At 56.0% G+C, this 55010-nt stretch carries 61 protein-coding genes (2 of these 61 running past the window's edge); 24 read left to right on the forward strand and 37 right to left on the reverse strand.

Annotated features, from left to right (window positions below; translation table 11 throughout):
- From AC2FIT_RS01650 to fabD, 5 genes are all read right to left on the reverse strand, one after another.
- Positions 1 to 663: the 5' portion of a 1-(5-phosphoribosyl)-5-[(5-phosphoribosylamino)methylideneamino]imidazole-4-carboxamide isomerase gene (locus AC2FIT_RS01650; protein ID WP_496826015.1), read on the reverse strand. The gene continues 81 nt to the left of window position 1, outside the view; only the first 663 of its 744 coding nucleotides appear in the window; its start codon is at positions 661 to 663; the stop codon falls past the left edge of the window.
- Positions 664 to 781: 118 nt separating this feature from the next.
- Entirely contained in the window at positions 782 to 1321 is a 540-nt protein-coding gene (locus tag AC2FIT_RS01655) for a GNAT family N-acetyltransferase (RefSeq protein WP_496826017.1), read from the reverse strand.
- Between the two features lie 137 nt (positions 1322 to 1458).
- Positions 1459 to 1692, reverse strand: coding sequence for an acyl carrier protein (locus tag AC2FIT_RS01660; protein WP_008756330.1), 234 nt, complete (start codon positions 1690 to 1692; stop codon positions 1459 to 1461).
- A 208-nt stretch (positions 1693 to 1900) separates the two neighbouring features.
- Positions 1901 to 2638, reverse strand: a complete 738-nt coding sequence (gene fabG, locus AC2FIT_RS01665) for a 3-oxoacyl-[acyl-carrier-protein] reductase (protein ID WP_496826019.1) — start codon at positions 2636 to 2638, stop codon at positions 1901 to 1903.
- 39 nt (positions 2639 to 2677) lie between these two features.
- A complete protein-coding gene (gene fabD / locus AC2FIT_RS01670) occupies positions 2678 to 3616 on the reverse strand; it encodes an ACP S-malonyltransferase (RefSeq protein ID WP_496826021.1) in 939 nt (312 codons plus the stop codon).
- A gap of 170 nt (positions 3617 to 3786) precedes the next feature.
- On the opposite strand from fabD, the gene AC2FIT_RS01675 reads away from it, so the two are divergent.
- A complete protein-coding gene (locus AC2FIT_RS01675; RefSeq protein ID WP_496826023.1) occupies positions 3787 to 5013 on the forward strand; it encodes a cytochrome b/b6 domain-containing protein in 1227 nt (408 codons plus the stop codon).
- 57 nt (positions 5014 to 5070) lie between these two features.
- On the opposite strand, the gene AC2FIT_RS01680 is transcribed toward AC2FIT_RS01675, so the two are convergent.
- Positions 5071 to 5655, reverse strand: a complete 585-nt coding sequence (locus AC2FIT_RS01680) for a YceI family protein (protein WP_496826025.1) — start codon at positions 5653 to 5655, stop codon at positions 5071 to 5073.
- Between the two features lie 127 nt (positions 5656 to 5782).
- Positions 5783 to 6301, reverse strand: a complete 519-nt coding sequence (locus tag AC2FIT_RS01685; protein ID WP_496826027.1) for a hypothetical protein — start codon at positions 6299 to 6301, stop codon at positions 5783 to 5785.
- Between the two features lie 285 nt (positions 6302 to 6586).
- On the opposite strand from AC2FIT_RS01685, the gene rpsF reads away from it, so the two are divergent.
- The 6 genes from rpsF to AC2FIT_RS01715 all read left to right on the forward strand — a co-directional run bounded on the left by rpsF (position 6587) and on the right by AC2FIT_RS01715 (position 10347).
- Positions 6587 to 6940 carry a 30S ribosomal protein S6 gene (gene rpsF, locus AC2FIT_RS01690; protein ID WP_170349078.1) on the forward strand — a complete coding sequence of 118 codons (354 nt, stop codon included), beginning with the start codon at positions 6587 to 6589 and terminating at the stop codon, positions 6938 to 6940.
- 27 nt (positions 6941 to 6967) lie between these two features.
- Positions 6968 to 7195, forward strand: a complete 228-nt coding sequence (gene rpsR / locus AC2FIT_RS01695; protein WP_005982441.1) for a 30S ribosomal protein S18 — start codon at positions 6968 to 6970, stop codon at positions 7193 to 7195.
- 11 nt (positions 7196 to 7206) lie between these two features.
- Entirely contained in the window at positions 7207 to 7830 is a 624-nt protein-coding gene (rplI, locus tag AC2FIT_RS01700) for a 50S ribosomal protein L9 (RefSeq protein WP_496826030.1), read from the forward strand.
- Positions 7831 to 8023: 193 nt separating this feature from the next.
- The gene (locus AC2FIT_RS01705; RefSeq protein WP_496826495.1) at positions 8024 to 8464 is read left to right on the forward strand and encodes a transglycosylase SLT domain-containing protein; all 441 of its coding nucleotides are present in this window, start codon (positions 8024 to 8026) and stop codon (positions 8462 to 8464) included.
- A 234-nt stretch (positions 8465 to 8698) separates the two neighbouring features.
- Positions 8699 to 9400, forward strand: a complete 702-nt coding sequence (locus AC2FIT_RS01710) for a LuxR family transcriptional regulator (RefSeq protein ID WP_496826032.1) — start codon at positions 8699 to 8701, stop codon at positions 9398 to 9400.
- Positions 9401 to 9498: 98 nt separating this feature from the next.
- On the forward strand, positions 9499 to 10347 hold the full coding sequence (locus tag AC2FIT_RS01715; protein WP_496826034.1) for an acyl-homoserine-lactone synthase: 849 nt from the start codon (positions 9499 to 9501) through the stop codon (positions 10345 to 10347).
- 97 nt (positions 10348 to 10444) lie between these two features.
- Here AC2FIT_RS01715 and tig read toward each other — a convergent pair whose 3' ends face one another.
- From tig to AC2FIT_RS01730, 3 genes are all read right to left on the reverse strand, one after another.
- Positions 10445 to 11776: a trigger factor gene (tig, locus tag AC2FIT_RS01720; protein ID WP_496826497.1), complete on the reverse strand. Its 1332-nt coding sequence runs from the start codon at positions 11774 to 11776 to the stop codon at positions 10445 to 10447.
- Positions 11777 to 11959: 183 nt separating this feature from the next.
- Positions 11960 to 13084 (reverse strand): porin, encoded by a 1125-nt coding sequence (locus tag AC2FIT_RS01725; RefSeq protein ID WP_496826036.1) that lies wholly within the window; start codon positions 13082 to 13084, stop codon positions 11960 to 11962.
- 295 nt (positions 13085 to 13379) lie between these two features.
- On the reverse strand, positions 13380 to 14960 hold the full coding sequence (locus AC2FIT_RS01730) for an NAD(P)H-hydrate dehydratase (protein ID WP_496826038.1): 1581 nt from the start codon (positions 14958 to 14960) through the stop codon (positions 13380 to 13382).
- A 171-nt stretch (positions 14961 to 15131) separates the two neighbouring features.
- Here AC2FIT_RS01730 and AC2FIT_RS01735 point away from each other — a divergent pair, with 171 nt between their 5' ends.
- Together AC2FIT_RS01735 and glnA are read left to right on the forward strand one after the other, a co-directional pair.
- On the forward strand, positions 15132 to 15470 hold the full coding sequence (locus AC2FIT_RS01735; RefSeq protein ID WP_068331988.1) for a P-II family nitrogen regulator: 339 nt from the start codon (positions 15132 to 15134) through the stop codon (positions 15468 to 15470).
- Positions 15471 to 15502: 32 nt separating this feature from the next.
- Positions 15503 to 16909, forward strand: coding sequence for a type I glutamate--ammonia ligase (gene glnA, locus AC2FIT_RS01740; RefSeq protein WP_496826041.1), 1407 nt, complete (start codon positions 15503 to 15505; stop codon positions 16907 to 16909).
- 271 nt (positions 16910 to 17180) lie between these two features.
- Here the strand turns inward: glnA and AC2FIT_RS01745 are convergent, their stop codons facing one another.
- On the reverse strand, positions 17181 to 18836 hold the full coding sequence (locus AC2FIT_RS01745; protein ID WP_496826043.1) for a winged helix-turn-helix domain-containing tetratricopeptide repeat protein: 1656 nt from the start codon (positions 18834 to 18836) through the stop codon (positions 17181 to 17183).
- 113 nt (positions 18837 to 18949) lie between these two features.
- Between AC2FIT_RS01745 and AC2FIT_RS01750 the strand changes: the two genes are divergently transcribed.
- The 3 genes from AC2FIT_RS01750 to AC2FIT_RS01760 all read left to right on the forward strand — a co-directional run bounded on the left by AC2FIT_RS01750 (position 18950) and on the right by AC2FIT_RS01760 (position 21610).
- Positions 18950 to 19204, forward strand: coding sequence for a hypothetical protein (locus AC2FIT_RS01750; protein ID WP_496826045.1), 255 nt, complete (start codon positions 18950 to 18952; stop codon positions 19202 to 19204).
- 370 nt (positions 19205 to 19574) lie between these two features.
- The gene (locus AC2FIT_RS01755; RefSeq protein WP_496826047.1) at positions 19575 to 20843 is read left to right on the forward strand and encodes a sulfite oxidase; all 1269 of its coding nucleotides are present in this window, start codon (positions 19575 to 19577) and stop codon (positions 20841 to 20843) included.
- A gap of 128 nt (positions 20844 to 20971) precedes the next feature.
- Positions 20972 to 21610 (forward strand): c-type cytochrome, encoded by a 639-nt coding sequence (locus tag AC2FIT_RS01760; RefSeq protein WP_496826049.1) that lies wholly within the window; start codon positions 20972 to 20974, stop codon positions 21608 to 21610.
- A gap of 37 nt (positions 21611 to 21647) precedes the next feature.
- On the opposite strand, the gene AC2FIT_RS01765 is transcribed toward AC2FIT_RS01760, so the two are convergent.
- The 4 genes from AC2FIT_RS01765 to AC2FIT_RS01780 form a co-directional block, all read right to left on the reverse strand.
- The gene (locus AC2FIT_RS01765; protein WP_496826051.1) at positions 21648 to 22379 is read right to left on the reverse strand and encodes a hypothetical protein; all 732 of its coding nucleotides are present in this window, start codon (positions 22377 to 22379) and stop codon (positions 21648 to 21650) included.
- Positions 22376 to 22987: an RNA polymerase sigma factor gene (locus AC2FIT_RS01770; protein WP_496826053.1), complete on the reverse strand. Its 612-nt coding sequence runs from the start codon at positions 22985 to 22987 to the stop codon at positions 22376 to 22378. Before AC2FIT_RS01770 ends, AC2FIT_RS01765 begins: the two co-directional genes overlap by 4 nt.
- Positions 22988 to 23161: 174 nt before the next feature.
- Complete coding sequence (locus AC2FIT_RS01775; protein ID WP_496826055.1) at positions 23162 to 24466, reverse strand: hypothetical protein; 1305 nt, start codon at positions 24464 to 24466, stop codon at positions 23162 to 23164.
- A gap of 36 nt (positions 24467 to 24502) precedes the next feature.
- Entirely contained in the window at positions 24503 to 24694 is a 192-nt protein-coding gene (locus AC2FIT_RS01780; RefSeq protein ID WP_496826057.1) for an IS1/IS1595 family N-terminal zinc-binding domain-containing protein, read from the reverse strand.
- Positions 24695 to 24764: 70 nt separating this feature from the next.
- Between AC2FIT_RS01780 and AC2FIT_RS01785 the strand changes: the two genes are divergently transcribed.
- Together AC2FIT_RS01785 and AC2FIT_RS01790 are read left to right on the forward strand one after the other, a co-directional pair.
- Positions 24765 to 25562 (forward strand): lytic murein transglycosylase, encoded by a 798-nt coding sequence (locus AC2FIT_RS01785; RefSeq protein WP_496826058.1) that lies wholly within the window; start codon positions 24765 to 24767, stop codon positions 25560 to 25562.
- A gap of 199 nt (positions 25563 to 25761) precedes the next feature.
- Positions 25762 to 26673 carry a hypothetical protein gene (locus AC2FIT_RS01790; RefSeq protein ID WP_496826060.1) on the forward strand — a complete coding sequence of 304 codons (912 nt, stop codon included), beginning with the start codon at positions 25762 to 25764 and terminating at the stop codon, positions 26671 to 26673.
- 35 nt (positions 26674 to 26708) lie between these two features.
- On the opposite strand, the gene AC2FIT_RS01795 is transcribed toward AC2FIT_RS01790, so the two are convergent.
- A complete protein-coding gene (locus AC2FIT_RS01795; RefSeq protein ID WP_496826061.1) occupies positions 26709 to 27449 on the reverse strand; it encodes a heme-dependent oxidative N-demethylase family protein in 741 nt (246 codons plus the stop codon).
- A gap of 123 nt (positions 27450 to 27572) precedes the next feature.
- Between AC2FIT_RS01795 and dddP the strand changes: the two genes are divergently transcribed.
- Entirely contained in the window at positions 27573 to 28916 is a 1344-nt protein-coding gene (gene dddP / locus AC2FIT_RS01800; RefSeq protein WP_496826063.1) for a dimethylsulfonioproprionate lyase DddP, read from the forward strand.
- A gap of 4 nt (positions 28917 to 28920) precedes the next feature.
- Here dddP and AC2FIT_RS01805 read toward each other — a convergent pair whose 3' ends face one another.
- The gene (locus AC2FIT_RS01805) at positions 28921 to 29112 is read right to left on the reverse strand and encodes a hypothetical protein (protein WP_496826065.1); all 192 of its coding nucleotides are present in this window, start codon (positions 29110 to 29112) and stop codon (positions 28921 to 28923) included.
- A gap of 230 nt (positions 29113 to 29342) precedes the next feature.
- Here AC2FIT_RS01805 and AC2FIT_RS01810 point away from each other — a divergent pair, with 230 nt between their 5' ends.
- Positions 29343 to 30557, forward strand: a complete 1215-nt coding sequence (locus AC2FIT_RS01810; protein WP_496826067.1) for a bifunctional alpha/beta hydrolase/OsmC family protein — start codon at positions 29343 to 29345, stop codon at positions 30555 to 30557.
- Between the two features lie 10 nt (positions 30558 to 30567).
- On the opposite strand, the gene AC2FIT_RS01815 is transcribed toward AC2FIT_RS01810, so the two are convergent.
- From AC2FIT_RS01815 to AC2FIT_RS01835, 5 genes are all read right to left on the reverse strand, one after another.
- On the reverse strand, positions 30568 to 30918 hold the full coding sequence (locus AC2FIT_RS01815; protein ID WP_496826069.1) for a hypothetical protein: 351 nt from the start codon (positions 30916 to 30918) through the stop codon (positions 30568 to 30570).
- Positions 30919 to 30929: 11 nt separating this feature from the next.
- Positions 30930 to 31490 (reverse strand): hypothetical protein, encoded by a 561-nt coding sequence (locus AC2FIT_RS01820; RefSeq protein WP_496826071.1) that lies wholly within the window; start codon positions 31488 to 31490, stop codon positions 30930 to 30932.
- Between the two features lie 137 nt (positions 31491 to 31627).
- The gene (locus AC2FIT_RS01825; RefSeq protein ID WP_496826073.1) at positions 31628 to 32215 is read right to left on the reverse strand and encodes a biotin transporter BioY; all 588 of its coding nucleotides are present in this window, start codon (positions 32213 to 32215) and stop codon (positions 31628 to 31630) included.
- A gap of 76 nt (positions 32216 to 32291) precedes the next feature.
- Entirely contained in the window at positions 32292 to 32714 is a 423-nt protein-coding gene (locus tag AC2FIT_RS01830) for a DUF6314 family protein (RefSeq protein ID WP_496826075.1), read from the reverse strand.
- Positions 32711 to 33043: a hypothetical protein gene (locus AC2FIT_RS01835; protein WP_496826077.1), complete on the reverse strand. Its 333-nt coding sequence runs from the start codon at positions 33041 to 33043 to the stop codon at positions 32711 to 32713. Before AC2FIT_RS01835 ends, AC2FIT_RS01830 begins: the two co-directional genes overlap by 4 nt.
- Before the next feature lie 88 nt (positions 33044 to 33131).
- Here AC2FIT_RS01835 and purB point away from each other — a divergent pair, with 88 nt between their 5' ends.
- From purB to AC2FIT_RS01860, 5 genes are all read left to right on the forward strand, one after another.
- Positions 33132 to 34436 carry an adenylosuccinate lyase gene (purB, locus tag AC2FIT_RS01840; protein ID WP_496826079.1) on the forward strand — a complete coding sequence of 435 codons (1305 nt, stop codon included), beginning with the start codon at positions 33132 to 33134 and terminating at the stop codon, positions 34434 to 34436.
- A 122-nt stretch (positions 34437 to 34558) separates the two neighbouring features.
- Positions 34559 to 34711 (forward strand): chitin-binding domain-containing protein, encoded by a 153-nt coding sequence (locus AC2FIT_RS01845; protein WP_475183049.1) that lies wholly within the window; start codon positions 34559 to 34561, stop codon positions 34709 to 34711.
- Positions 34712 to 34814: 103 nt separating this feature from the next.
- A complete protein-coding gene (locus AC2FIT_RS01850; RefSeq protein ID WP_496826082.1) occupies positions 34815 to 35357 on the forward strand; it encodes a tetratricopeptide repeat protein in 543 nt (180 codons plus the stop codon).
- Between the two features lie 68 nt (positions 35358 to 35425).
- Positions 35426 to 36520, forward strand: coding sequence for a flagellar motor switch protein FliG (locus tag AC2FIT_RS01855; RefSeq protein WP_496826084.1), 1095 nt, complete (start codon positions 35426 to 35428; stop codon positions 36518 to 36520).
- Positions 36521 to 36617: 97 nt separating this feature from the next.
- Positions 36618 to 37541 carry a lysophospholipid acyltransferase family protein gene (locus AC2FIT_RS01860; RefSeq protein ID WP_068332029.1) on the forward strand — a complete coding sequence of 308 codons (924 nt, stop codon included), beginning with the start codon at positions 36618 to 36620 and terminating at the stop codon, positions 37539 to 37541.
- On the opposite strand, the gene AC2FIT_RS01865 is transcribed toward AC2FIT_RS01860, so the two are convergent.
- Positions 37542 to 38243: a DUF1223 domain-containing protein gene (locus AC2FIT_RS01865; protein ID WP_496826086.1), complete on the reverse strand. Its 702-nt coding sequence runs from the start codon at positions 38241 to 38243 to the stop codon at positions 37542 to 37544.
- A 223-nt stretch (positions 38244 to 38466) separates the two neighbouring features.
- Between AC2FIT_RS01865 and acnA the strand changes: the two genes are divergently transcribed.
- Complete coding sequence (acnA, locus tag AC2FIT_RS01870; RefSeq protein ID WP_496826088.1) at positions 38467 to 41157, forward strand: aconitate hydratase AcnA; 2691 nt, start codon at positions 38467 to 38469, stop codon at positions 41155 to 41157.
- A 114-nt stretch (positions 41158 to 41271) separates the two neighbouring features.
- Here the strand turns inward: acnA and AC2FIT_RS01875 are convergent, their stop codons facing one another.
- The 10 genes from AC2FIT_RS01875 to yajC form a co-directional block, all read right to left on the reverse strand.
- Positions 41272 to 41811: a DsbE family thiol:disulfide interchange protein gene (locus tag AC2FIT_RS01875; protein ID WP_496826090.1), complete on the reverse strand. Its 540-nt coding sequence runs from the start codon at positions 41809 to 41811 to the stop codon at positions 41272 to 41274.
- On the reverse strand, positions 41804 to 41962 hold the full coding sequence (ccmD, locus tag AC2FIT_RS01880; protein ID WP_496826092.1) for a heme exporter protein CcmD: 159 nt from the start codon (positions 41960 to 41962) through the stop codon (positions 41804 to 41806). Before ccmD ends, AC2FIT_RS01875 begins: the two co-directional genes overlap by 8 nt.
- A complete protein-coding gene (locus tag AC2FIT_RS01885; RefSeq protein WP_496826093.1) occupies positions 41959 to 42732 on the reverse strand; it encodes a heme ABC transporter permease in 774 nt (257 codons plus the stop codon). Before AC2FIT_RS01885 ends, ccmD begins: the two co-directional genes overlap by 4 nt.
- Positions 42733 to 42793: 61 nt before the next feature.
- Positions 42794 to 43450: a heme exporter protein CcmB gene (gene ccmB / locus AC2FIT_RS01890; protein ID WP_224889320.1), complete on the reverse strand. Its 657-nt coding sequence runs from the start codon at positions 43448 to 43450 to the stop codon at positions 42794 to 42796.
- Positions 43447 to 44061, reverse strand: a complete 615-nt coding sequence (gene ccmA / locus AC2FIT_RS01895) for a heme ABC exporter ATP-binding protein CcmA (protein ID WP_496826095.1) — start codon at positions 44059 to 44061, stop codon at positions 43447 to 43449. The genes ccmB and ccmA overlap by 4 nt, the downstream gene beginning before the upstream one ends.
- 66 nt (positions 44062 to 44127) lie before the next feature.
- A complete protein-coding gene (locus tag AC2FIT_RS01900; protein ID WP_496826097.1) occupies positions 44128 to 44481 on the reverse strand; it encodes an Mth938-like domain-containing protein in 354 nt (117 codons plus the stop codon).
- A gap of 9 nt (positions 44482 to 44490) precedes the next feature.
- Positions 44491 to 45249, reverse strand: coding sequence for a TSUP family transporter (locus AC2FIT_RS01905; protein ID WP_496826099.1), 759 nt, complete (start codon positions 45247 to 45249; stop codon positions 44491 to 44493).
- Entirely contained in the window at positions 45230 to 46198 is a 969-nt protein-coding gene (secF, locus tag AC2FIT_RS01910; RefSeq protein ID WP_496826101.1) for a protein translocase subunit SecF, read from the reverse strand. Before secF ends, AC2FIT_RS01905 begins: the two co-directional genes overlap by 20 nt.
- 1 nt (position 46199) lies before the next feature.
- Positions 46200 to 47861: a protein translocase subunit SecD gene (gene secD, locus AC2FIT_RS01915; protein ID WP_496826103.1), complete on the reverse strand. Its 1662-nt coding sequence runs from the start codon at positions 47859 to 47861 to the stop codon at positions 46200 to 46202.
- A 33-nt stretch (positions 47862 to 47894) separates the two neighbouring features.
- Positions 47895 to 48182, reverse strand: a complete 288-nt coding sequence (yajC, locus tag AC2FIT_RS01920) for a preprotein translocase subunit YajC (protein WP_496826105.1) — start codon at positions 48180 to 48182, stop codon at positions 47895 to 47897.
- A 202-nt stretch (positions 48183 to 48384) separates the two neighbouring features.
- Here yajC and AC2FIT_RS01925 point away from each other — a divergent pair, with 202 nt between their 5' ends.
- Together AC2FIT_RS01925 and serS are read left to right on the forward strand one after the other, a co-directional pair.
- Positions 48385 to 50049 carry a mechanosensitive ion channel family protein gene (locus AC2FIT_RS01925; protein WP_496826107.1) on the forward strand — a complete coding sequence of 555 codons (1665 nt, stop codon included), beginning with the start codon at positions 48385 to 48387 and terminating at the stop codon, positions 50047 to 50049.
- 71 nt (positions 50050 to 50120) lie between these two features.
- Positions 50121 to 51413, forward strand: coding sequence for a serine--tRNA ligase (gene serS / locus AC2FIT_RS01930; protein WP_496826109.1), 1293 nt, complete (start codon positions 50121 to 50123; stop codon positions 51411 to 51413).
- Positions 51414 to 51473: 60 nt separating this feature from the next.
- Here serS and AC2FIT_RS01935 read toward each other — a convergent pair whose 3' ends face one another.
- From AC2FIT_RS01935 to AC2FIT_RS01950, 4 genes are all read right to left on the reverse strand, one after another.
- Positions 51474 to 52076 carry a helix-hairpin-helix domain-containing protein gene (locus tag AC2FIT_RS01935; RefSeq protein ID WP_496826111.1) on the reverse strand — a complete coding sequence of 201 codons (603 nt, stop codon included), beginning with the start codon at positions 52074 to 52076 and terminating at the stop codon, positions 51474 to 51476.
- A 92-nt stretch (positions 52077 to 52168) separates the two neighbouring features.
- Positions 52169 to 53155, reverse strand: coding sequence for a fatty acid desaturase (locus AC2FIT_RS01940; protein WP_496826113.1), 987 nt, complete (start codon positions 53153 to 53155; stop codon positions 52169 to 52171).
- Between the two features lie 162 nt (positions 53156 to 53317).
- The gene (gene der / locus AC2FIT_RS01945) at positions 53318 to 54781 is read right to left on the reverse strand and encodes a ribosome biogenesis GTPase Der (RefSeq protein ID WP_496826115.1); all 1464 of its coding nucleotides are present in this window, start codon (positions 54779 to 54781) and stop codon (positions 53318 to 53320) included.
- A 48-nt stretch (positions 54782 to 54829) separates the two neighbouring features.
- Positions 54830 to 55010: the 3' portion of a PQQ-like beta-propeller repeat protein gene (locus tag AC2FIT_RS01950; protein WP_496826117.1), read on the reverse strand. It continues 1142 nt past the right edge of the window; the window shows 181 of its 1323 coding nt (coding positions 1143-1323); the start codon falls outside the window, past its right edge; its stop codon occupies positions 54830 to 54832.

Consider the following 55010-nt stretch of genomic DNA (forward strand, 5'->3'; position numbering starts at 1 on the left):
CGCACGCCCAACAATCGCGCCTGAGATGTTGGGGATATAAGCCAACCTGGAGATGTCATCCGCCGTACGCACTACACCGCTGGCGATGATTGGCGTTCGGGACTTTTCCGCAAGTCCCGAGATGAGCCCCAGCTGCGCCTCGACATCTTCCATATCGCTGTCGATATCGGTCACAACAATACCGGCAAATGGAGTATTCTCGAAGGCTTGGATAAACGCTTCCGGAGTGAATGCACTCTGACTGCGCCAGCCGTCGGTCATCACAAGCCCCCTCCAGACATCAACCGCCAGAACGATCTGATCGGGGTAAAACTTGGCAAGTTCTTTCACCAGATTGGGATCTCGTGCTGCAAGCGTACCAATCACGACTCGCCCTGCACCTTTGTCAATCCAATGCTCAACTTGCTCGCGGCTGCGCATACCTCCAGCCAGCTGCACTGGCATCTCTGCCGAGCGAATGATCTCTTCAACCAACCCAAAGTTGGTATTCCGTCCTTCAATCGCATCAAAGTCCGTCAGTTGCATCCATTCGGCCCCGGCGGCCGACCAGCCCCGCGCCGTTTCAACGGGGTCCACATGCCAGATCATTGCGTTGTCCAGACGGCCCTTGTCCAGCGTGACACACCGGCCGTTCTGCAGTTCCATTGTCGGGTAAATCCTCATGAGCCCGCTCCCTCTCCCAGTCGCGTTGCAATCCAGCGCACTATACACGCCGGATGAACCTCGAAGAATACTGGTTTCGGCAAACTGAGGGTATTTTGCGGCATGATTGCCGGTCTCTTCACATCCTTGTCGGCGGACCGTTCCGTCGCAACAACACGACCGGAGCACCGCTGTACTCGCAGCTTCGCATCGGGACATATCCCAGCTTGTCAGCCAGCTTTTGCGACACGGTATTGGCCGAATTTACCATTGCGACCAATGGTCCAGGCATAACGCGGTCAAACCAGTCATGGGCGGCTTGCGCAGCTTCCAGTCCCAAGCCCTGGCCCTGTGCCTCGGGCACCAGAACCCATCCAGCCTCGGGGTAGCAGTCAAAATCGTCGCCCAGCGCACGATTGCCGTAGAAAAAACCAGCCTGACCGATCAACAACCGATTCGATTGCTGCAATACAGCCCACTGCCCGAATCCGGCCATCTGCCAATGCCCCGCATTCCGAAGAAACGAATCCCACGCCTCGCCTCGTGACCGCGGCTTGCCGCCAATATGGTGCACGATGCACGGGTTGCGCCAAATCTCGGCGAACCGGTTGAAGTCTTCGGGCCGCATTGCGCATAGCATCAAGCGTGCCGTGTTTATGGTCGGGGTGGATCGTATCATGCCCTGCCCGCTCGGATATTTGCCTCAGGTCTAACAGTGCTTGGCGAAATGGCACCTAGCAAGGATGAATTTGGGCAAGCACAAAAAAACGGCGTCTCCGTTGCCCGGAAACGCCGTTTTCTATCTGTTCGAAGCGCTTAAGAAGCTTCCGAGATGAATTTTACGGCGTCGCCGAAAGTCTGGATTGTCTCGGCTGCGTCATCCGGGATCTCGATGCCAAACTCTTCTTCGAAAGCCATAACCAGCTCAACTGTGTCCAAGCTGTCTGCGCCCAGATCGTCGATGAACGAAGCGTTCTCTGCTACTTTGTCTTCTTCAACACCCAGGTGCTCAACAACGATCTTTTTAACGCGATCTGCGACGTCGCTCATGTCTATTCCTCATTCCATTTCGGGGCGTAGTGCCCGGTTCAGCCCTTGCCCGCTCAGGCTGGCTTTGATTTGCCCGGTCCGGGCGGTTGGGTCCCGGTAGACCGGGAAAGTAGAAGGCCGACCAATCGGTCGACCTCTGCATGTATGCGCCGCCTATAGCACAGACAACGCCCAAGGCAAACGCTTTCGCGCCCGGCCTTGTTGGCGCTCACAACATGGCCATACCACCATTCACATGCAAGGTTGTTCCTGTGACATAGCCCGCCTCAGGGCTGGCAAGGTACAGAACTGCTGCAGCAATTTCCGCTGGTTCGCCCATACGTCCGGCGGGAACCTGGCCCAGGATGCCGGATTTTTGATCGTCGGTCAGCTTGTCTGTCATCGCAGTTGTGATGAAGCCGGGGGCGACTGCGTTGGCGGTGATTCCGCGGCTTGCGACCTCATAAGCCAGTGATTTTGTCATGCCGACCATACCCGCTTTGGACGCGGCATAGTTTGCCTGCCCGGGGTTGCCAGTTGCGCCAACAACGGACGAGATGTTGATGATCCGGCCCCAGCGCGCCTTCATCATGCCGCGTAAAACGCCTTTGCACAGCTTGGCGGTGGCTGTCAGGTTCACATCAATCACGCTCTGCCATTCGTCGTCCGACATGCGCATGAACAGGTTGTCCCGCGTAATACCTGCGTTGTTGATCAGAATGTCGACTGATCCCATCGCATCCGCCGCTTGCTTCGGCAGCGCTGCAACAGCTTCGGCATCGCCCAGATTACAAGGCAGTACATGCGCTCGTTCACCCAGCTCGTCGGCCAGTGCTTGCAGCGGCTCGACCCGAGTGCCGGAGAGCCCGACAGTCGCCCCCGCGCCATGCAGTGCGCGTGCGATGTCGCCCCCAATTCCACCCGAAGCGCCAGTGATCAGCGCGTTCTTACCTGTCAAATCAAACATTCGGTTTCCCTCTTGGTTCGTCCTTTGGGACGTTTATTCTTACGACTCGGCCTCAAGGACCTTTTGCACATCTTCCGGTGTACCAACGGCTTTGCCCGCGATGTCGCGGTCAATCTTTCGGATCATGCCAGACAGGGCTTTACCTGCGCCGATCTCCCATGTCTCGGTCACGCCTTGTGCCGCCATGTATTGCACGCTTTCACGCCAGCGAACCGAGCCGGTGACCTGTTCGACCAACAACTGGCGAATCAGATCAGGGTCGGTAACCGCCTCGGCGCGCACATTCGCAACCAGAGGCACCGTGGGTGCCTTGATTGAGACCGCGGCCAAAGCCTCGGCCATCACGTCGGCAGCAGGCTGCATCAGCGCACAGTGAAACGGCGCGCTGACCGGCAGCATCACAGCGCGCTTCGCACCCTTTTCCTTGGCGATCTCGGCGGCGCGTTCAACTGCGGCCTTGGAACCAGATACCACGACCTGTGTCGGATCGTTGTCGTTCGCGGCCTGACAGACCTCGCCCTGCGCGGCCTCTTCGGCCACGGATCGCACAGCATCCAAATCCAAACCGAGTATAGCGGCCATCGCACCTTCACCCACCGGCACCGCGCTTTGCATGGCCTGACCACGGGTGCGCAAAAGGCGCGCCGCATCTGCAACCGACAATGAGCCAGCAGCGGCCAACGCCGAGTATTCACCCAGGGAGTGCCCCGCGACAAAAGCCGCATCCGTGACTGCAACACCCTCGGCCTCCAGCGCACGCATCGCCGCCATAGACGTGGCCATCAATGCGGGTTGCGCGTTTTGCGTCAGAGTAAGGTCCGCAATATCACCGTCCCAGATCAGGTCGCTCAGTTTTTCACCCAACGCCTCGTCGACCTCATCAAAAACAGCCCGAGCAGCCGGATAGGCCTCGGCCAGAGCCTTGCCCATCCCGATGGTTTGGGCGCCCTGCCCGGGAAAAACGAATGCGCGTGTCATTGCGACCTCTTGGATGACGTTAGGTTGTCGCGGGGTGTAAACCGACTGCGGGCGCGGCACAAGCATTGCCTGACTTCTGCATCATGGCACCTTGACTGTGCGCATCACGCTATTGAGTCCTGTTCCCATGGCCTTAGGTTTAGGCCAACCACACCAGTCCGGAGCCCCTGATGCCCTCGACAAACTCTTTCTCTGCATATGGCAGCGTGACCAAAACGTTCCACTGGCTGACCGCCCTGTTGATCTTTACCGCCCTGCCGCTGGGTTGGATCGCCAATGACATGGCCTACGCAATCCGCGACCCTTCGGTCCCGACAACTGAGGAAGACATTGCACGGGCTGCGCAGCTGTTTTCGCTACACAAAACGGTTGGTGTCACAGTGTTTTTCATCGCCCTTGCCCGTATCCTCTGGGCCGTGACGCAAACGAAGCCCGGATTGCTGAACGCAGACAACAAACCCGAGGCCTTCGCGGCCGAGACCGTGCACTGGATGCTCTATGCCTCTTTGGTTCTGGTGCCTCTGACGGGCTGGGTGCACCACGCCGCGGCCGAGGGGTACGCCCCAATACTGTGGCCGTTTGGGCAAACCCTGTCGTTTGTCCCCAAGTCGCCCCATGTCGCCGAGGTTACGGCCAACCTTCACTGGCTGTTTATCTGGGTTCTGGCCGGTTCGTTGGCGCTGCATATCGCCGGAGCCCTCAAACATCACGTGATCGATAAGGACAGCACCCTGCGCCGCATGTTGCCCGGGCGGTCGGATGCACCTGAGCCGCCTGCGCAACAGCACTCGATCGCGCCGGCCTTTACTGCTTTGATGATCTGGGGTGCGGTTTTGATTGGCGGCTGGTCAATCGGTGTATTCTCGGACCACTCCGCCGCTGCAAGCGACACGGCTCAACTGACCGAAGTGCAATCTGATTGGCAGGTGCAAAATGGAAACCTGGCGATCACCATCACCCAACTGGGCAGCCCGGTAACCGGCAATTTCGCTGACTGGACCGCCGCAATAACCTTTGAAGACCCGGCTGCACCGGGGTTAGCTGGTAGCGTGGATGTTACAATCTCCATCACATCGCTTAGCTTGGGAACCGTCACTGATCAAGCTATGGGCGCTGACTTCTTTGACAGCGCACAGTTTCCCACCGCCCAATTCAAAGCCGACCTTTATAAAACGGATACTGGGTACGAGGCGCGTGGTCCGCTGACAATACGCGACAAGTCCGTTGACGTAACACTTCCATTTGCGCTGGATCTGCAGGACAACACCGCCACCATGTCTGGTGAGCTGGAATTGAACCGGATGGATTTTGATGTCGGCACGTCGCAACCGACCGAGGGGTCTCTGGGTTTCGATGTGTTGGTGTCAGTCAACCTGACAGCGCAGCGCGGGACATAAGAAAACCGCCGGGGCAGACCCCCGGCGGTTTCGTCCAACAAATTCGGTCAGACGTACTCAGCCTTCTGGAGTTTCGGCCTTCTGGGCTTCGACAGAAATCCGAACTTCGACTTCGTCGCTAACAAAAGGTGCGAATTGGCCAAGGTCGAATTCGCTGCGCACCAGTGTCGTAGTCGCATCGAAACCTGCCCAAGGCTTATTTGCCATCGGATGGTCTGCTGCTTGGTTCAGTTTGGCGTCCAGAACAACGGATTTTGTAACGCCGTTCATGGTCAGATCACCGGTGATGTTGGCGGTGTCCTCGCCAGTGACCTCGATGCCGGTCGAGGTAAACGTGATCATATCACCCTCGGACGCGCCAAAGAAATCCTCGGTCATGAAGTGATCTTCGCGCGGTTTCCAACCGGTGATCATCTCAAGCACGGGTATCGAAACGGTGACGCTGGATGCCGCCGGATCTTCTTGATTGAACATGATCTCGCCCTCAAATCCCGAGAACATGCCGTACGTGGTCGAAAACCCAAGGTGGTCATAACTGAAGACGACCTGACTGTGGCTTGGGTCCAGGACGTATTTTTCAGCGCTGGCAAACACGGATGTCGCCGATACGGCCAGTGCGGCGGCCAGAAGAGTAGATTTCATAATAATCTCCGCAGTTTTGTGGATGCAATCCGAGGGGGTTGCTGTAAAACACAAATGTGCTGCCCGAGGGCAGCACATCAAGTAGCATCCGCTAACAACTCCTGTTCCTATATGAACAGAATAAAATTCAGGCGAAGATTGTTACGCATCCGCTTAATTGACCTTTAAGTGCCCGGCTGACATCCGCCGATTGCAGCGGCAGTTTCATCAGCAGGCTGCCGTCGACGTCGTACAACTCAACCTGGTCTTCGACAAAACGCGCTCCGCCCAGCGTGTCATAGCTCCGGCGAAGGACTGTTTGCGGGCGACCGTTTTCGTTCTTTTGCAACACCCGGACCTCGCGACGAATCGGGTCGAAATATGCGTCCGGACGGGCATCCAGCAGTTGAATAGTCAACAGGCTGACACCGACCAGCAGGAACATCAATGACGCAGCCAGCTTGATTGGCCACACTTCAGACGCCATTGCGGAACCAGCCACCAGCCACATCGAAAAGGCCATAACGATCAAAGCAGCCCCAACTATACGGGCCAGAACCATCCTGACTTTCCAATTTGGTGCAAAGGCGATCAAAACTGGAACAGATTTCTCATAGCTCGCAGCGTTCGCGGTCTCCTCGATTGCGTTCGTATTCATCGCGGTCATATCTCTCACCCTGTTTCTCAGGTTGCCGTCTTGGGTCCGGTGTGTCCGGATATTCCTCGGTATGAAAAACAACTTTGAGCCGAAAAGCGTCAGGAATTGGGCAGTGCAAAGGAATTAGCACGGCTTCACCAAGGCATCTAAGGCGGGGCTTGCCCCTCACGCTTAAACGTGTATACGAGGCCATCCTTCGCTAAACACATGAATCGCGCAGCCTCTCGTGGCAGGGTCGCGAAGGTGGAAATGGCCCCGCCTATGAAATGCGCCTTGATAGAAACAGGAGTGCACATGCCACTTTATGAGCATGTAATGATCGCGCGTCAGGACCTGTCCAACGCGCAGGCAGAAAGCCTTGTCGAACATTTCGGCACCGTTCTGGCTGACAACGGCGGTAACGTCGTCGAAAGCGAGTATTGGGGCGTCAAGACGATGGCTTACAAGATCAACAAAAACCGCAAGGGCCACTATTCCTTCCTGAAAACCGACGCCCCTGCCGGCGCCGTTCAGGAAATGGAACGCCTTATGCGCCTGCATGACGACGTTATGCGCGTTCTGACCATCAAGGTCGACGAGCATGCCGAGGGCCCTTCGGTCCAGATGCAGAAGCGCGATGAGCGCGAAGGCCGCCGCGAGCGCCGCTGATCAACGCCTGACGAAAGGACATAAACTATGGCCGCAAAACCATTTTTCCGCCGCCGCAAGGTCTGCCCGTTCTCGGGTGACAACGCGCCGAAGATCGACTACAAAGACACCCGTCTGCTGCAGCGCTACATCTCTGAGCGCGGCAAAATCGTACCTTCCCGCATCACTGCCGTTTCGGCAAAAAAGCAGCGTGAACTGGCCCGTGCTATCAAGCGCGCCCGCTTCCTCGCCCTGCTGCCCTACGCCGTGAAGTAAGGAGAGACTACATGCAAGTTATCCTGCTGGAACGCGTTGCGAAACTGGGTCAGATGGGCGACGTCGTTGACGTCAAGCCCGGCTTTGCCCGCAACTTCCTGCTGCCACAAGGCAAAGCGCTGAGCGCATCGGACGCCAACATCGCGTCGTTCGAAGCCCAGAAAGCGCAGCTTGAGGCCCGCAACCTCGAAACCAAGAAAGAAGCTGAAGCACTGGCTGAAAAGCTGAACGGTCAGCAGTTCATCGTGATTCGCTCGGCATCGGATGCCGGCGCGCTGTATGGCTCGGTCACGCCGCGTGACGCCGCAGACGCCGCCACCGAAGCAGGTTTCACCGTCGACAAGAAACAGATCGTTTTGATCGCACCGATCAAAGAGCTGGGCCTGCACTCGCTGGCAGTCAAACTGCACCCCGAGGTCGAAGTCGAGATCAAGATGAACGTCGCCCGCTCGCAAGAAGAGGCCGAGCTTCAGGCATCGGGTAAATCGATTCAGGAACTCGCAGCCGAAGAAGAGGCAGCCGCAGAATTCGAGATCGCCGAACTGTTCGACGATATTGGTTCCGCAGCTTCGGAAGACGAAGAACTCGTTGCATCCGAAGAAGCCCCGACTGAGGATGGCGAAGCCAAAGCCTAAGCGGGCTTAATCGAATTTTGGAAGGCCGCATGTTTCATGCGGCCTTTTTTCTTGCACATGCATAACGAGCAAAATTTAGCCCATTTCTATATCTAAGCTTGCGACCATCCGACCATTCCATATCATCCCCAGGCGTTCATTGGAGATCAAAATGTCAAAACGTACCCGTCGCTTTTGCATGGCTTTATTGCTTATGATCCCCCTCGCCGCCTGCGGTGGCGGCGAAGTTTCCAAGGCAGAGAAAAGTACTTTTGTCCCCCCGCTTCATCCGAATGAAACACCAGAGCTTCGTGCCTCAATCAATAAATGGGCCGATCATTACGAATTGCCGCGCGAACTTGTGCACAAACTGGCGATCCGTGAAAGCACCCACCGTCCTTGGGCCGTGAACAAGCCGTATTACGGGCTGTTGCAAATTCTTCCTGCAACTGCGCGTTCGATGGGATATTCGGGAAACGCTCAGGGGCTATTGGATGCAGATACAAATCTAAAATTCGCGGGAAAATACCTGCGCGGTGCCTGGATGTTGTCAGACGGTGATCAGAAACGGGCGATATTTCTCTACGCGAAAGGATACTATCCGGAGGCCAAGGCGCGTGGAATGCTGGTCGAAACCGGATTACGAACCGAGTAGAAACTGACGCACCAAGTGTCGAGCCGAAGCTATCCGACGCGGGTTCGCGTCATAACACGTGTGACCCCGTATAAGTTGTGTCTATTTTCATAATTTACTCGCTGGAACTGTGCATTGTGAACGTGTGAAATGAACTATTCGCTTGCGTTTATTGTCTAGGTTGACGCAACGTAGGCGGAACTAAAAAGGGCAAGGTGCTTTGGGGATGAAGAGCGCCGAGTAAAGGTTGGACAGGTGAAACTCATAGACTTGGCCGCAATAGATCACAACGATAAGTCGGCCGCCGACATCATTAGTGCTGTCTGTGACGAACTTGGTTTTGACTATGCCTCTTACGCGACCATGAATCCGGTCAAAGGGGATATACAAGGCTATGCCAACTATCCGGACGAATGGAAAATCCACTACGGGAGCCACGGCTTTCACCACTTTGACCCGACCCTTTACAAGTCGGCGCTCAGTATTGCGCCAGTAGATTGGGCCAGGTTCGAGAAGGATAGTAAGTTTAATACCGTGTTCCGGGATGCGCACGACTTTGGCATAACATCCCGTGGCTTAACTGTTCCTGTTCGGGGTCCCTACGGGGAATGCGGGTTGCTGAATGTCACTCGTGACTGTTCGGATGAGGAATGGGAAAAGCTGAAAAGGCACGTAATGGCCGATCTTCAGCTGGCCGCCGTGCAAGCCCATGACACTGTCATGCAGTCGGGCCTGTTGGCCAAAGCACTTTATCTGCCAGCCCTGTCCACGCGTGAAAAAGAGATTCTGCAATGGGTTGCCGAAGGTAAATCTCAGCAGGACATCGGCGATATTTTGTCCATTTCCCACCGAACCGTCGAGGTTCATATGCGCTCCGGTCGTGAAAAGCTCGGCGCGTTAACCACGCCTCAAGCCATAGGGCGGGCAATTGGTTTGGGTCTAATCGCCCCAGGTTAAGCAAAAAAAACCGAAAAATACGGGATACCCCCAATAGTTTATGGTTACGGTTTGGTTAACCTTAACCCCACGGTAACCAGACTGTAGGGGGATGGAAAATGATCATCGTAATTGATGGTATCAACCAACATATGTTTAGTGATGTCCTGGACGAAATGTTCAAACTTCGAGCGCGCGTGTTCGGGGATCGTTTAGGATGGGAAGTCAACATTGTAGACGGGCGCGAACGCGATATGTTCGACGACCTGAATCCTGCACATGTAGTCAGCATCGACGACGAAGGGGAAGTCGTCGGATGTATGCGCCTGTTGCAGACCACGGGTCCACACATGCTTGCGGACGTCTTCAATTCGATCCTTGATGGCGAACCACCGGTACGCAGCTCACAGGTTTGGGAAGCAACCCGGTTCTGTGTCGACACCAAGCGCCTGGGGCGTGGGCGCGGCAAGAACTCGGTATCTTATGTGACAAGCGAAGTCATGATCGGTTCATTCGAATATGCAAAGGCCGCCGGTGTTCTGGACTCGATCGCCGTGATTGATCCCGTGATGAACCGGGTTCTGCAACGTTCGGGCAATGCGCCGTATGACTATCTTGGCACGGCCAAGCCAATGGGCAAGGTGGTTGCAATGGCGGCTTTGATGGATTGCTCCGATGAACGGATTTCCGGAATTCGGGAATACGCCGGCATTGAGCATGATGTCTTCTTGACCGACGAACAGGCGCTAGAGCGCTTTGAACTCCGCAAGGCCAGAAAACCCGCCAATATAGATCATCAACCGCTGACCGAGCTTGAGAGATACTTCGTTGAGCAGATGCACGCAGCAAGGACACAAGACGAGGTCAACGACGTGCTGCGTTTGATTGAATCCCTTTCGGACCGCTTCACGCCAGAGCAAAAGACAGCTCTGCTAAGTACCCCCCGTGCTTTTGTTCATGAGGCCTGACCCCCTCACCTCATAAGTTCAAAAGCCACCCACCGGAGCCGTCTAACTTCAGACGGCTCCGATTTTTTTGCCAACGTCGAATGGAGGTGAAAGAGGATTACTCCTCCTCCAGTGCCTCAACGGCTTTCTGCAGGTCGTCTTTGCCGACTTCTTTGTCGGCGACCTGGGCCAGTTCGAACACGTAGTCGATAACCTTGTCTTCGAAGATCGGTGCGCGCAATTGCTGCTGCATCTGCGCATTCTGCTGCACGAATTCAAAGAACTGACGCTCCTGACCGGGGTACTGACGCGCCTGGTTCATGATCGCCTGGGTCATCTCGGCATCAGAAACTTCAACCTCGGCTTTCTGGCCCAGTTCGGCCAGAAGCAAGCCCAGACGCACGCGGCGTTCCGCCAGTTTGTTGTGCTCATCAGTCGGCTCAATCTCGCCGTGGTCGTGACCTTCCACATCCGGGTTTTCCTCGTGGAACAGCTGATGTGCGATCTGCTTGGCTTCGGCTTCGACCAGCGACGGCGGCAGGTCAAACGAGACCAGTTCATCCAGCGCGTCCAACAGAGCACGCTTCATCACGGCGCGTGACGCACCCGCGTATTCCGCCTCCAGACGCTCGGCAATCTGAGTTTTCAGAGCAGCCAGATCTTCGGCACCGAATTTTGTTGCCAGTTCATCATTAATCTCAGCGGCGACGGGCTCTTTCACCTCTTTGATGGTGCAGGTGAACACCGCGTCTTTACCTGCCAGATGTTCGGCACCGTATTCTTCGGGGAAGGTCACGTTGACGTCTTTTTCTTCTTCGGCCTTCACGCCAACCAACTGTTCTTCAAAGCCCGGGATGAAGCTGTTGGAGCCCAGAACCAGCGGATAGTCTTCAGCCGAACCGCCTTCGAACTCTTCGCCGTCCACTTTGCCAACAAAGTCGATCACCACCTGATCGCCGTCTTTCGCCTTGGACCCTTTGCGGCGGGCTTTGAAATCCTGCGCGGTTTCGGCCAGGCTTTTCAGCGCTTCTTCGATGGCGGCATCGTCGGCTTTGACGACCAGCTTTTCCAGCTCGACTGACTTCAGATCAACTTCCGGAATCTCGGGCAGCGCCTCATAGGACATCTCGACGTGAACGTCGTCGCCTTCTTTCCAGTCTTCATTGGTCATCTTGACCTGCGGTTGCAGCGCAGGACGATCGCCGCTGTCCTCGAAGTGTTTGTTCATGGCACCATCGATGCTTTCCTGCATCGCTTCGCCCAGCAGGCGTTGGCCAAACTGCTTTTTCAGCAGCGCCATCGGCACCTTGCCTTTGCGGAAACCCTTCATCTCGACTTCAGGCTGTGCTTCAACCAATTTCTCGTTGACTTTGTCATCCAGCTCAGATGCGGAAACGACGATATTGTAGCCGCGTTTCAGACCTTCGTTCAGCGTCTCGGTAACCTGCATTATGGTAGTCCCCATAGGATTCGGGGCGCGCAAAACGGCGCGCCGGGCAAATTTGACGCCTTCTATTTGTCCAGCCCCGCGCGTGCAAGGGGCAAAGCCCGGATCAGCCTTGTTTTGGCATCGATTTGAACAAAAAAACGCCCCGTAATTCAGCGAGGCGCTTTTTCTCATTGAATAGGCTTGTCAGAACTGCCAGAGCGCGCCCAGAACCCAGGCTTCGTTCTTATCGAAATCAACCGTGTCGTCGAAATCATGGTTCCGATACTTCAGGTAAGCATCCGTATTAATGCTATCGATCCGTTGAACCACGGCAATGCCCCAGGACTTGGTGCTTGATCCTTCGCTGTTAAAATCCGACCCGTCAAAATAGTCGATGCCTACTCCTGTTTTCCCCCAGGGTATCCAGTCGCCTTCATAGGCCAGCTTGGTGTACCAATAGTCCGGATCGCTGGCACCCTCGGCTGTGTCGTCTCGCGTGCCAAGGGCGGCCGTAAAACTCAGCCCATTGGGTAGCAGCACCGAACCAGACGCGATCGTGTCTTTGCGCTCGCCGGAACTGTCGTCGAAGTCACGCACCGCGTAGGCCACGCTTGCGGCAAACTCCACGCCGTTCGCAAACGTGTTGCCGTAAGAAATCGCGATGTCGTAGTAGTCGTCGTCATCGCTGCTGGACAGGATGTTTTGTCCGTAAGCGATCGAGGCAGAGAAGCCATTGAAATCAGGCGTGTCATAACGGATACGCCCGCGCCGGGCCCCATCAAAGTTATCGGCTGAGTCCCCGACAGTGATATCGCTTAGGATACCGTCCGACCCACGGTAGAAAAATGCGCCATTTTCATCGTTGGTGAAGGAATACAAAGCCGTTCCGACATAAGAAAGATCGGTTTCGGCAGCCCCGTCCGAGGCCATGCTGCCCTGACCGGCGGAAAACTTGCCGTACCCACCTTCAAGTGAGAAATCGACATGCCGGATGTCTTCTCGTGACCAACCGTCAGTGTTGGTTCCATCCTGGTTGGCTGTTGCGGTGCTTGGCAGGCCCAAACCGGTTTCAAATCGGAACATGAACTCGTTGCTGCCATAAGGCTGCATCAAGCGCAGACCTACGCGGCTGTTGGACAAGTCATTGTCGAGCAGCCGTGTCTCGGTCTCTTCGCCGTCGTCAACGGACACAATCACCGGGTCGAATTGCCCATAAAGCAGAACATAACCACCACTGTTGTTTTCGTACTTCAGTTCCGCCATTGCCGGTATGGCGGTTGTCGCGGCTAAAATCGCCACTGTTGAAAGCCATTTAAACTGTTTGGTCATTTCGCTCACCTTTACTATCCCTGCCTTTGACAATCTTCCCGCGCGGTGATCCCGCCACCGGATCGGCAGCCCTCTGCGCGAGTTTGCCAATCCCGCTCACCTGTCCTTCAGAGCGCATAGCTGTTTAAAATTTTTCAAATATCTACCGCGAATTTCACAGTGGGCAGAAGCCAAACCCCGGGGAATTCTGCGCCCAGTCAGAACGCATAGCAAATGCCCCCTCTTTTTGTTTGGCGACGCTGTCGGCTGAATGTCGCCGAAAACAAAACGGATCAGCCATATCCCGCTTAGGCAATCAAAAATTCAAATCCTTTAGAACCAACGGCAGTTGCTCGGGCAAGTCTTCAGCGATCAATCCCGGACCGAATATGCGCGCGCATTCGACATGCAGCCAGGCCGCGACCACTGCCGCTTGCATCGGGGTCAGTCCTCGCGCAAGCAGTCCGGTGACGAATCCCGCCAACACATCCCCGGCCCCTGCCGTCGCCAACCAAGGGGCTGTACGCGCATAGAGCGCCGCATTGATTACACATTGGCCGTTTGGCGCAGCAATCACAGTATCCGGCCCCTTGAAAAGAATGACGCAGCCCGCCCGCTTCGCGGCTTCCTGCGTAGCGTCGACCTTGGAAAACGCCGGGCCTTTTTCGGGCATGGCTGTCAATTTCTCGGCAATATCTGGGAACAAACGCGCGAATTCGCCCGCATGCGGGGTAAGAACACAATTCTCATGCAAATTCGTAAAAAGGACCGAGGGGTCACTGGCAAATGCCGTCAATGCATCCGCGTCCAACACTGTTGCACGTTTGGCCTGCAAGGTAGCAGGCACCAAATCACGCGCACGCTCAACCCCCAATCCGGGACCAAGACACACAGCATTCAGCCGCTCGTCCTGCAACACTTCGGACAGGTGATCCGCGCCCTCAACCCGTTTCAACATGATGGCAGTCACCTGCGAAGCGACCTCCACCTGGGCCGCTGGTGGCACCCCCAGTGTCACCAGCCCCGCACCGATACGAAGCGCCCCGCGCGCCGCCAGTCGGGCAGCACCGGTTTTGCCTGCACCACCGCTCAGGATCAGCGCGTGCCCGTACGAGTACTTGTGGGTCTGAGTTCTTTTGCCGACCGACCGTGGGATGCCCTGCGTAAGCTCCAATATTGGCCCTTCGGCCCTTTCATTCCAAATCTCATCCAGCCCGATCGGCTTTACGATCAGCCGGCCCGACTTTTCAGCACCACAGTCGAGGTAATGGCCCCGCTTGGCGCTATGAAAAGCGACCGTCAGATCAGCCCCCGAGTAGGTACCGAGTGACTTGCCGCTATCCGCACACAGACCCGAGGGCGTATCGATTGCGACAAGCCTGACCGCTTTTCGCAAGATCAATGCGTCAAGTGACTGCAACACCTGTGCCAGCACTCCCTCAATGCGCCGCACCAAACCGGTTCCAAAAATTGCGTCAATGATCAAATCCGGTTCTGCAATACCGCCAAGCGCATCTTTTGCTGTCAGATCGCCGACAGGCCCCAACTGCCTCCATTTCTCGTAATTCACGCGCGCGTCCGGTGGCAGCTTGTCTGGGTCACCGAATAAGAAAACCTCAACCGTCCATCCCTGCGCCTTCAGCAGACGCGCCACAACTAACCCGTCACCCCCGTTGTTACCCGGTCCGCACAAAACGACAGCGCCAAAAGAGCCCTTTGCCTTTTGCCCCGACGCGTTACTGACCCCGATCTTGCCCAGCTCTGGCCATTCCTCGAGAATCGCATCGACAACGCCCTGCCCTGCGCACTCCATTAGTTGCAGCCCCGTCACGGCACCCGAGTCAATCGCGGCCCCCTCGATTGCTTTCATCTGCCCGGCAGTCAGTAGTCTTGTCATTCCAAACCCCCCAAAGCGATTCCATTGTGACTATTTTTTGTGCAAGGCGATCAATATTTCACCCGCCGCCTAATTTCCAAGCACATGGACACGACCATTTTCGCAATCAGATTGCCGACCGATCATAGACGTGATCAGTCCCATTCTGACAAGTGCGAGAGGGAGCCCGGGATGAAGAAGATCGAAGCGATCATCAAACCGTTCAAGCTGGACGAAGTGAAAGAGGCATTGCAAGACGTCGGGGTCCAGGGCCTGAGCGTGATCGAGGTCAAAGGGTTTGGTCGTCAAAAAGGCCACACCGAGCTTTATCGCGGCGCGGAATACGTTGTCGATTTTTTGCCAAAGGTAAAAGTCGAAGTCGTTCTAGACGATGATCAGGTCGACGCCGCCATCGAAGCCATCGTTTCTGCTGCGAAAACCGACAAGATCGGCGACGGCAAGATTTTCGTCACACCCGTTGAGCAAGCCATTCGCATTCGTACCGGCGAAACCGGTTCCGAAGCCCTGTAATCGAACACACCTAAACCAGAGGAATAGTGAGTATGAGCAAGGACGCAGTTCTTCAGCTGATCAAAGAAGAAGACGCCGAATACGTCGATATCCGTTTTACCGACCCGCGCGGCAAGCTTCAGCACGTCACCATCATGGCCGATCAGGTCGACGAAGACTTTCTGGAAGAAGGCTTTATGTTCGACGGATCGTCCATCGCGGGCTGGAAATCGATCGAAGCATCGGACATGAAACTGATGCCGGACACAGCAAGCGCCTATGTCGATCCGTTTTATGCAGAGAAAACAATCTGCATCCACTGCTCGGTTGTTGAGCCTGACACTGGTGAAGCCTACGAGCGTGACCCGCGCGGAACCGCACAGAAAGCCGAAGCCTACCTGAAGTCGTCTGGTATCGGCGATGCGGCTTTCTTTGGCCCCGAGGCAGAATTCTTCCTGTTCGACGATGTTCGTTTTTCGAATTCTATCAACAAAGTATCCTACGAAGTTGATGCAACCGACGCATCGTGGAACACCGACACCGAATACGAAATGGGTAACATGGGCCACCGTCCGGGCGTGAAAGGCGGGTACTTCCCTGTAAACCCCATTGATGAAAGCCAGGACCTGCGTTCGGAAATGCTTTCGACCATGAAGCGTCTGGGAATGAAAGTTGACAAGCATCACCACGAAGTGGCCTCGTGCCAGCATGAGTTGGGCTTGATCTTTGACAGCCTGACCAAACAGGCCGACGAGCTGCAAAAGTACAAGTATGTCATCCACAATGTCGCGCATGCATATGGCAAATCGGCCACCTTCATGCCGAAGCCGATTGCCGGTGACAACGGCACAGGTATGCACGTGAACATGTCGATCTGGAAAGACGGAAAGCCGCTGTTCGCCGGCGACAAATACGCTGATCTGTCAGACGAGGCGCTGTGGTTCATCGGCGGTGTTCTCAAGCATGCCAAGACTCTGAACGCCTTCACAAACCCATCCACCAACAGCTACAAACGCCTGATCCCGGGCTTTGAAGCTCCGGTTCTGCGTGCATACTCTGCCCGCAACCGTTCGGGTTGTGTCCGTATTCCGTGGACCGAGAGCCCGAAAGCCAAACGCGTCGAGGCCCGCTTCCCCGATCCGGCAGCAAACCCCTACCTGGCATTTGCTGCTCTGCTGATGGCCGGACTGGACGGCATCAAAAACAAGATCAATCCGGGCGAAGCGATGGACAAGAACCTGTACGATCTGCCTGCCGAGGAATTGGCCGATATCCCGACCGTTTGCGGCTCGCTGCGTGAAGCGCTTGAAGCTCTGGCATCCGATCATGACTTCCTGTTGCAGGGCGACGTGTTCACCAAAGACCAGATCGACGGCTACATCGCACTGAAGATGGAAGAGGTCGAAACCTACGAGCACACACCCCACCCGGTTGAATACGGCATGTACTACAGCTGCTAATTAGGCTTTTGCAGAAAAAATGGGGCGTCCCTTACGCAAGGCCCTATAGGTAAATGTTGAAAGAGGCTGAGTGTTCAGCCTCTTTCCTTTTGTGCTCAGATTGAGAAGTTCGAGAATTGGCGCCAATTATCAGACGTTCGATTTTGGTGCAGCGAATGACCGTATTGAGCCCATAGCGGTCATCCTACAGGGTACAGCACAGATCAAAAACCGAGCAGAAACTCTACCTTGCGCTAAAGCTCGTTTGACAGGATCTGGCACTATAATTTTGTCAATTCGGCACGCCAGCGGCGCGCAGACCTTTGGCGTATTCTGTGCGAAGCGAGGCGTTGCGGATCAATTCGTTTGAGCGCAAGATTGCGTCTACTGTATCCGGTGCACCCAGGGTCCACGCCTCCTCCAGTTCCCACTCTGCGTCCTCATTTTGTCCAGCCCGAGCAAGTGCCGCCGCCAGCCAAAGTCTGGAAAAATGCGCAGTCGGGTTCATTTCGGCGGACATTCTAAAATCGGCAATTGCTGCGTCGTAATCTCCTTCAAAGTATGAAATTATCCCGCGGTTGCGGATGTACCAGGAAGGTGGCTGCGGGTTCAAATCGAAGGCTTTTTCTATCGAATTGCGCGAAGCGTCGTATTGGCCGTCTCCAATTTTCAAGAGTGCTAAGAAAGCGTACGCGTCAGCATATTCCGGCGCGAGTGCGGTCGCGTGTTCAAGGTGAGTAATTGCGCGTGCCGCACTTTCGTTGCTGCCATCTAGGCGAGACAAAATTCGGGCAAGTGACCAGTGCGTAAAGGGGTTGTCCGGATCAAGCCGCGTGGCTCGCTCTGCCATTTCGAGAGCAAGTGCACGATCTCCTTCGACAGAGGCACTCCATCCGTACCGTGACATGAAATCATACATGTTGGCGAGACGCGCATACGCATCGCCATAGGTTGGATCAATATCGATCGCGAGTTTGTACAGGTCGATCGCCTTAACAATCCCTGATTGCGTCAGACTTGCCTCAAAATAACGCCCCTGCAGAAGCAGTTCATACGCACGAACATCAGCGGGACGGGCTGCGGATGGCCCATTTAGACCAATTTCGGCCAACAGCTCGCCGAGAATTCGCTCCCTCAGTTCGTCTTGCAGGTCAAAGAGTTCGCTAACTTCGCGATCGTAGCGTTCTGCCCAAACGGTTGCACCGGTGTTGGTGTCGACAAGCTGAACGCTTATTCTGATACGTTCGCGGTCGCGTTGAACGCTTCCATCGACCAGATGGGATGCGCCAAGCTCCTCATGTATCCTTGCTGCTGCGTCTTCGTATTGTCGGTAACTGAAAGTGGCGCTGCGCGACAGCACTATCAGTTCGTCATTATGAGAAAGATCTGTCAGCAAGTCCTCGGCCAGTCCGACGGACAAATATTCTTGTTCAGTGTTGTCGCTTAGGTTGGCGAACGGGAGAACCGCCACGGTCACCGGTTCGTCCGGCCCCGTATCTAGAGTTCGCATGTATAAGAATGCTCCTGCCGCCAAAAGAATAGCGGCGGCAAGTGCTACAAAAATCGTGCTTCCCAGTCGTCCTTGGTTTTGTCTTGCGGACGACCCGGAGTTGACCTCGGTTACCAAATTGTCCCCGGCGGATGCCACGAGTTTGTAGCCATGTTTTGGAACGGTCACCAACAGTTTGCTATTCGATGGGCGGAGCGCTCGACGAATTTCCGAAATGCATTGAACGAGGCTGTCGTCTGTTACGTGGGTGTCTGTCCAGACTAAGTTCAGTAGATCGTCTTTTGTGACAAGCTGACCTGGGTTGGTGGCCAATATTTTGAGGACACGTGCTGTTTGGGGACGGAGTGTCACTTTCAACCCGTCGTCGAACATCAAGACCCCGGTTTCTACGTCAAAACTAATGGATCCGACAAAAAGGATATTTTCAGTTTTCGCCAAATTTCGTGCCGGCTTTCGTGACTTTCGTGACCTGGGACACGTTTACCAATGGCATTCGATCCGGTCAGCCCCGCGAGCGGAACCGGGCCACGCCAAATTCTAGGGAGAATACTATGTCCAAGGCAATTATTTTTTGCGCAATATTCGCAACAGCAGGTTTTCAAGCGAGTGCGGAGACAGACGATTTCATCGACCTTTCCCTGCTTCCTCCTGAAGTGGCTGAACGCGTCGTCGAACTGGAAATGTATGGGGATCGTTTTGAACCTGCCATCCGGGCCATCTTTGCCGAACATGCAAAGCCCAGCTCTAGTTTCGACAACTGTCCCAGCGAAAGCCATGAAGTTCTTGTTGCTCCCGCTCAGAGCTGATGCCCCAGGTTCTCAGCGTATCGGGGCCGTGTTCTGCGGTCCCTTCTCGGATGTCTCCTTTGTCCAGCCGCTTCAACTTATCGCCGCAATGCGGTCGCTCAGTCAAATTCGCCAACCGCCCGCTTCGAGCCCTGTGCAGATGCTCATCTAAGCAACTTAAATCGCTCCTCAGCGCGCGGTGCTCTGAGCCTCATCCAACTGTAGTTTTGGAGTTAATCGACCAAAAACGGGTAAAATCCCGAATATCAAAAAAAGAGGGTACTTTTAAGAAAGTCCGTATGGCTCTGGAATAAATCGGCCTCTGAAAACGTCCTGTACGTAATGGGTTCTTTTGAATTGAACCTGAATGCAGCAGCCTAGGGAGGAATAGATGGCATTAGATTCAGACAAGCAAGGAAAAATGGGTGCTAGTGTCGATCAGCACGAAGCGATCGATCCGAACCGTCGCAGTTTTTTAACTAAGACCAGCGTTGCGTCCATTGCCGCAATTGTTGGCACATCGATCCCATTCCACCAAAACTTGCCGCTCGGTTTCGTACCTGCAGCTTCGGCTCAGGACAATGTTCTTGCAGGTAAGGATGGGTTGACCCTCCTGAACGATCGCCCCGTGAACGCGGAAACGCCGCCGGAACTCCTCGATGATGCAATTACACCAACGAATAGGCACTTTATTCGCAACAACGGTTTATTACCAGATGATATGGACGCATCGAATTGGACACTGACCGTTGACGGGTTCGTCGATACGCCGCTTGAACTATCGATTGCTGATTTGAAAGATCAGTTCGAAGTCGTGACCATGGCTCTCGCACTAGAGTGTGGTGGTAATGGCCGGGCTTTCTTTGATCCGCCTGCGAAAGGAAATCAATGGACCTATGGCGCGATTGCTTGTTCTGAGTGGACCGGCGTGCGGCTAAAAAATGTGCTTGAGAAGGCGGGTGTTCAGTCCAACGTGATCTATACCGCGCACTATGGCGCTGACGTTCACCTGTCTGGCGACCTGGAAAAACGGCCACTTTCACGAGGGCTGCCCATTGAAAAGGCACTAACCGATAATATCCTCATCGCGTTCGAGATGAATGGCGAAGCGCTACATCCAATGAATGGTGCTCCTCTGCGTCTTGTTGTTCCAGGATGGCCGGGCTCATGCTCTCAGAAGTGGCTCAACCGGATAGAATTGCGTGATCAGGTGCACGACGGAGCCAAAATGACCGGCACATCCTACAAAGTTCCGGCCTATCCAGTCGCACCAGGCCAGGAGATCCCCAAGGAAGACTGGGAGATCATCGAGCGTATGCCTGTCAAATCGCTTGTGACTTTTCCTGCTAATGGAACCGACTTAGACAGTTCAGAAACTGAGGTGCGTGGGCATGCGTGGGCGGGTGACCGCTTGGTAGAAAAGGTCGAGATTTCCATGGACTTTGGCAAGACTTGGATGGATGCAGACCTTGATGCGCCTGCCAACGACGGTGCTTGGCAGAATTGGCGGGCTAACGTCAAGTTCCCACAGGCCGGCTACTACGAAGTCTGGGCCCGTGCGACTGACAGTGATGGCATCATGCAACCCTTTGCAATCGACTGGAATGCCAAAGGGTATCTAAACAATACAATGCACAGGGTCGGGGTCCGCGTCAGCTGATTTTGAGTGTAGGGCGGCCTGACCGAGGTCGCCCTATAAGTTTCCAATTACAGGAGTGTTTCATGTCATTCGCACACTTGCGAGGCGTCATAGCCGCGTGCATAGCGGCATTTCTTGCCGGGCCCGTCGTGGCAGATATAACAGCGGCACTGGGTACAGCTGACGCATCCGCCGGAGAGCGTGTATTCAAAAAATGCGCAAGTTGCCATACTGTTGAAAAAGGCGGCAAGAATCGTGTCGGGCCCAATCTCTATGGAATCGTCGGACAATCTGTAGCGTCGGTTGAGGGTTTTCGTTATTCTGATGCAATTCGGGATTTTGGCGGCGAATGGTCCCCGGACCGGCTAAGTGCATACCTAGAGAACCCACGAAAAGCTGTGAAGGGAACGCGAATGAGCTTTGCGGGTCTGAACTCAGAGGAGGACCGCGCCAATGTTATTGCGTTCCTGAACAGCAACTCGGACGCTCCCCAGGAATTCAAGACAAGAAAGGCTTCCGCTGAGGAAGAGCCGCAGGAAGAAGAATATGAATTCGGCAGTTTGTTCGATGCTCCTGGTGTTGAAACGACTTATTATGCCTGCACAGCCTGTCACTCGGAAATGATCATTGCACAACAAGGACTTTCTCGTGCGCATTGGGAAGAAATGCTGGAATGGATGGTCGAAGAACAGGGCATGTCGGAAATACCTGAGCCCGACCGCACGGAAATCATTGATTACCTTGCAGCCCACTATAATGAAGATCGGCCTAATTTCCCACGGCCGTAAATAACTAATTTTCTGTGTGCGTGTCCTTCGATGGGAGTTAGCTAATACAGGGTGCGGCAGTCTCTGTCGCACTCTTCATTGCTGCGTAGGCTCGGTCCAGTGACTGCTGCCGGGTCTCATTTTGCAGATATGCGGAGATCGCGCTAAACTTTTGCGCATCCATTCCGGTTGCCAATATCGCATGATGCAAGCCGTCGTCGGTGGTCCAGCCCTGTGTCTGAGATCCAACGGCGGTCGGCAAGTCGAGCGGTTCAAGACCCCTGAAATAAGTTAAGCGGCAGCCATTTCGTCCAGAATAATGAGCAACTGTGCCAGCTTGGAATGATGACCGCGAAACGGCCCGTAGATTTCCACCAGTCAGATCTGGTAATTCAGGTGCCGCAGTTGTCGAAACAGCGAGCAGATCGCCGTCGACTACAGCGTAATCCTCTTTAAGGTAAGCATTGTGAATATCCAGCAAAGTATTTCGATCGTTGCCCATAGTGCTTATCGCTACAGCGAAAACCACGGAGGCCGCAATCGCACCTCCAGCCAGCCAAGCTAGGCGCGATCTGATAGGAGTGACTGGGACTCGGTTAGGAGCATCGTCTAAAGGCACAGGGCGCAAAGTGGAAAGGCCATTACTTGCCTCTCTTATATGCAAAAGTGTTGATTTAAGCTCGGCTTCATTTGCCAGACGCGCTTTGAACTTACGGGTATCACTTGGTGACATTTCTCCGTCGTGATACGCACTGAGGAGCTCCCAGTCTTTTTCGCTTAAGTTTGTCATCTCTCGCGAATTGCCCGTTTTGTCGGAAAAACCGTGTCGTCTACAATTGACAAGAGTGCTTTGCGAGCCCTGCTAATCCTGCTCATGATCGTTCCTACGGGTACGTCGATAACCGTTGCCGCCTCCGCATACTTCAGCCCTAAAATGTCCACAAGCAATAGCACTTCACGGGCCTCCGGTTGCAGCTTTTCGTAAGCCAATCTGATCAAAACATCCCTTGCGGTATCAGACTGACGGTCGTTCACATCTAATAGACGTTTCTCAGTTGCAAGAAATTCCCTGCGCACACGTCGCTTTCGAAGTTCGTCGTACCTTAGGTTTCGAATGACCCGGAACATCCAAGGGCGCAGTTCACTCCGTGTTTTGGGGCGGTTTTCTGATCTCACGGCTCGCTCGATCGCGTCTTGCACCAAGTCTTCTGCGTTTTCTTCACGCTGGCAGATCGTTCGCGCATAAGCGTGAAGCTCAGGAAGCAAGCTTTCGAGGTGCGGAAAACTATCCATGAATAGCACGGTACCGTAACCTTTTATGTCTTGAAAAGCACTTTTGTATGGTGGTCCGTGTGGCCATATTGCTTTGGCTTCAATACAAAAATTTTGCCCTCTCAATCATTGGGCTTGCCAAAAATTATTTGGTGAACAGATGCTTTTCTAGCATGTTGATGCTGCGCTGTGGCGAAAGGCGACTACGTCCGCAAGCGGCGATCAAAACAAGGTCCGAAATGTCCGCAGAGCAGACTTAGGGTAACGCAAAAACGAACGGCGGGTTTTCACTTGCCTAGCTCAGAAACTGAAGAGATCCCGATCATACACAAAGCCCTTTGCAATACCGAGCTTCATAGCTGGGCTCTTGTGTTCTTTTACCATGAGGTCGGTGTAATTATGCGCAAACCTCAGGATGTCCACCAGCTTCATAACCATGACCGGATTGTAGTACTGCTTGTAGTACCACAGGCTTTTGCGGCCCGAGGTTGCCAAGCCACGCTCAAATCCCATGACCTTGGTCCGTGCCCGAGCGTGATACATGTCTACCGGATGCGTTCCCGCCCGAACTGCGAACTGGGCCATCTGGGCAAAGTCTAATCGTGTTGGGTCAGTGCGGAAAATCACCCGCTTATACGACTCATTGATGAAGTGGAACGGATAGTGAATGCCGGCCGTTTCAGACTGACCGGTATGATCGATTAGGAGCTCCTTGATATCGGAGAAGGCCGTATTGCCAAAGGTGTCTTCCAAAAGGTACTCCATGGCGCCATCCTGTGGTCTGGAGACAGCCTGATCACCGGCTCCGGGCAAGAACCCTGCCTGACGCATCAAATGCTCCACGCGCTCAAACTCCCTGTTACCATCAGCCACAAACCCCATGCGCCACGGATGGCTTTCTTTCTTTGACATGGTGACGTCTGCAATCCGCACCACGCTCTTCTGCACTTCATTTTTGAACACAGCCAAAAAGGCTGAAGAGACACCCGTATCGCGGTCAACTGAAAAGTTCAGCAGTCGATACTTCCTACCGATCTTCTTCTTGAGCAGCATGATATGCGCAAACTCGGCCGCGTCTTGTCGAACCCTCGCGGCCTTCTCAAGTAGCCTGATATCGTCATCCAGCTCTCTAGGCTTTTTGTTACGGTGCCACCTGCTTGACTTTGGGTTGGTCGCTTCGTGTCGTTTGCGAATGAATTCGATATACTCACTGGCAAACCAAATCCGAGCGTTCTCCCGCATAGAACAAGGCTTGTCTTTGTCTCCGATAATATCCATCGCCTTTTCGACGGCAAGAGGGTGAACGTCGAGGTCAACGTCGGTGGTAGATATGATGACATACTTACTGTCGCTGTGGACGGTACACATGTGGCGCACTTCTACAAGTTTACGAATGCCTTTGTCTGGCCAATTCACCTGAAGGATTTGTGTGTCTGTGGCGAAGTGAGGACTATCTCCTTCAAATACTTCGGGCAGTCGCGTCTCCCGCTCTGCTGCAAAGGCTTGGCATTGCGCGTGGATGAAGTCGATCTTCGAATAGACATCCGGAAGTGATGTATCGAGGTATCGTGAGATAGCTGAAAGCGTCACGCCACTAACCAGCAATCCAAGGACTTTTCCATTTAGATCGCTACGCTTTTGTCACCTCGTCGAGCGACCAATCGAAAAGGTCTTCTTGCACGCTCTGCACTGATACCTTGGACCCCCTTTGGCCGTTTTACCGAACTTTCGATACCGGCTGGGCATCAGCTCATCCTCGACACTACCCAGTCGGTCTGGTGCAGCGCGAATTGAATTAGACAAGTTGGGCGCAGGAAACGCCCACCTGCGCATTTTACTTCTGTGTATTAACCAAGGCGGCTATCCTTTACACAGTTGTCTTTTGAACAAAAGTGAGTGTTTCATGAAACTCTTCCTTGGTTGTACTGCAGCTTTAATCATTTCTGTCGCCTCGACCGGTTTCGCGGCATCCTGCGGAAATACAAGCGCGGGGTTCGAAACCTGGAAGCAAAGCTTCGCGAAACAGGCCCGAAAAGCCGGAGTGAAGAAAAAGGGGCTACAGGCTCTTGCGCAGACGCAATACGCCAGCCGCACGATCGCGGCAGATCGGAACCAGAAAAGCTTTAAATACTCGCTGGACAAGTTCATGCAAATCCGCGGCGCAGACACCATCGTTGCACAGGGGCGCAAGCGCAAAGCCCGCAACCCGGACTTTTATGCGACGCTTGAACGACAATACGGCGTCCCCAGCGGCGTTCTGATCGCGATCCACGGAATGGAAACGGGGTTCGGAAATTTCATGGGCGACAGCCAGGTTGTTTCTGCGATCACGACGCTGGCTTATGATTGCCGCCGGTCCGAGTTCTTTATTCCCCACGCCATCGGCGCATTGAAGCTGGTCGATCAAGGCAGCATTACGACCGCAACCAAAGGCGCCAAACACGGTGAATTGGGGCACACGCAGTTCCTGCCGGGTAACGCTCTGACCTATGGGGTCGATGCGACCGGCGACGGCCGTGTCGATTTTTACAACATGACGGACGCGCTGGCCTCGACGGCCAACTTTCTACGTCAAAAGGGTTGGAAACCTGGGCGCGGCTACCAGCCCGGCCAACCGAATTTCGCGGTGATCGAACAGTGGAACGCTGCCTCGGTCTATCAACAGTCCATCGCGATTATGGCCGCTCGAATCGATGGATAAGACGCGCCATAAAGTTGGCCCGACCCTTCTCATTACGGCCACATTTTTGCCACAGACATGAAGTGGCCGCTAAAATGTCTAAGTTTCCAAAGAGTAATCAATCCTAACGTTTAGTCATTTTTTTCCATTCTTGCCAAAATCTGCCCCATATCCCTTGTTATCGTGATCGTTGAGACGGGATGCGATAAAGGAATGCGCGGTGAAACCGAAGCACAGCTATCACGGTGGTCTGCAATTCAGCGGTGAAACCGAAGGCGCAATCGAGCGTTTTGGAAGAATTGTTGCCGCGACTCTGGAAGACTATGGCCACCTGATTGAGCGCAAGTCGGTCCTGAGTTCAACCGAGGCCAGCATCGTATCCAGCCAATACCTCGTGTCCCTGACCCTGGATGTTCGGCAGCCTGCAAAAGAAGACCGGTTCGAGCGCATGAACCGTGCCGCAGGCCTAAAGACGGCGGAAAGACCGACCACAGTCCTTCCGGAAAACCGTTTGACGATCACCATATCACCTGTGTCTGCGTTGCTGGATGACAGCGAAATCTCTGAACTTATGCTGGTGGTCATCCTGTACCGGATGGTCGATATCTGCGCGACGCAGCGGGTCGAGTGGTTGTCGCCCAATACAGTCTTGACCGTCGAACAATTCATGAGCGCTTTTAATACACTGACCCCCTCGAAACCTCGAAAAAGAAAACAGATCTTTGAGGCAGTGACAGGCCCGTTCGCGGGGCTGGACATTGCGGAAGAAGACTTGGACGAGCCACAAAAAAAGGCGCTGTCACCAGCAGCCCGGCCGATCCAGCTGTCGGATGAGCAATTGCTTAGCATTGCCTTTCGGACAGAACCCATCGAGCAGCCTATTGATGGGAACGCAGACACGCCCCCCCTCAACCACGAGCACCCCAGCGATATCCTGCGACTGACCAGTTGGGGATTAACCGGGGCCGTGGCCAGCGTGTCCGTTCCGATCGCGGTCTCTCTGGCCGCCGTAAACCTGATCAAGGGCGAAGACTTTCGCCTGAACACGCAGGTTCTTGCCTACACCGTCGCTATCTCCGCTATCAGCACAAGCGGGGCAATCGCCGGTGTCGCGAACGCGTTGGGCATGTAGCACTAACCTAAAGACCCTCCTAGGAGGCCCCGCCATTAGGCGGGGTTTTCCATTTTGCGCAGGCGGTCCGCCAGCAGGACATAGGTGTGGATCGAAAAGACAACCGCGCGTGTTTGCGGCAAACGCAACAAGGTCTGACGTTCACTACGCAAAAATCCTGCAGCTTCGGGATCCATGATGTGGCGCGGCTCGGTTGCGCTGCGGGGTTGGTACAGCTCTGCATCCGCATACCACAAGGCGTTGAACCGCCACAGCGGTCGCCCTGGCTGTATTCCGTCGAACAAGCGTTGAACCCGGCGCGCGATGTTCGCGTCATAGCTGGTGACCGGAATGTGAATGTCGACCAATGGGCGCATGAACTTTTCCGACAAGCGCCAACTAGCTGGGAAACACAGGATGGCCCCTGTCAGAACATGTTCATCCCCTTGTTTTTGCAGGATGCAGAAATCCTCTTGCACCAAACGACAGAGCGTCTCCAACGGGCGTGTCCGGTCGATTTCGACAATCTGACCATCAGGGCGCGTCGCATGATCCAAGCAGCCCGGATAGGCGTGATGCAAGACTAGGTTCAAAAGCTCTTGCGCTGCGGGTTCCGCACTGTGGTGAAGCGCCAGAACGTCATCCCGCCGTTCGTCCAACAACGCCGCGCGTCTTTGCATCTGGGCAGAAAACGCATCGTCAAAATGCAACCAGTCATCCATGGCAAGCGGCTGGATTCCCGGCAAAGGTCGCGGTGTCAGCGGATCATAAGGAATTGAGGTCTGAAGGATCGTCATTCCTTTCACCTAACATCTGTTTCCGGGCCTGTCGGTCAAAAAGCGACTGCTGAACCGTCGCAAACTTTCAAGACTGTGCGGAAATGAGCCCTCAGGCTTCATACTCAGGCAGGGAGGCCCACCATGAACCAGCACTACCGCGATACTCGCAAGATCGACCCGTCAAAAGGCGCGACACTTGGCGACGGCACCCCGAACCAAAATGACCGGATCGAGATTGGCCCGACGCAACTGGCCTTTGCGGAATGGGAGGCCGCCGGCCTGACCCTGCCTAACCTTGCTCAGATGCGCGAATATCGGTGGAAACGCCTGACCAAGGCCATTGTCGATCGCGGCTATGGCGGGCTGCTGATGTTCGATCCGCTCAACATCCGCTACGCCACCGACAGCACCAACATGCAGCTTTGGAACACGCACAACCCTTTCCGCGCCGTTCTTTTGTGTGCCGATGGCTACATGGTGATCTGGGACTACAAGAACTCGCCCTTCCTGTCGAAATTCAACCCGCTGGTGCGTGAACAGCGCTCGGGCGCGGACCTGTTCTACTTTGATCGGGGCGACAAGGTCGATGTTGCGGCTGACGTTTTTTCGAACGAGGTCCGCGTGCTGATCGACGAACATGGCGGCGGCAATAAACGTCTGGCCGTGGACAAGATCATGCTACACGGGCTGCGCGCGCTTGAGGCACAGGGGTTCGAGATCATGGAGGGCGAAGAGGTCACCGAAAAGACCCGCGCGATCAAAGGCCCGGATGAGATTCTGGCCATGCGTTGCGCCAATCATGCCTGTGAAACAGCCGTAGCGTCGATGGAGAACTTCGCACGGGCCAATGTGGGTGACGGTAAGACCTCTGAGGATGATATCTGGGCCGTTCTGCATGCCGAAAACATCCGGCGCGGCGGGGAATGGATCGAAACCCGTCTGCTCGCCTCGGGCCAGAGGACCAATCCTTGGTTTCAGGAATGCGGGCCACGGATCACGCAAAAGAATGAAATCATCGCCTTCGACACCGATCTGATCGGGTCTTACGGCATATGCATCGACATCTCACGCACTTGGTGGATCGGGGACGAGAAACCCCGCCCTGATATGATCTATGCCATGCAGCACGCGCATGAGCACATCATGACCAATATGGAAATGCTGAAGCCCGGGGTCATGATCCCCGAACTTACTGCAAACGCGCATAAACTGGACGACAAGTATCAGGCGCAGAAATACGGCTGCCTGATGCATGGGGTTGGCCTGTGTGATGAATGGCCGCTGGTCGCGTACCCGGATAAGGCGGTAGCGGGCTCATACGACTATCCGCTTGAGCCCGGCATGGTTCTATGTGTCGAAGCCGCCGTTGGTGAGGTTGGGGGCGACTTCTCTATCAAGCTGGAAGATCAGGTTCTGATCACCGAAAACGGGTACGAAAATCTTAGCACCTACCCGTTCGATCCACAGCTTATGGGCCTTGCGTAAAACACTAGTCAGGCCAGGTTGAGCGCCGGACATTGCCATGCCAGTCCTCGGATGGGATGGCGGCCTCAGCTTCTGTCGGCAACTCCGGGTTCCAGTTTTGCCCCAACGCGAATCCCAGAACACCGGTCAAGGCGATGACGATCAATAGACCGGGGTGGATTACTGCGTTTTGCGAAGAAGATGCGGTAAGTGCCATGTGTGCCTCCTGAGCTGCGTATCTGATAGCCGCAAGATGGGCATTCCCATGAAATAAACAAAACGAATATTTGATGGGAAGCTAATCACAATTAATGATATTTTGTACGACCGCCCAGCACTGCTGATTCCGATGCGTCCTCACCTTCCCGTGACGCGTCTTACAATGGGGTTGAGCGTCCAGACGGAAGCACACAGTATAAGTGTCAACCCGATACGCAAGGAAGTCTCATGCCCACCGAACGCATTACCTTTGCCGGTCACGACGGCGATCAACTGGCTGCGCGCCTTGATCTGCCAGATGGACCGGTGCTGGCGACCGCATTGTTTGCACATTGTTTTACCTGCTCGAAAGATATTCCTGCTGCCCGCCGCATCGCTGCCCGTCTGGCAGCCATGGGCATTGCCGTCCTTAGATTTGACTTCACAGGTCTGGGTCATTCGGGCGGTGAGTTTGCGAACACCACTTTCACCTCGAATGTGGAAGACCTCATCGCAGCCGCGCACTATCTGGCGGGGCGGGACATGGCCCCTTCACTGCTTATTGGTCACTCGTTGGGCGGTGCCGCTGTTCTGCGCGCGCGCGCTGGTATTCCGAGCGTCAAGGCGGTGGTCACGCTGGGTGCGCCCGCTGACCCGGGGCATGTCGCGCATCATTTTGAAGACGCGCTGCCGCAGATTAATCAAGACGGTTCAGCCGTTGTTATGCTGGGGGGGCGCCCGTTCCGCATCGGCAAGGCTTTTGTGGAAGACATCTCGGAATCCGCTTTGACACCCGCAATCTCCGATCTGAAGGCAGCGTTGCTGATCCTGCACGCCCCTAGGGATGAAACGGTTAGCATCGACAATGCCGGCACCATCTTTCAGGCAGCAAAACATCCCAAAAGCTTTGTAACGCTGGACGATGCTGACCATCTGATCACCCGTGCCTCGGATGCTGAGTATGCGGCGGATGTGATCGCGGCATGGGTAAAACGCTATGTCAAACTCTGCCCGCCAGCCCCGCCCCCGGGCGCGCCCGAAGGTGTCGTACGTGTAAGCGAGGTTGACCCAACAGGTTTCCTGCAGGACATCCAGTCCGGCCCAAAGCATCATACCATGGCAGATGAACCCGAGGCCTATGGCGGCACCGACAAAGGGATGTCTCCGTACGGGTTCGTGTCCTCTGGCCTGGGGGCTTGCACCTCAATGACGATTCGAATGTATGCGCGGCGCAAACAGTGGCCGCTGACTGCCATTTCAGTTGATGTGTGCCACAACAAGGTGCACGCGCAAGATGCCGGTCTGGCCGGAGACGGTAAGATCGACCAGTTCCGCCGCAAGATCCGTCTGGAAGGGCCGCTGGATAAGGAACAACGTGCGCGCTTGTTGGAAATCGCTGACAAATGCCCCGTTCACCGGACGCTTGAGCAATCAGCCCATATAACCACTGAACTTTTGACCTAATCTTATTTGGTTATCTGCGGGGTCGCGGTGCCGGCCGGTGAATCGGAGGTCTGGCCACGGGTGGTCGGGCCACCGGCGGTCGGGCTGTTGGCGGGCGTGGCCGGGCCGGTGGTTTCGCGATCGGCGGCGTCGGTCGTGCCGGTGGTCTGCCTTCGGGCGGGCGTGGTCTTGATGGCCGATCAACGTCGATATCCACGTTAACGTTGCGATAATAGTCATTCCAAAGCATCGAGTCATAGAACGGATCATAGCCATACCCGACCCCGACACCGACCGAGACGCCCTCACAAGCTGACAAGGTGAAACTTGCAGCCCCAAGACCAACCACAAGGATCAATCGTTTGATGAATTTGGTAGTCATCGCGCGTCTCCTCACTGCAAAGTCCGGAACGACGCGAAAACGGCGTTCAAATCGTCAACATAAGCCGGATCGGCTCCGTCGCGCAGGATCGCAACAACCACAGCCACACGCCCATTCGGCAGATCGATTACCGAGGCGGTAAAGTTGACCCCTCGCCCGTCACGGGTGCCGGTGCCGCGAATGACGCGTGCGGGCAGCCCTCCAATGCGGGCATCCGCTGTTCCGGATACAGATGGATCCTTGACCAGAAACTTGTCTATATCTTCCAGATACTGCAATCCGCCTTGGATCGAAGACACACCCGTCGGCGAAACGAACCCCATCCACACGGTGTCATCTGTTACGGGCCGAATGCCCATGACCCGAGCCACCGCGCGCAGATCGCCCAACTCGGTATCCTCAATTTCGCGCGGGCCGCCAGTACGCACAGCCCAAAAGTCCGGCACGGCAAAGCTGAACAACGCCCGCCCTGCATCGGTATACGTAACCCGAGTGTCTGCCGCCGCAGGTAGTGATGACCCCAACCACAGCGCGACGCAGGCGGCGATGAATGACCTAAGTGAAATGCGCATATCTCTATAACCTGATTATTTCTTTGAAATCAGATTGAACGCTGCCCAGTTGCCTTGTCCAGTTTCTCTTGCACAAGACAACAAAAAACCCGCCCCCGAAGCGATCCGGGCGCGGGTTCGAAATGTACGACCAGAAATCAGGTGCGGGCGTCGCCGACCAGCTTCCACAGGGCCGGAACCAGCAGGGCGGCCAGCGCCAGCTTGATCACATCACCCACCAGGAACGGCGTCAGACCCCACGCCAGGATCGGCTTGTCCCAACCATAAAGTTGACCCAGCCACAGCAAACCGGGCACGTAGATGACAACGTTTGCCAGCACCAGAGCCAGCGCCATTTTACCGACCGATCGATCCCATCCGCGGGCGGCCAAGGCACCCAAAAGAACGGTGGCCAGCACGTATCCGACAAGGTAGCCACCTGTACCGCCCATCATGTAGGTCAGCCCGAATTTCTCGGCCGAAGACCCCGCGAATACGTCAAATCCAAGCGCACCGATCAGCAAGTATCCCAGCATGGTGACCAGACCCAGCCGCGCGCCGTAAGCAGTGCCGATGGTCAGAACCGCAAAGGTTCCCATGGTGATCGGAACCGGCCACATCGGCACCTTGATCTTCGCGGCAATTGCCAGCGCCAAGATACCCAGAGCGACCAGCACCACCTGTTTTACCCGCAGCGAAGTACCTTCGCGCGGACCGATGGCCTCGGCCAGTACACTAGTATTCATTTTTGTTTCTCCACGTTTGGACGGAAATTCTGGCACATGAATGCCCATTTCACTTCCGTACTTCAAGATGATTGCGCTATCTGGGACGGTATTCGGTCGTCATTTCGTAGGCCTTTCTTAGCCCCGAGACTGTCCAAGTCACTGACCACGTCGGCCAACTCGAGAAATCGTAGACTGCATCATAACTGTCGGGCGGGCAATCGTGGTGATCCGAGGATCGCGTCTGTCCCAGATACAGGGCATGAAAGTACCGTTCATCGTCGAAATGGACGGAAATCCGATCCCCCGCATCTAGCCACAAATACCGCCGCGTACCTTTCATCTCGGCCTGGCCCGGGATACGCAGACAGACCTTTTCATCATAAACCAAGCCACCTTTTGTCGGGCCTAGGCTCACCTGACCCTGCGCATGCACGACCTGCCCCGCCCGTGTATCGTGAATAGTGCGGCTCAGGTCCCAACTGCCTGCGAAATCGAAAAGGCTGCGTGGCAAGGTCATTGGGTAAAGGCTCCCTCGGTAAAACCGCCGGTATCATCGACAAATCGGATCGTGTCACCGCTTTGCAGCACGTCGTAACAGGCCCACAGATCCGACGAAGGCCAAAGCGAGCAATACCGATCCTCGCGCACCGCCCAGCGCCCGGAACTGGCGCGGCCCGAGAAATACTGCGTCAGCATGTATTCCTCGAATGTCTGCCAAACACCGTCACCATAGTCGAGCTTTTGACCGGTCAGGGCATCCAAAATCTCATCCCCGGTCAGCGCGCGGAAACCCTCCGCCGCTAAAATTCCGGGTAAAAGGGCCAAAATAAGGGCAAACCGTCTCATACTTTCACTCGTACCTTGTTCCCTGGGGATTGCGGGTTTAAACCGCGCGCCAACGTCTCATGCCAATCATAAAAAGGTCACGCCGCCAATGATTCCACGCTATTCCCGCCCCGATATGGTCGCCATTTGGTCGCCGGAGACCAAGTTTCGCATCTGGTACGAGATCGAGGCGCATGCCTGCGACGCAATGGCCGATCTGGGCGTGATCCCGCGTGAAAACGCCGAAGCTGTCTGGAAAGCCAAGGACGTGAAATTTGACGTCGCCCGCATTGATGAGATCGAGGCCGTCACCAAGCACGACGTCATCGCTTTTCTGACTCACCTTGCCGAGCATGTCGGCAGCGAAGAAGCCCGGTTCGTGCATCAGGGCATGACCAGCTCGGATGTGCTGGATACCTGCTTTAACGTGCAGCTGACGCGTGCCGCCGATATCCTGATCGCGGATTTGGAAGGCTTGCTGGCGGCCCTGAAACGCCGCGCGATCGAACACAAGGACACTATTCGTATCGGGCGCAGCCACGGCATTCACGCAGAACCCACCACCATGGGCCTGACCTTTGCCCGCTTCTATGCCGAGATGGACCGCAACCTGTCCCGTATGCGCGACGCGCGCGCCGAAATCGCCACTGGCGCGATCAGCGGCGCGGTCGGCACTTTCGCCAATATCGACCCACGCGTCGAAGAGCATGTCTGCGACCAGCTGGGTCTGGTGCCCGAGCCGATCAGCACTCAGGTCATCCCGCGCGACCGCCACGCGGCGTTTTTTGCGACACTGGGCGTGATCGCCAGCAGCATCGAGAACATCGCCATCGAAATCCGCCACATGCAGCGGACCGAGGTGCTGGAAGGGGCCGAGTTCTTCTCGATGGGGCAAAAAGGCTCCTCGGCCATGCCCCACAAGAAAAACCCGGTGCTGACCGAGAACCTGACCGGGCTGGCGCGCATGGTGCGCGCGGCCGTGATCCCGGCGATGGAAAACGTGGCGCTGTGGCACGAGCGTGATATCTCGCATTCCTCGGTTGAACGCATGATTGGCCCAGATGCCACGATCACGCTGGACTTCGCGCTGGCGCGACTGACCGGCGTGGTCGACAAGATGCTGATCTTCCCCGAGAACATGATCGAGAACATGAACAAGTTCCCCGGTCTGGTGATGAGCCAGCGTGTTCTGCTGGCACTGACCCAAGCAGGGGTCAGCCGCGAAGATGCCTATGCCATGGTGCAGCGCAATGCGCTGAAAGTTTGGGAACATCGCACCGATTTCAAAGAGGAACTGCTGGCAGACCCCGACGTGACCGCCGCGCTGAGTACCGAAGAAATTGAAGAGAAATTCGACCTTGGCTATCACACCAAGCATGTCGACACGATCTTCACGCGTGTATTCGGCGAATAACGCCTGACCAATCAAACAGTTGTCAGAGCCCGGTTCGCAAAACGCGGCCCGGGCTCTGTTTCTTTGCCTGAATTGCAAAAATCAGCTATGGTGTCAGTGTATATCCGAACCGGAGAAACGCTATGATCCGCACCACGATTTGTGCTTTGGCCCTTACGATATCAGCTTCGGCTGCATTGGCCTGCAGCGGCCATTCAAAGCAAACCCAATCCTGCGCGCCGGGCACGTATTGGGATGCCGAAAGCCAGACCTGCGCGAAACTCGTCAATAGCTGAAGCTATCTATCCTATTTGTGAAGAAAAGCGAGCAAGTGATCGTTATCTTTTTGTAAGATCGCGCTAAGCTTAAAATTAGCCGCTTTTTGAACGGAGTAGGAAGATGCGCCTTGTATTAGTCTCAGCAATTGCCCTTCAGGCATTTGCCTTTGCGCCTGTTGTGCATGCTGCGGGTGGCGACAGCAGTACTGCACCTAAACCAACCAACACGACCAAGAAATGTCTGTTTGGCCGCGTCTATGACAAGGATGCTGGGCGGTGCGTGAAGCCGGACAAGACGAACTTTACCCAAGATGAATTGTACGACGCGGTGCGTGAACTGGCCTATGACGGTCAATTCGAGAATGCGCAGAACATTCTGCGCATCATGGATCAGAAGGACGACCGCGTTATGACCTACTGGGGTTTCACCTACCGAAAGATGGGCGAGCTTGAGCTGGCGAACGTCTATTACAACAACGCCATCGAAGCCAACCCCGACAATATTCTGGCGCGCAGCTACATGGGTCAGGGGTTTGTCAGCGAAGGCAAAACCGATCTTGCGATCATGCAGTGGCGGGAAATCAAAGCCCGCGGCGGTGAAGGCACATGGGCCGAAACTTCACTTCGTGAGGCGATTCAAACTGGTCTGACTTACAGTTACTAGACTTCAGTCTTTCTTTACCCGATTCTCGTTAATCTGCCTGCGGAAAGCAATTTTGACACCGCAGGCAGATGCAAGACACAAACTCATTGCTACAGTTAGACGCGGGGGCCGCAGCTCCGTTGGCTGATCAGAACGACGATGGCGCCCCCCGGCTTGTTCCCCGCACGCTCACCAGCAGACAAAAGGCCGCTGTGGTCGTGCGATTGCTGTTGAACGAAGGCGCAGACATCCCACTTGAGGACCTGCCGGATGAGTTGCAGGAAAAGCTGACCCACCAATTGGGCGAGATGGGTCTGGTGGATCGTGTGACGCTGGACGCAGTCGCGCAGGAATTTGCCGAGGCGCTGGACGGTATCGGCCTCGCGTTCCCACATGGTCTGGCAGGCGCGCTGGATGCGGTGGACGGCAAGATTGGTCCTGCAACGGCGGCGCGGCTGCGCAAAGTCGCCGGGGTTCGCCAGATCGGTGATCCGTGGCAGCGCCTGCGTGAAGTCCCTGCCGAAGAATTGGCCAAGATGGCACAGGCAGAAAGCACAGAGATCGCCGCAGTCATGCTGTCAAAGTTGGAAACCGCGAAGGCGGCTCAGCTCTTGGGGCACCTGCCCGGCCCAACGGCGCGACGGATCACTTATGCTGTTTCCAAAACCTCTAACATTACACCCGAAGCGGTCGAGCGGATCGGATGGTCGCTGGCGACCCAACTGGATCAACGACCATTGCAGGCGTTTACCGATGGTCCCGGCGCGCGCGTCGGCGCAATTCTGAACCATTCAGCGGCGTCCATGCGCGATGGTTTGTTGGACGCACTGGACGAGGAGGACGCGGATTTCGCCAGCGTCGTCCGCCGTTCAATCTTTACCTTTGCGCATATTTCAACCCGGGTTCGCGCCCGGGATGCCCTGACAATTCTTCGCGAACTGGATCAGACCGATCTGTATACAGCCTTTGCCGGGGCTACATCGGATGAGGATAAGAAGACTGTTGAATTTCTGCTGTCTAGCATCCCTTCACGAATGGCCGACAGTTTTCGCGATGAAGTCGCGGATCTTGGCAAGGTGAAGCAATCCGAGGCTGAGGACGCGATGGCAAAGATTGTAAGCACAATCCGCAACCTTCTGGATGGAGGGGTCATCAAACTGATCGAAGAAGACAACGAAGAGTAGGCAAACACCAAGACTTGAATCATAGGAAAGCTTGTGGTCGGTCAGCGTGCCTTGTATGTCTGGCCCAGCAAATCACAACAGCCGGTGAGACCAGAATATGCCCGTCGAAAAGTCGGAACTCAGCCGAGGGGCGCTCTGGAAGTACTACGTGACCGGTCTGTTCATGAAAGGTGTTATCGGGACGATGCGCCTGCTGCCGTATGAGCGGCGCATCGCAGCGATGGGGGCGATTGTGCGCGGGCTTGCCCCGTTGGTTGGATTCACCGAACGCGTCCGCAGAAATCTAAAACTAACCCATCCCGAACTGACGGAAGCCGAAGTCAAACGCATCTGCCGAGATGTCCCCGACAATGCGGGCCGTGCAATAATGGAGCATTTTTCGCCCGAAGGTTTTACCGAACGGCAGGCCAATGCCAAGATCTCGGGTCCGGGCATTGCCGCGTTTGACGACGCCGTGGCCCAAGGGCGCCCAGTCATGATGATCACTGCGCATTTTGGCCACTACCTTGCGGCCCGAATCGCACTACAGGCACGTAGCGGCCAACCGATCGGGTGCCTCTACCGGCGCATGGCGAACCCGTATTTCAACGACATGTATGTCGAGGCGTTCTATAAAACGGGAGCGCCCATGTTCGAACAGGGTCGCCGTGGAATGGTCGAGATGGTGCGCTCACTCAAAAAAGGTGGCATTATCGCCATCGTGTCCGACCTGCATGCCCACGGCGGGGAAGAGCTGACATTCTTCGGCAAACCCGCCGTTACATCCGTTCTGAATGCCGAATTGGCGATGAAGTACAAGGCGGTGCTGATCCCCTGTTATGCAATTCGCCAGCCAAACGGTCTTGATTTTGAGATCGTTTTACATGACCCCGTCCCACACACCGACCCTAAAACCATGACTCAGTTCACCAATGATGATCTTGAGGCCGTCGTACGGCAGCATATGGGCCAGTGGTTTTGGATTCATCGCCGCTGGAAAGCCTGGAATGGCTTGGGCGTCCAACCCGAAGATATGCCGTGATCACTTGACGCGGGCAGCCGCTACGATAGGTCCGTGCCCAACCCGCTGAATCAGCGCCACCGCTGGAAGGTCTGCGGTCAACTTCACCGAAAACTGCTGCGACGCCGCCCCATCCCACTGTCCGGCTATATGCCAGGATTCCACGACATTTGCATACTCCATCTCGTACCCGGCAAGTTCACCGCGGCGGATTGAGGCATGGCGCATCGGTGCATATTGCACCACGCGCACATCGTATGCTTCGCCCTCAGGCAGCTCGACCGGTGTCACATCCACCAAGACTTCATTGCCCACCCGCTTTGCCACCACCTCAGCCTCAGCGGCGGCGGTCAGATGCGCATCTATCAACTGATTCAATTCGTATACATGCGCACCCACGACGTCTTGTTGACCATTCACCACCATCTGCGGAGTGAAGATCATTGAGCGCCCAGCCTGCCGAGCATAGGCGCGCTGCCGCTCGGTATGATTGGGATCGGCGTACTCATCCTTCCAGCCGATATAGTCCCAGTAATCCACATGCAGGGCTAAACCGATCACATCATCGCGTTGTGCCAGATCATGCATTAAGCGATCAGCCGGCGGGCAGGACGAACACCCCTGCGACGTAAACAGTTCTACCACGACGGCGTCATTTCCTGCCGCGACCGAAGTGGCACATAATAGCGAAACGAACACGGCGGCTGGAGCAATTCTGACCATACAAAATCTCGGTTTTTAAGGATACTTAACATGTGTAATCGGATCGATGCCAAACCTCCAATCAACGTTTCTTGAGATTTTTGACTCTGCTTCCTTGCCTTGCGTTCCTCGGTATACAGATAACACCCCAAAGCATCTTAGCCTTGAACGCGCAGCGATCATACTAGAGAAAAAAAAAGCAGCGAATCCCAATATCCAAGTCATTTGAGAGGGAGACCACTAAATGCCCATTACTGTCGGACAGGATACAGCCAAGACACGTCGCAGCCTGAGCGTGAATGGCAAGTCCATTTCATATTATTCGATCCCAGCAGCACAAGAGGCTGGTTTGGGCGATTTTTCACGTCTACCCGCCGCTTTGAAAGTGGTGCTGGAAAACATGCTGAGATTTGAGGATGACGGTTTTTCTGTCTCGGTCGATGACATCAAAGCTTTCGGAGAGTGGGCGGCCAATGGTGGCAAAAACCCACGGGAAATAGCCTATCGACCTGCCCGCGTTCTGATGCAGGACTTCACCGGCGTTCCGGCTGTTGTTGATCTTGCTGCGATGCGCGACGGTATCAAGGGTTTGGGCGGCGATGCGCAAAAGATCAATCCGCTGAACCCTGTGGATCTGGTTATCGACCACTCGGTCATGATCGACGAATTCGGCAACCCCCGCGCGTTCCAGATGAACGTCGACCGCGAGTATGAGCGCAACATGGAACGCTACCAGTTCCTGAAATGGGGTCAGTCAGCTTTTAACAACTTCCGCGTGGTGCCGCCGGGAACTGGTATCTGCCACCAAGTGAACCTGGAATACCTGGCCCAAACCGTCTGGACCGACACAGACCAGAACGGGGAAGACGTCGCCTACCCCGACACATTGGTTGGCACTGACAGTCACACCACCATGGTCAACGGAATGGCCGTTCTGGGCTGGGGCGTTGGAGGGATTGAGGCCGAGGCCGCGATGCTGGGTCAGCCGATCTCAATGCTGATCCCCGAGGTTGTGGGCTTTGAACTCACTGGCTCGATGGTCGAGGGCACCACTGGCACGGACCTTGTGCTGAAGGTCGTCGAGATGCTGCGCGAGAAAGGTGTGGTGGGCAAATTCGTGGAATTCTATGGCGAAGGTCTGGACCGTTTGCCACTGGCTGATCGTGCGACCATCGCCAATATGGCCCCGGAATACGGCGCAACCTGCGGCTTCTTCCCCATCGACGGCGAAACCCTACGTTATATGCGCAATACTGGGCGCGATGAGGAGCGTCTGGCGCTGGTCGAAGCCTATGCCAAGGAAAACGGGTTCTGGCGGGATGAAAACTATGCACCGATCTACACCGACACGCTCTCGTTGGACATGGCCACTATCGTTCCGGCCATCTCGGGGCCCAAGCGCCCGCAGGACTATGTTCCACTGACGAATGCCAAGGCCGCTTTCCGCCAGGAAATGGAAAGCACTTTCAAACGTCCGATGGGCAAGGAAGTGCCGGTCAAGGGTGAAAACTATACGATGGAATCGGGCAAGGTTGTGATCGCCTCGATCACCTCATGCACCAACACCTCGAACCCTTATGTGATGATCGGCGCCGGACTTGTGGCAAAAAAGGCGCATGAGCTCGGCCTGAACCGCCAGCCTTGGGTCAAGACATCTTTGGCACCCGGATCGCAGGTGGTATCGGAATACCTTGAGGCCGCCGGTCTGCAGGAACATCTGGACGCCATCGGGTTTAACCTTGTGGGCTACGGCTGCACCACTTGTATCGGCAACTCTGGCCCGCTCCAGACAGAGATCAGCGAAGCAATTGCCGAAGGCGATCTGGTCGCGACCTCGGTCCTGTCGGGCAACCGCAACTTCGAGGGGCGGATTTCGCCGGACGTGCGCGCCAATTATCTTGCCTCACCGCCGCTGGTTGTCGTCTACGCGCTGGCTGGCACCATGGATATCGACGTGACATCCGAGCCGATCGGTCAAGACAAAGATGGCAACGACGTCTTCATGAACGATATCTGGCCGACACAAAGCGAAATCGCCGAACTTGTCGAACAGACCGTGACGCGCGAAGCATTCCAGTCGAAATATGCGGACGTGTTCAAAGGTGATGAGAAGTGGCGCGAGGTCGAGGTTCCCCAACAGGAAACCTATGACTGGCCGCCTACGTCAACCTACATCCAGAACCCGCCATATTTCCAAGGCATGGGGCCCGAGCCGGGAACGATCTCGAACATCGAAGGGGCAAAGGTTCTGCTGATTTTGGGTGACATGATCACCACCGACCATATCTCGCCCGCAGGGTCGTTTGCGACACAGACACCGGCGGGTAAGTATCTGACAGAACGCCAGGTTCAACCGCGTGAGTTCAACTCTTACGGATCGCGCCGCGGCAATCACGAGGTGATGATGCGCGGCACATTTGCCAACATCCGGGTCAAGAATGAGATGCTGGATGGTGTCGAAGGCGGTTATACCAAAGGTCCAGATGGCCAGCAGACCTCGGTTTACGAGGCGTCGATGGCCTACCAGAAACAGGGGGTACCGCTGGTTGTCTTCGGCGGCGAACAATACGGTGCAGGTTCGTCACGCGACTGGGCCGCGAAGGGCACCGCGTTGCTGGGCGTCAAGGCTGTGATCGCCGAAAGTTTCGAGCGTATCCACCGTTCGAACCTTGTTGGCATGGGTGTTATCCCATTCGAATTCACCGGCGGCGATACACGCAAGTCGCTGGGCTTGAAGGGGGATGAGACCGTTTCAATCCATGGATTGGACTCGGTCAAACCGCTGCAAGAAGTGCCCTGCACCATCACCTATGGCGACGGCACCGAAAAGACCATCACCCTCAAGTGCCGCATCGATACCGCGCCCGAGATCGAATACATCGAAAACGGTGGCGTGCTTCACTACGTGCTGCGCAACCTTGCCAAAGCAAGTTAAACCCGCGTGCTAAACAACAAAAAAGGGCGTCCTACGGGGCGCCCTTTGGTATTTCCGAAGCAGCTTGTCGCAGTGGTCGACAGGCGGATTGCCGCATTCGAAAGGTACGAGGCACTAGCTTCCCGCTGCCTTTTCCAATGCAGGTCGGATCGTGCTTTCAATGACACGTTGGGTGATTGGTCCGGCAAAGCGCAGGACGATCGTACCGTCTCCGTCGATGACGTAGGTCTCGGGCACGCCGTAAAGACCCCAGTCCAGCGCCATTCGGCCGTTTTCATCCTGTCCGATAGCCCGGTAAGGATCGCCCAGCTCAGTCAGGAATGCCTTAGCGTTGTTCAACTTATCCTTGTAGTTGATGCCGTAGACGGGGATACCTTCGTTGGACAGCGCCTCAAGGTTGGGGTGTTCAGCCCGGCAGGGCGCGCACCAGCTTGCCCAATAATTGACCAGCTTGACCTCACCGTCGCGCAGGGTGGCATCATCGAATATCGTTTTCCCCGGAAACTCGGTCAGCACAACAGGCGGTGCCGGCTGCCCTTCCCGCGCCGAAGGCAACGCATCTGGGTCGTCGCGAAACATACCAAAGCCAGCCATCACCGCGAATACGCCGAAGATAAGAGGCGGCGCAATCATCAGCGGAGAAATTTTAGCCATCGCGCGTCATCCTTTGTTCGATCTTCTCCATCTCGGCGCGCACTTTCCGCCCGCGTACCACGCTGATCACCAGCAGCAATACAAGCAGAACAATCGACGCCGCATAAGACCACAATACCGTGTCAGCATATTTCCCAAGGTCGGGCATCATCCGCTTACCCTTTCCCGCGCTTGCAGCGCTTTGATACGCCGCGCCCGAATTTCAGTGCCGGTGCGATACAAGACCAATGCGATGAACAACAGCACGAACCCGATGATGCAAAGCAAAAGCGGGTAGAAATAAACGTTGCTTACCTTCTCTTCTGTGTCCGCACCGGTCACCGCAGCGACACGCATCACCGATGCACCCTGATGCAGACCCTGGTTCCAGAAATTCACCGCGTATCTGCTGAGCAACGCGAAAACGGACCCAACCAGACACAGCACCGAGGTCAGATCAGCGGCGGTATCGGGGTCTTCGATCGCCTCCCACAAAGCGACATAGCCAAGATAGAACAGAAACAGGATCAGGAACGAGGTCAGGCGGGGATCCCAAGCCCACCAGGTACCCCACATCGGCTGGCCCCAGATCGCTCCGGTCACCAGCGCAATAAGGGTCATGACAATACCCACCGGGGCTGCTGCGCGTGAAGCCAGCGCGCTGACATGGTGCCGCCGCACCAGCCAAATCAAAGACGTCGCCAGCATCATCAGCCAGCAATTGATCGCCATCAACGCCGCCGGGACATGCAGGTAGATGATTTTTACGGTCGACCCCTGCTTGTAGTCATCTGGTGTAAAAAAGAACCCCCACACCAGCCCGACCACGACACAGACTGCCGAAGTGATCCAGAAAAACGGCAATACCCGCTCACTAGTCGCGAGGAATTTCCGCGGATTGGCATATTCCCAGAGGGAGTTGGCTTTGGCAGCGATCGACATGGGTGTTATTTAGTCCGACTCGTGTTCGTTCTCAATTGACATCCGTCAAAGTTTGACCGCGTCATCGAAGGTTAATACGCAAAACGGCGGCGCTTGCGAAGGGCAATAGCGCGATAGTAGCCGCTGTAATTCCGGCCAGCATCAACAGAGGGGTCTGGGTCTCCATCCCGGTGGCTCCGCGGCGCGCGACTTCGGCCCCGAAAATCAGAGTTGGCACGTATAGCGGCAGCACAAGCAGTGACAGCAAGAGACCTCCTCGTTTAAGGCCAACGGTCAGGGCCGCACCAAAGGTACCGATCACACTCATGGCCGGGGTGCCGACCAGCAGCGAGATGACCAACCAGAAGAACCCCGGCACCGGGAGGTTCAACAGTATCCCCAGAAATGGCGCGGCCAGAACCAGTGGCAGGCCGGTGGTCAGCCAATGGGCCAGCGCCTTGATCGTGACCACGGATTCAAGCGGCAGAGGCGCGGTTGCCAGCAAATCCAGCGAGCCGTCCTCCCAATCCAGCGCCAAAAGCCGGTCCAGCGACAACAGACAGGCCAACAGCGCGCCCAGCCATAAGACACCCGGCGCGATGGTCGACAACAAGGAGGATTGCGGCCCAACTGAAAACGGAACCAACACCGTCACGATCAGGAAAAACGCCAGACCAAGGCCAAAGCCCCCACCCGCGCGGAAGGCCAGTTTGAGGTCGCGCATCAGCAAGGCGATCACAGGAAACCTCCGTCGAGATCGTCGATGGGTTGCGGCTTGGCTTTGTTCGGGGTGACGTCCAACACGTCGCCGTCCAGGCCCAGGTCAATATGGGTTGCAATCAGGGCCGATCCGCCCTGCACCAGATGATTACGCACGGCCTCGGCGAACATCTGCACGGCGTCGCGGTCCAGCGAAACGGTCGGCTCGTCCAGCATCCAGATCGGCCTCCCTGTCACCAGCATCCGCGAAAGACCCAGCCGTCTTTTCTGCCCCGCTGACAGATTGCCCGCATAGCGATCTGAAAACGCGTTAAGCGCAAAGGCGTCCAACGCGTGTTGGATACCCTTTGTCCCAAAGACCGACGCCCAGAACGTCAGGTTCTCCATCACCGTTAACGTTGGTTTCAACCCATCGGAATGCGAGGCATAAGCGATCTGATCTTCGGCCCCATAAATCTGGCCGGACAGTGGTGGTTGCAACCCGGCCAGCGTCCGCAGCAAGGTGGTTTTGCCGATCCCGTTCGGCCCGCGCAATATCAGCGCCCTACCCGGATGCAGCGCAAAGCTCAGGCCTTCAAGCACGGGAACGCCACCACGGGCGATGGCCAGATCGGTCACAGTTAATGTCATAAGTCCCGCTTATCTCATTGCCGTCAGGGGCAAAAGACAAGATTTGAAGCAGAGGTTTCAGACAGATCAGACTGGCAACAGGGCCAACGCGATACGCCGCCCTTCTGACAACAGCACGTTATAAGTGCGACACGCGGCCGGAGAGTTCATGATCTCAACCCCCAGCCCAGCGTTTTCAAGCGCCGCGCGCAGGTCAGATGGAATATGCGACAGGTCCGCACCCGTACCGATAAACAGAACATCCACGGCGTCGGCCAGCGCGAGCAACGGGGTGTCGTCAGTGTATCCACTCCAAGAGGCCGTTCCGGCCGGACCAGTCACAACACCGCCCTGGTAAACCTGCCCGCCAATCCGGAAAAACCCGGGGCCATACCCGTCAATCGGGGCCGCGTTGGTATAAGAAATCTCATTCAGGCGCATGAGCGTGTTCTATCCCCAAAGCGGTAGGCCAGACAAGGCCGCTCCTGCAATCGTTAGATAAGCAGCACCCCGGTAAAGCTTTTCGTGCTGTGGCCTGAACAACCAACCGCCCAGCCAATTGCCCAACAGATTAGGTACGGCCAGCACGAAACCAAGGGCCGATGCAGCCAACGTCACCCGCTCCATCCCCGTCAAAAACCCAAGAAGAAGGAAATCGAATCCAAACAGGAACAAGAGAATTGTTGCGCGTATGACGTCGACTGGCAGAGGGCGCGACATATAGAAAAGGATCACCGCCGGACCGGGCAAACCCGCCGCGCCGCCCAGAAACCCAGCGGCCCCGCCGATGCCAGCAACCATGACGCGGCCAACATGGCCGTGATAGCGAACCCCAAGGATCAGGACGACCAACATCGAAAGCCCCAAAAGGCTGACTGCATATTGGAAAACCTCGGGCGCAACTTGCGTCAGCACCCACAGCCCAACCGGCATAAAAAACACGCACCCCACAAGCAAGCGAACCAGATCGCCCCGATCCACGGCATGCCAAGCGCGGCGCAGGTTCGGCAATGGGCCGAAAATGTCCATGATGGTTAAACCAATCAAAGCACCAAAAGGGCCAAGATAAGGGGCGGCAATTGGAAGGAATACCAACGCGGTCCCAAAACCCGAGAAGCCGCGGACCACACCGCCGACAAAGGCGGCAAAAAGAACAACGGCCAGCCCCGTTGGGGACTGGCCGAAAAACTCAGGCGTCGATATTGGCAAACTGATTGCCTGAAGTGTTGGACGGCTTTGACCAGTCGCGTTTGACCCCCAGCCAAAGCAGGATGGTCGAAGCTACGAAGACCGAAGAATACGTCCCCACGATCACACCCCAGATCATCGCGAAAACGAACCCTCGGATCACGTCACCGCCCAGTACGTAGAGCGAGATCAGCGCCAGCAGCGTGGTCACCGAGGTCATCACGGTCCGGCTGAGCGTTTCGTTGATCGAGATATTCAAGACCTCTTTGAGGTCCTTTTTCTTGTACTTCCGCAGGTTCTCGCGCACGCGGTCGAATACGACCACAGTGTCGTTCAGCGAATAACCCACGATGGTCAGCAACGCCGCAATGATGGCCAGGTCAAATCGAATTTGCAGTTCCGAGAAGATGCCAATGGTCAGAATCACGTCATGGACAAGAGCAGCCACAGCCCCAAGCGCGAATTGCCATTCGAAGCGCAGCCAGATGTAGACAAGCACGGCGCCGATAGCCAACACAACGGCGATTACCGCGGTCTGGATCAACTCGCCTGAAACTTTAGGGCCAACAGATTCAACGGATGCAAACTCGATGTCGGGTGCCGCGACCTTCAGCGCCTGCTCCACAGCTGTAACCGTAGCAGCCGATACGGCCTCGGCCCCTTCTTGCGCTTGGATGCGGATCATTGCGACGTTTTGATCCGGCCCGAATGTCGGATCAAAAATCTCGGTGATCGAAACGTCGCCCAATTCCAGTGGCGCGATGGCGTCGCGATACGCGCCGACATCAATCACTTGCGCGCTTTCGGTCCGGATCGTCGTCCCGCCGCGAAAATCGATACCGAAGTTCAGCCCTTGCAGCATGAAGGACACAAACGCCACGATCATCAATGCGCCCGAAATGCCCAGCCAAGCCTTCCAGCGGCTGAAAAAATCAAACGAGGTATTTTGGGGTACGAGTTTCAGTCTCATGTCAAACCTCGATCATTTTCGGACGGCGCCGTTCAAACCACATCACGATCATCAGGCGAGTCACAAAGATCGCCGTAAAGACCGACGTCAGGATGCCCAGCCCAAGTGTAATCGCGAACCCGCGCACCGGGCCGCTGCCCATCGCAAACAGGATCACGGCGGTAATGAACGTTGTCACGTTGGCGTCCAAAATCGCCGACAGCGCCTTTTCATAGCCCAGTTCAATCGCGCGCGCCGGGCCTTTGGCCGATTTCAGCTCCTCGCGAATACGCTCAAAGATCAGCACATTTGCGTCGACCGCCATGCCGACGGTCAGAACGATGCCCGCAATACCCGGCAATGTCAGCGTTGCCCCGATCAACGAAAGCAGACCAAACAAAAGCCCCACGTTGATGATAAGCGCGATGTTGGCAAAAACGCCGAACAGACCGTAGCTCAGCCCCATGAAGACCAGCACCGCGACGAAAGCGACGACCGTTGCCACCTGACCCGCGTCGATACTGTCTTGCCCCAGCTCGGGGCCGATGGTGCGTTCTTCCAGGAACTCCATCCCAGCAGGCAGCGCGCCGGCACGCAACAGGACGGCCAGATTGGTGCTTTCTTCAACTGTGAAATTCCCGGTGATAATTCCCGACCCGCCCGGAATATGGCTTTGGATCACGGGGGCTGAAATCACCTCATCATCCAGTACGATGGCAAAGGGCGCGCCGATGTTTTCAAGCGTATAGTCGCCAAACTTGCGCGCACCCGAGGTGTTGAACCGAAAGCTGACCGCAGGGCGACCGTTCTGATCGAACGAAGGCTGCGCGTCCACCAATTCTTCACCAGTTACCACCGGAGCGGACTCTAGCGTGTAAAAAACACCCGTTTCATCAATGGATGGCACGATCTCTTGGCCGATACCCGGTACGGCATCCGGCTCGGTGCCACGCCCGGCGACCGGGTTGAAGGTCAGTTGCGCGGTGGTGCCAATGATCTCTTTCAGCTCACCCGCGCTTCCTATACCGGGTACCTGAATCAGGATGCGTTGGGCACCCTGACGTTGAATGGTCGGCTCACGCGTACCCACCTCGTCAATACGACGTCGGATGATTTCCAGCGCCTGCCGAACAGTACGGTCATCAGACGCCAGTTTCTCAGCCTCTGAGAGCTGTACGACGATCGTGTCACCCTCGGCGCGGGCTTCGATATCAGTGGCCCCCACTCCGGTCAGGGTCTGTACCTGTCGCGCAAGACCACGCACCACTTCCAGCGCACGCGACATGCCATCAGGCTGGCTGATGCGCACGCGAATCTCATCCGGGGCCGACTCCTGCTTGCGGATCGTGCCGACAGTGGCGCGCTCATCCCGCAGAGCGTCCCGGATTTCCGGCCACATCGCCTCCATCCGGGATTCGTACACATCTTCGACCTTCACCTCGGCCAGCAAATGCGCACCGCCGCGCAAGTCCAGGCCAAGATTGACCAAAGAGGACGGCAGCCAATTGGGCCACTGCGCCGCCTCGGCCTGTAATTCCGGAGTGTCGATGCCAAGTTCAATTCCGGCCTTGGCATCATTGGATTGCTCGACGCGCGTGTAAAACGCATTCGGCAGAGCCATGAGCAGGCCAGTCACACAGACCAGCCAGATCAGAACCCGCTTCCAGGTATCAATTTGCAGCATTACCCTGCCTTTATAAGGGATTATCGCGCGAAGTTACTTCGCCGGCTCAGTCTTGTTCAAAACCTGGGCGATGGTTGACTTGACCACGCGGACCTTCACGTTTTCGGCGATCTCGACCTCAATTTCGTTCTCGCCTTCCTTGACCTTCGAGACTTTGCCGATCACGCCGCCTTGGGTGACCACCTGATCGCCCCGGCGCACGGCATCGACCATGGCCTGATGTTGTTTCATCTTCTTCTGCTGCGGACGGATCAGCAGGAAATACATGATCGCAAAGATCAGAATCAGCGGGAGAAACTGGGCGATTGCGCCACCTTCCATGGGATATTCCTTTTGGTTTGGAGTTGCGAACGAGCGCCGCAAATTTTGCGAGAACCTATGCTTTGAAGCGGCCGTTTGCAAGCAGAGGCGGTTTAGGAATGCGTCGGATTTCCGTGACCGGCCCTCAGGATGTTTTGAAGCGTTGCAGATATGTCCTAGGAACGTCCGCGGACTTGGATATAGTCGGGGGCGAGGAGGACGAATGCCAAGGAACTTGAAACCCTTCGAGTTGCTGGTGCATCTTTTGCGCGCAGCCTGCGCAATCCTGCTTTTGTCCTCCTTCGCCCTTGCGCAGGAGACTTCTACCGAGCCGGGCGAGACCGAGATCAGCGACTCAGAAGTTTTCAAGGCTCCGGTAATCGTTGACGGCGATACGCTGTTCTTTCTGCGCGGCTCAAGCGCCCTGCCCGCCACTGAGCGGGCCGAGCGTCTTCAGACCGTAATCGTCGACGTCGCCGAAGCGTCAGAAAACCCAACCATCGACATCTCCTTCGAAGAGACCGATCTGGGTATCCGCATCCTGGCTGACGGGGAAGTCATATCCCTGGTCACCGCGGCCGATGCCGAACTGGAGCAGATGGAACTGGACGTTCTCAGCCTTCTGCATGGCGAAGCCATCGAGGATGCCATCATCTCGTACCGCGCCAACCGGACCGAACAGGCCCTTGTCTCTGGCGCCATCGAGGCCGCGGCCTGGACGCTTGGCTTTGTGGTGTTTAGCGTGGCGATCCTTTGGGTGTACCGACGTATCCGGCGCCGAACGCTGAAATTCGTCAAACGGTATTTGCGCGACGTGGAAACAGCCACCGCCAAAAGCGTACAGGCCGAAGCGATTGCCGCGTTGGTCCGCTACGCCCTGAACTTCGTCCTGTTGGTCATCTTCTTCGTCGGCTTTTACTACTACCTCTCGTTCGTCCTTCTGGCGTTCGCCGAGACACGCTATTTCGCTCAGCTGCTGCTGACTTACCTGACCGAGCCGGCGCTGCTGATCTTTAAGGGCATCATTGGTTACATCCCCAATCTGATCATGTTGGGCCTGATCACCTGGGTCACGATGTACATCATCAAGGGCATGCGCGTGTTCTTCGATGCGGTCGAGGCAGGCTCGTTCGACATAGGCGATTTCGAGAAGCACTGGGTCAGTCCGACATTCAACATCGCCCGGGTAGTGGTGATTTTGATCGCGCTGGTCTTTGCGGTGCCCTACATTCCCGGGTCGGATTCGGCGGCCTTTCAGGGCTTGACCATTCTGGTTGGCGCGATGCTGTCACTGGGCGCGAACTCGGTCGTGTCCAACATGCTTGCGGGATTGTTCGTGATCTATCGCCGCTCAACCTCAATCGGGGACCGTATCCAGATCGGGGATCACATTGGCGATGTGGTGCAAATCAAACTGATGGAGACGCATCTGAAATCCATCAAGAATGAACTGATCTCGATTCCGAATGCCCAGTTGATGAACTCGGACGTGGTAAACTTTTCCAAGAAAACCGACGGTAGCGGTCTGTTGCTGCATACCACCGTCGGCGTCGGCTACGAGGAACCGCCCGAAAAGGTTGAGGCGATGCTGATCGAGGCCGCCAATCGCACCAACGGAATTAAGATCAGGCCCGAACCATTCGTGCTGTGGACCGCTTTGGCCGATTACGCGATCAACTATCAGATCAATGGCTATACCACGCGCGGCAGTAGCATTCCAAAGATCAAATCCGACCTGCACCGCAACATCGTGGCCGTTTTCAATGAGAATAACGTGCAGATCATGACGCCATCCTACATGGCCGATCCGCCCGAGCCGAAGATTCCGGCAGTGGAATGGGATGGCCATCTGGCGCATGAAACGCACGCGGATGCCGACAAGTCGTAACCGGTGCTACACCCCGCCCTTCAGATGGTGCATAAGCGACGCGAGTGATTCACGCATTAAGGACCTGAACCATGCACGACATCCGCGCCATTCGCGAAAACCCAGCCGCCTTTGACGCCGCCCTTGCGCGCCGTGGGGACGCGCCGGTGTCGTCAGACCTGCTGCGGCTGGACGAAAGCCGCCGCGCCAAGATTTTGGCGGCAGAAACCGCGCAGGCCGAACAGAACAAAGCCTCGAAAGAGGTGGGTGCCGCAAAAGGGCGCGGCGATGAGGCCGAATTCGAACGCCTTCGCGCATTGGTGGCAGAGAAAAAGGCAGAGGTCGCCCGAATGCAGACCGAGGCGAAAGACCTTGACGCTCTGCTGACCGACCAGCTTATTCGTATCGCTAACCTGCCCGCTGATGATGTGCCCGAAGGCGCGGACGAGGCCGACAATGTCGAGATCAACCGCTGGGGTACTCCGCGGGAACTGGGATTCGCGCCCAAAGAGCACTTCGAAATCGAATCTGTTCAGAATGGAATGGATTTCGAGACCGCCGCCAAGCTCTCGGGCTCGCGCTTTGTGCTGCTGTCTGGCGGCGTTGCCCGCGTTCACCGCGCCTTGGCGCAGTTCATGCTGGACACGCATATCAACGAAAACGGTCTGACCGAGGTGAATGGCCCCGTCCTGGTGTTGTCCGAAATGATGCAGGGCACCGGCCAATTGCCGAAATTCGGCGAAGACAGCTATCAAACCCGCGAAGGTTGGTGGTTAATCCCGACCTCTGAGGTTTCGCTGACCAATATCGTCAACGACACGATGATCGAAGAAAGCTACCTGCCCCGCCGTTATACCGCGCATTCCCTGTGCTTCCGGTCCGAGGCCGGATCGGCCGGCAAAGACACGCGCGGCATGCTGCGTCAGCACCAGTTCGAAAAGGTAGAGATGGTCTCGGTCACCCATCCGGACAAATCGGATGACGAACAAAAACGCATGTTGCGCTGCGCTGAAGGGATTCTGGAAAAGCTTGGCATCCCCTATCGCACCGTCATCTTGTGCACGGGCGACATGGGTTTTGGTGCGCGCCGCACCTACGACATCGAAGCATGGCTACCCGGTCAAGACACCTATCGTGAGATCAGTTCGGTCTCAACCTGCGGTGACTTCCAAGCCCGTCGAATGAATGCACGCTTCCGTCCCGAAGCTGGTGGTAAGCCAGAGTACGTTCACACGTTGAACGGCTCGGGGTTGGCGGTCGGACGGTGCCTGATCGCCGTGCTTGAAAATGGCCAGAATGCGGACGGTACGGTGACCCTGCCCGAGGTCCTTGCCCCTTATCTTGGCGGCAAGCTGACGCTGCAAGTCGACGGTACACTGGCATAGAAAAACCGGCTACCGCGCCAAGCGGTGCCGGTTCAACAAGAAACACAAGGCGAAGAAGGATTACTTCTTCGTCTTTTTCTTATCCTTCTTCTTGTCTTTCTTTTTATCCTTCTTGGAGTCGTCCTTTTTCTTACCGCCTTTCTTGGATTTCTTATCCTTCTTCTTGACCTTGGCTTTCACCTTATCCTTGGCCTTCGAGAATGCGGCCTCCATCTCTTGCAGCTTTTTGGCTGCCTTTTCGGCCTTGGCCTTGGCTTTTGCCTTTTTACGGGCCTTGGCCTCGGCTGCGGCTTTTTCTTCGGCAGCTTTGCGTGCCGCGTCCTCAGCGCGTTTTTCGGCCGCAGCGGCTGCTACGGTTTTTCTGGATATAGGTCTGCGGGGTGCAGGTTTGCGCGCTGGCGATCGGCGTGATGCCGATTTTGGTGTCGCTGTCTTCGCTACGGCTGGCTTTCGCGCCGCGGGTTTTGCTGCTGCGGGTTTGGTGGCAATCGCCTCTTTCGCTGCAGCGATCAAGATCAATGCGCGCGCGGCCCCTATGCGTGGGACTTTGACCAGATCGTCGAGGCTGGCACTTGCGACGGCTTCGGCGGTCTTGAATCCATTGGCAATCAGCGCCTGCCCAAGCGCGTCTCCTACACCGTTAACGTCGGTCACTGCAGTCATTACGAGGCCTTCCTTTCTCCCTGATATTTATTTGTATATACAGCGGATATACACTTTGGCAAGCCGATAGGCGCTGATATCATTCCTGTTTATCAATTGGTCTGAGCAAGACTACTAGCGCGACTGCTTTTGGGAAAGGGCACAAGGCGTTTTGCGTCCTCATCCCAGAGTTTCAAATTCAACGCCGCCACCGCCTCGGGGAATTTGATCCGGCGCGGTGTGTACTCGGGTGGAAGGTTATAGTGGCACGCGCGTAAGCGATATGACGGGATGCGTGAATTGAAGTGATGAATGTCATGCAGCGTGATACAGGCCACGGCATTGTCGAACCACCAGCCAAAGTCCAATGCAGACGATCCCTGTAGCGCCGCCAGTTGCGGGTCAAGATCCGGACGGCGGTCCCAGTACGTGTCTTCGAAGTTATGCTGCAGGTACACCAGAAAGACACCCAACATCCCACCCAACAGAGAAAACACAAGCCAGACTAAAATGCCCGTGCTTCCTGCGATAAGAAAAAGAAGCCCAAGAAATACGATGATCGACAGATTGTGCAGCAGCACGCCCCTGACCCCAAAGCGCACCGTATTTTTAGGCCAGCGGTAGCGAATGAAATATGTAAACAACGCGCCGACCGGAACCAGAATGAACGGGTTGCGGTAGAGGCGATAGAACAGTCGCGTTTGCCAGTTTGCTGTGTTCCATTCCCGCAGCGTCATGGTGTGGATTTCGCCCGTCTCACGGTGCTCAAGATTGCCGATCCCCGCATGATGCAGATTGTGGTTTTGCTTCATCACCTCGAACGGGGCAAAGGTGAAAGGTGACAATCCGTGCCCGGCCCACTCATTCTGCGCCCGCGTTTCAAACAGCGAATGATGACCGCAATCATGTTGCAAAACGTAAAGGCGTACGGCTGAGAAGGCGAAGACAACCCCGGCTGGGACCATGATGTACCAGCGATCGACACAGGCAATCGCCAATGCCAATGACCCGAAATAGACAGCAAAGGTTCCAAAATAACTTAACGCGGCAAGTCTGTTGTCCTGAACCGCATATTGCCGTGTGTATTCCCGCAAATTCATTCAGCTTGCCCCACCTTTGGCCAAGTTAATATCATAGCGAAACTATTTGCATCTTCCTCGTATTCAAGTCGCGCGCAGAAAACGCATGCACGCAGGCGAATGCTAGCCTGCGGCAATGGGCCTGTCACGCCCTTCCACCGAAAACGCTGAAAATTGGCGCAGTTACGCGCGGCCCTTCAGATGTTTAGCCAGCGCGCCCGCGTTTTTCTTACGTCGTCCTTTGTACGGGTTTTTGTCGCCCTGCCCGCGCAATGTCAGGCGGATGGGGGTTCCGGGCATGTCAAAATCTTCACGCAGACCGTTTACCAAATACCGCGTATAGCTGTCCGGCATCTTGTCCGGGTGCGAGCACATCACGACAAAGCCCGGCGGACGGGTCTTGGCCTGTGTCATATAGCGCAGCTTGATCCGACGACCTTGCGGCGCAGGCGGCGGATGCTGTTCCAGCATGGTTGTCAGCCAGCGGTTCAACGCGGCCGTCGGAACGCGCCGGTTCCAGACATCATGGGCCCGCAGAATAGCCGCGCGAAGGCGTTCCAGCCCACGGCCAGTCTTTGCAGAAACTGTGACCAATGGGGCACCGCGCAATTGTGGCAGCAGGCGGTTGAAGGCCTCTTTCAACTCGCGCAGCTTTTCCTGCTTGTTCTCTTCGACGTCCCATTTGTTGACAGCAACAACCACAGCGCGTCCTTCACGCTCTGCCAGGTCAGCGATACGCAGGTCCTGCTGTTCGAACGGGATGGCGGCATCCAGCAGAACCACCACAACCTCGGCGAATTTTACCGCGCGCAGCCCGTCAGAGACCGAGAGCTTCTCCAGCTTTTCCTGCACTTTGGCCTTTTTACGCATGCCCGCCGTGTCGAAAATTCGCATTGGCGTGCTGTCGCCATCGGGGTCGGCCCAGTCGATACGCAGGCTGATCGCATCGCGCGTAATGCCAGCTTCAGGTCCGGTCAGCAGACGGTCTTCGCCGATGATCTTGTTAATAAGGGTGGATTTTCCGGCGTTCGGACGCCCTACAACCGCAACTTGTAACGGTTTGGCCGCGGTGATCTGCGGGGTTTCTCCCTCGCCATCTTCATCCAACGTAATATCGGTTTCCGGCGCGTCGTCTTCTGCCTGTTCATCCGCCGCGTCTGCCAAAGGCATCAGCTGCGCGTAAAGGTCTGTCATCCCCTCGCCATGCTCGCCCGACAGGCGCACCGGTTCGCCAAGGCCAAGATTGTAAGCCTCTAGCACACCAGCATCCGCCGCGTTGCCTTCAGCCTTGTTCGCGGCAAGGATCACGTGCTTGGACCTTTTGCGCAGAATCTCAGCGAACATTTCGTCGGTGGGCGTCAGGCCCACCCGGGCATCGATCATGAACAGGCAGACATCGGCCATGTCCACCGCACGCTCGGTCAGGCGGCGCATCCGGCCCTGCAGGCTGTCATCCGTTGCGTCCTCAAGCCCTGCCGTGTCGATCACGGTAAACCGCAAGTCGCCCAGCCGCCCCTCGCCTTCGCGCAGGTCACGCGTCACGCCGGGCTGGTCGTCGACCAAGGCCAGACGTTTGCCCACAAGGCGGTTGAACAGAGTGGATTTGCCCACATTCGGGCGCCCCACGATGGCGACGGTCAACGACATGATACTCAACTTTCAAGACTCAGACGCGCCGTTTAGCGCATCTTGCCGTCAACGGAAAGCGTGTAGATCACCCTTGGTCGAGACGACATACAGCGTCTGTCCGGCCACAACGGGGGCTGTGGTGGCGCCACCCGGCACTTCAACACGGTTCACGAGCGTTCCGTCCACCGGGTTAAAGAAGCGCAGGAACCCGTCATTCGAGGCGATCACGATGCGCCCTCCGGCCAGG

The organism is Ruegeria sp. YTSA135 (assembly GCF_059610165.1).

What these genes read in the sequence shown, in the direction of transcription:
- AC2FIT_RS01655 (WP_496826017.1), bottom strand. Translation starts at nt 1,321, where the DNA reads ATGATACGATCCACCCCGACCATAAACACGGCACGCTTGATGCTATGC.
- AC2FIT_RS01660 (WP_008756330.1), bottom strand. Translation starts at nt 1,692, where the DNA reads ATGAGCGACGTCGCAGATCGCGTTAAAAAGATCGTTGTTGAGCACCTG.
- fabG (WP_496826019.1), bottom strand. Translation starts at nt 2,638, where the DNA reads ATGTTTGATTTGACAGGTAAGAACGCGCTGATCACTGGCGCTTCGGGT.
- fabD (WP_496826021.1), bottom strand. Translation starts at nt 3,616, where the DNA reads ATGACACGCGCATTCGTTTTTCCCGGGCAGGGCGCCCAAACCATCGGG.
- AC2FIT_RS01675 (WP_496826023.1), top strand. Translation starts at nt 3,787, where the DNA reads ATGCCCTCGACAAACTCTTTCTCTGCATATGGCAGCGTGACCAAAACG.
- AC2FIT_RS01680 (WP_496826025.1), bottom strand. Translation starts at nt 5,655, where the DNA reads ATGAAATCTACTCTTCTGGCCGCCGCACTGGCCGTATCGGCGACATCC.
- AC2FIT_RS01685 (WP_496826027.1), bottom strand. Translation starts at nt 6,301, where the DNA reads ATGACCGCGATGAATACGAACGCAATCGAGGAGACCGCGAACGCTGCG.
- rpsF (WP_170349078.1), top strand. Translation starts at nt 6,587, where the DNA reads ATGCCACTTTATGAGCATGTAATGATCGCGCGTCAGGACCTGTCCAAC.
- rpsR (WP_005982441.1), top strand. Translation starts at nt 6,968, where the DNA reads ATGGCCGCAAAACCATTTTTCCGCCGCCGCAAGGTCTGCCCGTTCTCG.
- rplI (WP_496826030.1), top strand. Translation starts at nt 7,207, where the DNA reads ATGCAAGTTATCCTGCTGGAACGCGTTGCGAAACTGGGTCAGATGGGC.
- AC2FIT_RS01705 (WP_496826495.1), top strand. Translation starts at nt 8,024, where the DNA reads ATGATCCCCCTCGCCGCCTGCGGTGGCGGCGAAGTTTCCAAGGCAGAG.
- AC2FIT_RS01715 (WP_496826034.1), top strand. Translation starts at nt 9,499, where the DNA reads ATGATCATCGTAATTGATGGTATCAACCAACATATGTTTAGTGATGTC.
- tig (WP_496826497.1), bottom strand. Translation starts at nt 11,776, where the DNA reads ATGCAGGTTACCGAGACGCTGAACGAAGGTCTGAAACGCGGCTACAAT.
- AC2FIT_RS01725 (WP_496826036.1), bottom strand. Translation starts at nt 13,084, where the DNA reads ATGACCAAACAGTTTAAATGGCTTTCAACAGTGGCGATTTTAGCCGCG.
- AC2FIT_RS01730 (WP_496826038.1), bottom strand. Translation starts at nt 14,960, where the DNA reads ATGACAAGACTACTGACTGCCGGGCAGATGAAAGCAATCGAGGGGGCC.
- AC2FIT_RS01735 (WP_068331988.1), top strand. Translation starts at nt 15,132, where the DNA reads ATGAAGAAGATCGAAGCGATCATCAAACCGTTCAAGCTGGACGAAGTG.
- glnA (WP_496826041.1), top strand. Translation starts at nt 15,503, where the DNA reads ATGAGCAAGGACGCAGTTCTTCAGCTGATCAAAGAAGAAGACGCCGAA.
- AC2FIT_RS01750 (WP_496826045.1), top strand. Translation starts at nt 18,950, where the DNA reads ATGTCCAAGGCAATTATTTTTTGCGCAATATTCGCAACAGCAGGTTTT.
- AC2FIT_RS01755 (WP_496826047.1), top strand. Translation starts at nt 19,575, where the DNA reads ATGGCATTAGATTCAGACAAGCAAGGAAAAATGGGTGCTAGTGTCGAT.
- AC2FIT_RS01765 (WP_496826051.1), bottom strand. Translation starts at nt 22,379, where the DNA reads ATGACAAACTTAAGCGAAAAAGACTGGGAGCTCCTCAGTGCGTATCAC.
- AC2FIT_RS01780 (WP_496826057.1), bottom strand. Translation starts at nt 24,694, where the DNA reads ATGCGCAGGTGGGCGTTTCCTGCGCCCAACTTGTCTAATTCAATTCGC.
- AC2FIT_RS01785 (WP_496826058.1), top strand. Translation starts at nt 24,765, where the DNA reads ATGAAACTCTTCCTTGGTTGTACTGCAGCTTTAATCATTTCTGTCGCC.
- AC2FIT_RS01795 (WP_496826061.1), bottom strand. Translation starts at nt 27,449, where the DNA reads ATGACGATCCTTCAGACCTCAATTCCTTATGATCCGCTGACACCGCGA.
- dddP (WP_496826063.1), top strand. Translation starts at nt 27,573, where the DNA reads ATGAACCAGCACTACCGCGATACTCGCAAGATCGACCCGTCAAAAGGC.
- AC2FIT_RS01805 (WP_496826065.1), bottom strand. Translation starts at nt 29,112, where the DNA reads ATGGCACTTACCGCATCTTCTTCGCAAAACGCAGTAATCCACCCCGGT.
- AC2FIT_RS01810 (WP_496826067.1), top strand. Translation starts at nt 29,343, where the DNA reads ATGCCCACCGAACGCATTACCTTTGCCGGTCACGACGGCGATCAACTG.
- AC2FIT_RS01815 (WP_496826069.1), bottom strand. Translation starts at nt 30,918, where the DNA reads ATGACTACCAAATTCATCAAACGATTGATCCTTGTGGTTGGTCTTGGG.
- AC2FIT_RS01820 (WP_496826071.1), bottom strand. Translation starts at nt 31,490, where the DNA reads ATGCGCATTTCACTTAGGTCATTCATCGCCGCCTGCGTCGCGCTGTGG.
- AC2FIT_RS01825 (WP_496826073.1), bottom strand. Translation starts at nt 32,215, where the DNA reads ATGAATACTAGTGTACTGGCCGAGGCCATCGGTCCGCGCGAAGGTACT.
- AC2FIT_RS01830 (WP_496826075.1), bottom strand. Translation starts at nt 32,714, where the DNA reads ATGACCTTGCCACGCAGCCTTTTCGATTTCGCAGGCAGTTGGGACCTG.
- AC2FIT_RS01835 (WP_496826077.1), bottom strand. Translation starts at nt 33,043, where the DNA reads ATGAGACGGTTTGCCCTTATTTTGGCCCTTTTACCCGGAATTTTAGCG.
- purB (WP_496826079.1), top strand. Translation starts at nt 33,132, where the DNA reads ATGATTCCACGCTATTCCCGCCCCGATATGGTCGCCATTTGGTCGCCG.
- AC2FIT_RS01845 (WP_475183049.1), top strand. Translation starts at nt 34,559, where the DNA reads ATGATCCGCACCACGATTTGTGCTTTGGCCCTTACGATATCAGCTTCG.
- AC2FIT_RS01850 (WP_496826082.1), top strand. Translation starts at nt 34,815, where the DNA reads ATGCGCCTTGTATTAGTCTCAGCAATTGCCCTTCAGGCATTTGCCTTT.
- AC2FIT_RS01855 (WP_496826084.1), top strand. Translation starts at nt 35,426, where the DNA reads ATGCAAGACACAAACTCATTGCTACAGTTAGACGCGGGGGCCGCAGCT.
- AC2FIT_RS01860 (WP_068332029.1), top strand. Translation starts at nt 36,618, where the DNA reads ATGCCCGTCGAAAAGTCGGAACTCAGCCGAGGGGCGCTCTGGAAGTAC.
- AC2FIT_RS01865 (WP_496826086.1), bottom strand. Translation starts at nt 38,243, where the DNA reads ATGGTCAGAATTGCTCCAGCCGCCGTGTTCGTTTCGCTATTATGTGCC.
- acnA (WP_496826088.1), top strand. Translation starts at nt 38,467, where the DNA reads ATGCCCATTACTGTCGGACAGGATACAGCCAAGACACGTCGCAGCCTG.
- AC2FIT_RS01875 (WP_496826090.1), bottom strand. Translation starts at nt 41,811, where the DNA reads ATGGCTAAAATTTCTCCGCTGATGATTGCGCCGCCTCTTATCTTCGGC.
- ccmD (WP_496826092.1), bottom strand. Translation starts at nt 41,962, where the DNA reads ATGATGCCCGACCTTGGGAAATATGCTGACACGGTATTGTGGTCTTAT.
- AC2FIT_RS01885 (WP_496826093.1), bottom strand. Translation starts at nt 42,732, where the DNA reads ATGTCGATCGCTGCCAAAGCCAACTCCCTCTGGGAATATGCCAATCCG.
- ccmA (WP_496826095.1), bottom strand. Translation starts at nt 44,061, where the DNA reads ATGACATTAACTGTGACCGATCTGGCCATCGCCCGTGGTGGCGTTCCC.
- AC2FIT_RS01900 (WP_496826097.1), bottom strand. Translation starts at nt 44,481, where the DNA reads ATGCGCCTGAATGAGATTTCTTATACCAACGCGGCCCCGATTGACGGG.
- secF (WP_496826101.1), bottom strand. Translation starts at nt 46,198, where the DNA reads ATGAGACTGAAACTCGTACCCCAAAATACCTCGTTTGATTTTTTCAGC.
- secD (WP_496826103.1), bottom strand. Translation starts at nt 47,861, where the DNA reads ATGCTGCAAATTGATACCTGGAAGCGGGTTCTGATCTGGCTGGTCTGT.
- yajC (WP_496826105.1), bottom strand. Translation starts at nt 48,182, where the DNA reads ATGGAAGGTGGCGCAATCGCCCAGTTTCTCCCGCTGATTCTGATCTTT.
- AC2FIT_RS01925 (WP_496826107.1), top strand. Translation starts at nt 48,385, where the DNA reads ATGCCAAGGAACTTGAAACCCTTCGAGTTGCTGGTGCATCTTTTGCGC.
- serS (WP_496826109.1), top strand. Translation starts at nt 50,121, where the DNA reads ATGCACGACATCCGCGCCATTCGCGAAAACCCAGCCGCCTTTGACGCC.
- AC2FIT_RS01935 (WP_496826111.1), bottom strand. Translation starts at nt 52,076, where the DNA reads ATGACTGCAGTGACCGACGTTAACGGTGTAGGAGACGCGCTTGGGCAG.
- AC2FIT_RS01940 (WP_496826113.1), bottom strand. Translation starts at nt 53,155, where the DNA reads ATGAATTTGCGGGAATACACACGGCAATATGCGGTTCAGGACAACAGA.
- der (WP_496826115.1), bottom strand. Translation starts at nt 54,781, where the DNA reads ATGTCGTTGACCGTCGCCATCGTGGGGCGCCCGAATGTGGGCAAATCC.